The organism is Pluralibacter sp. (assembly GCF_019237635.1).
Classification (GTDB): Bacteria; Pseudomonadota; Gammaproteobacteria; order Enterobacterales; family Enterobacteriaceae; genus Enterobacter_B.
The window spans coordinates 1-46142 of the sequence record NZ_JAFAGS010000161.1 but is presented as its reverse complement, the minus strand read 5'-3'; the positions used below and the strand labels follow the sequence as shown (position 1 = coordinate 46142).

Here is a 46142-nt window from a genome sequence, read left to right as displayed (position 1 = left end):
CCGGCGCCAGGGCCTGTATGGTCCGCGCCTAACTACCTGCTGCTGCTCAGCCTGGCGGAGCAAGGGTTTGGCTGGTGCAAACTCCCCTGCGCGCTGGTTGACGAGTTTGCGCATCACCATGCGCTGGTGCCTCTTCAGGTACCCGGTTGGCCTGCCGCTATTTCTATCGATCTGGTCTGGAACAAGCGCTCTCCGCCAGGCGTTGCCGGACACTGGTTACGCACCCATCTCCAGCAAATGGCGTTGCCCTTAAGCGCTCCGGAGTGAGACGCTAGCGCATAAAATAAAAAAATGCTCACACAAAGTAATTATTTTTTCCAATGCCATCCCTTTTTTTTAAGTAAAAATCATGAGGTAAACTGGCGCGAAATTAATAGTTATCCTAGGGTTAAATCAGGCATCCATCTGTCGCAGCATTGCTTTCTTTAGAGCATAAAATAGGGCTGTTTGTGAAAGGAAAAGGATATGAACCCAGCCATTGCAACACGCATAATCCCCTTTTGCACGGCCTTTTCTGTTATTCCGTTGGCTAATGCAGTGACGGCGAATGGGACTTTTCAGGTGCTAATGACCATCGAAAAGGCCTGCACCGTCACCGCTGGCGCGTCTTCAAATATTAACCTGGGTTCCGTTAGCGCGACGGCGATAAATACCAGTGCGAGCAGCACCATCTCCGTTAACTGCTCAAAGTCTACACCCTATTTTATTGGTCTGGCCCCATCCGCGGCTAACGGCGGAAATACCACTGGCGCCGGGGCAATGTCATCGGTTGCTAACTCAGGTAGTAATAGCGACAAAGTCCCCTATCAGTTGAATCAAACCTCCGCCACAGGCCCCGTCTGGGGAAATACGGCGACCTCAACAACGGTAGGTAATGGCGTGGCGGCAAATGGTACTGGCCAAGCGCAAACCTTTACCGTTTTTGCCACCGCCGCCAGCGCAAATTTTACCCCCGACGATTATGCCGATACCGTTACCGTAAACGTCAACTATTAACACTTCCAGGAAAACGGATGAAACTCATAGTGCCTTTACCGCAGTGTGTCTGTGCGTGTCTGTTAGGAACTGTCATGACAGGAAACATTGCAGCGGCAAGCGGCCTACAGGTAGCACCGGTAACCCTGACGCTGCAAAGTACGCAAAATGCTGATGGTATCTGGTTAAGCAACGAAGGCGATAGCGCGATAAACGCGCAGGTGCGCGTCTGGCGCTGGACCCAGAGCGGCTATGCCGACATGCTTTCATCGTCACAAGGGTTAGCGATAAGTCCGCCGATGCTGGCGCTGGACCCGGGCGAACGCCAGCTTATCCGGGTCATTCGCACTGGGCCTGCGTCCGCACAGACAGAGGATGCTTACCGGTTGTCGATTGATGAACTGCCGCCGTCGAAATTACAGCGAAATAAACTCCAGTTTGTGCTGCGTTATTCGGTACCGGTCTTTATTCAGCCGGTCGCTCAAACGCAGGCATCCGCAAAGCTGCAATGGAAGCTACAGAATATTGACGGGAATACCTTTCTTGAAGTGAGCAATCGGGGAAACAGCCATGCACAGCTTTCCGCTGCGACCTTCACTGGCGATAGCGGAATCAGAAAAGTTATTTCACCAGGACTTCTGGGTTATGTTCTTCCGGGTTCAACTATGCGGTGGATATTATCCCCGTCTGCCAGTGGCGCATATCATGGCGGTAAAGTTGAAGTAACGATCAATGGTCAAAAAACAGTACAAAATCTCTGACTGGTCATATTGTCTGGTGAAGTTTTTTTTACTCAATGGCGTATTCATATCGGGAGTGGCGTCCGCGCAGGCGGTCAATAATAACCCCCATCAGCAAGTGGTTATTGATGATGCGACACCGCTTGTCGGGAATGATTTATATCTCGACGTCACTCTGAATGGAAATTCTGTGGGGCTGGTTCACCTGGGCTACGCCGATGGAAAATTATACGGCAGCGCAAAAACATTGCGGCAGTTGGGACTCCGCCTGCCGGCGAATACCGTAAACCCCGTCTGTCTGAATGATATTGCGCAGTTAAAAATCGACTATAACGTCAGGCAGCAGACACTGGCGCTGACGGCACCTCTCAGCCAGTTGGATCTCGCCACCACGCAGCTTAACTCGACCTCAGAAACGGGACCGGAGGCGTCAGCATCACGCGGGGCGCTGCTCAATTACGATATTTACGCGCAGCAGGGAAAGGAAAGTGTCGTCAATACCTTCAGCGAACTACGGGCCTTTAACGCCCTGGGGGTGTTCAGCACAACTCAGCTTACGCAGTATTCCACAGCCGCCAACGCAAATAACGCGTTTAACCGCCTTGATACCAGCTGGCGGTCATCCTTTCCGGATAAGATGCTGACGGTGACGCTCGGGGATACCTTGACCAGCTCGCTGCCGTGGTCGCGCCCTACCCGCATCGGGGGAATTCAGATAGGCACCGATTTTGCCCTTCGTCCGTATATGCCAACGACCCCGCTTCCGGCGTTCCTTGGTTCCGCGACCCTGCCGTCGAGCGTTGAGCTGTACGTCAACGGGGTGAAATACTACAACGGCGAGGTGCCAGCAGGCAGCTTTCAGATCAATACGATGCCGAATATCAGCGGCGCCGGTAATGCCCAGGTGATGATGACCGATGCCCTGGGCAGAACCTCGGTACAGAACTTCTCGTTTTATAATGACCAGCAGCTCCTGCGCGAAGGTCTGACATCATGGTCAGCCGAGCTGGGCGTGGTACGGGAAAATTACGGTTACGCCTCGTTTGATTATGCCAGCGCTCCGGCGCTGAGTGGCACCTGGCGACGGGGCATCAGCAACACCTTCACGATGGGGGTTCACGCAGAGGCAAGCGATGGTCTGATCAACGCCGGTTTCAGCAGCGACTGGGTTCCCGGCAGCCACAGCGGAACCCTCTCCACGGCGTTTGCCGTGAGCGCGGACGCCGGAGAAAACGGTTTTTTGTACGGTATTGGCTACCGCTGGTCCGGGGAAAAATTCAATTTCAGTACCAGCACAACCGCCACCTCCGGCGATTATCACGATGTTGCGACCCATTACGGCACACCGCCGCCATCGCTCACCAGCAATACCGTCATCGGCTATTCGCTGGAGTCCGCCGGTAACATCAGTCTGAGCTATCTGCAGTTTCGTTACCCGCAAGAGAGCGCGGTGCGATATGCCAACGCCAGCTGGTACAAATCCATTACCGACAATGTCTGGCTTAATGCCGGGTTCAATCAGAATATCGATGACACCCGGGACAGAAGTCTGTACCTGATGGTGACGGTCACCACTGGCGGAAACCTGAGCGCAAGCAGTACTGTGCAGCGCACCAATAATGACACGGGGTTACAGCTCAACGCCAGCCAGACGCCGCTGAGTGATGGCGGCTGGGGCTGGAACGTCGCCGCCAGCCAGCAGGCGTCGCAGCAAAGCGGCCAGGGGGAAGTGGGTTATTTGGGGCGTTACGGAAAAGTGTATACCGGTTTTAGCAGCCTCCCCGATAACCAGTATGGCTACGCGGGCGCGACCGGCTCGCTGGTCGCGATGGGCGGCGGGCTCTTTGCCGCACGGGAAATCAATAATGGCTTTGCCGTGGTGTCCACCGACGGCATTCCGGGGGTTCCTGTCAAGCTGGAGAATAACCTGGTCGGCACCAGCGACAATAATGGGTTGCTGCTGGTCACCTCGTTAAACAGCTATCAGAACAATCAGATAAGCATCGACCCGATGGATCTGCCGGCCAATATGCGTATAGCGCGGGTCAACGCTAACGCCACGCCCGCCGATCGCGCTGGCACGCTGGTGAAATTTGGCATCACCCCGGTGCGTGCCGGGCTGGTGATCCTCGTGGACGCAAGGGGAAATGTTATCCCGGAAGGCAGTACGGCGACCCCGGAGACCGGGAGCTGCCAGTCATCTGTCGTTGGTTTCGACGGCATGGCCTATTTCGACACGCTGGAGCTGCACAACCGTCTGCGGGTCAGCACCGATACGGGCACCTGCGCCGTCGCGTTTGACTATCCCGATAAAGTGAAAGGTATCGCGCAGATTGGCCCACTGGTATGTCGCTAAACAGACAGGAGGTTTTTGCATGAGGTTAAAAGAGAGGTTGATTATCGCCGGGTTGCTCTTCTGTCCGGGTATAAATTATGCCGTGACCTGCTCGGTGAATAACGTTCAGACAATCAATTTTGGCGCGGTTAACCCCCTTTCGGGCAGCGGGACGACGACGTCGATGACCTTTGGTTACTCCTGTACGAAGCAGGTGGGCGATGTACTGGCAGGCGTCAATCTCTGTTTCAATATCGGCGCCTCTGCGGTGAGCGGACAAGTGACTACGCGCAGCATGTCGTTTGCTGGCCCGCCCGCCAGCACACTCAACTACCAGTTGTATCAGGACAGCGGACACAGCACCCTGTGGGGAAGCCAGACTCAGGCGGGGACCAGTCCTCCGATGGTTCAGCTCACGTTGCTGGATCTCGTTCCCGTCACAGGGAGCCTGACGGTATATGGCCAAATTGCGACACCGCAAACGGCCGCCGCGCCGGGAAATTATCAGGACAACTATACCGCCGCGACGGCAAACGTGACGGTCAATATTGGCCTGCTGGCGCCCCCAACGACCTGCGGCAGTACCGTGGCGGCGACGTTCCCTTTCACGGTATCGGCCATAGTCACTAAGCAATGCAACATCAGCTATGCCAACAACCTTAATTTTGGCACGGTGAATCCAAAGCAAACTAACGTGACGACCTCAAACACGCTCGGCGTGGCATGCTCCAACAGCACGCCCTATACCATTGGGCTACAGCCCTCGAACGGCAACACGGCAGGCAACGGCGTCATGAAAGGCACCGGGAGCAATACCGATCAGGTTCCCTACCAGCTCAGTTCCACCACCGGCCCATCGGGTACGCCCTGGGGAAACACGTCGCAAAACAATATTGCGGGTACGGGCACCGGCGCTACGAAGGCCTACACGGTCTATGCCACTGTACCCGGCGCCAACTATACGCCTGATAACTACGCGGACACGGTGACGGTCGCCGTCACCTACTGAAGCCGGGTGCGGCAGCACGCGCCATTGTTAAACAAAGTCAACACAGAGAATTATCATAATATTTACTTTTAGAGGCGCATCATAATTCTGATAAATAGCGGATTTTAGATATTATGCGGCTAAATTCACTAATATAGCGCTATGATCGGCAATGTTGTCGCTATCGATAGATAATTATTCACTTCGGGTTAAAAAAATGTGGATGAACACATCACGATGCCACGTTTGGGTGAATCCAACTCTTTAAAAAAGTGTTAAATTTATACTCACCTGGTGAGTATCAATCACTATGTACCACGGCTAAGCAAAGAACATATTACTTTTATAACTAAGGTTTATCATGGATAAGTTATCTTACGCCTCAGATAGCAGCACATCTGCCTGGAATACCTACCTGCAACAAATCGAGCGTGTGGCCCCTTACCTGGGTGAACTGTCCCGTTGGGTGGATACCCTGCGCCACCCGAAACGCGCGCTGATCGTCGATATTCCGGTACAAATGGATGACGGTACTATCCGCCATTTCGAAGGTTATCGCGTGCAGCACAACCTGTCCCGCGGTCCGGGTAAAGGCGGCGTGCGTTATCATCCTGACGTTGATCTCAATGAAGTGATGGCCCTTTCCGCGTGGATGACCATCAAGTGTGCGGCGCTGAACTTGCCGTACGGCGGCGCCAAAGGCGGTATTCGCGTCGATCCATTCTCACTGTCAGAAGGTGAACTGGAGCGTCTGACCCGTCGCTATACCAGCGAAATCGGCATTATCATTGGGCCGCAGAAAGACATTCCGGCACCGGATGTTGGCACCAACGGCAAAGTAATGGCCTGGATGATGGATACCTACTCCATGAACCACGGCACCACCATTACCGGCGTGGTCACCGGTAAGCCGATTCACCTCGGCGGTTCATTAGGCCGTGAGAAAGCCACCGGTCGCGGCGTGTTTGTCAGCGGTCTGGAAGTGGCGCGTCGCGCCAACATCACGATTGAAGGCGCGCGTGTTGCGGTACAGGGCTTTGGTAACGTGGGGAGTGAAGCGGCTCGCCTGTTCTCTGGCGCTGGCGCTCGCGTCGTCGCGATTCAGGATCATACCGCGACGCTGTTTAACGATACCGGTATCGATATGAACGCCCTCACCGCCTGGCAGGCTAAGCACAAGCAGATTGCCGGTTTCCCGGGTGCGGAAACCATTGCCAGCGAAGCGTTCTGGAGCGTGCAGATGGATGTCCTGATCCCGGCTGCGCTGGAAGGTCAGATTACCCGCCACCGCGCGGAAATACTGACCTGTAAACTGGTGCTGGAAGGCGCTAACGGCCCGACGTTCCCGGATGCTGACGACGTGCTGGCAAACCGCGGCATTATCGTGGTACCTGACGTGGTATGTAACGCCGGCGGCGTAACGGTCAGCTACTTCGAATGGGTACAGGACATGGCCAGCTTCTTCTGGAGTGAAGAAGAGATCAACGCGCGCATGGACAAAATCATGACCGATGCGATGGTTCACGTTTGGGAAAAAGCGGCTGAGAAATCCTGCTCCCTGCGTACTGCCGCCTACATCGTCGCCTGTGAGCGTATCCTGCTGGCGCGTAAAGACCGCGGTATCTACCCGGGTTAATATCGGTTGTCGCGATCAAGGGCCACTAAAGTGGCCCTTTTTTTATCACCGGAGCGCATACTTTTCGCAAAATGCAGCGATGTCTTTTTGCTGAAAATCCGCCAGCCGCTCGATGATTGTCTCCAGCGGCCAGTCCCACCAGGCAATGTGCTGTAGCTGCTGAACGACAGGCTCAGGAAAACGTGGACGAATGGCCTTCGCCGGAACGCCGCCGACAATCGTGTATGGGTCGACATCTTTGCTGACGACGGCGCCTGCGGCGATAACCGCTCCATTGCCAATGCTCACGCCCGGCAGAATAATCGCGCCATGACCTATCCAGACATCATGGCCGATGATGACTTTATCGGCATGGCGATCGGCGAAAAAATCGTGATCCCGCACCGCGTCGCAGGAGTAGTACTCCGGGCAATAGGTTATGCGATGCTGTGACGCTCGCTGCATTGGGTGATTTGGCGCACCGATGCGCACCTGGTTGGCGATCGCCACAAAACGGCCAATGTCGGCATCGGCGACCGTGCAGTATTCGCCAAGATAGGAAAAGTCGCCAAGCGAACTGTATTCCATGGCGCTGTTACCAAGAATTTCACACTGTTGGCCAATCGCGCATTCGCGAATGCGAACGCTGGGATCAATAAAGGTTTCAGCCAGTTTGGCGGTTTTCATGCGGTTGCTCCGGTGCAAAGGTAGCGATACTTTATTTCACCTCTGTTAACGAAAAATGACGGTCTGACACCGCAATTCCTCAACAACCCCGGCGGCTCTGCGCTATGCTGTTACCCGCCAATGACCTTTAACAGGAGTCTGCCATGGTTGACTGGAATCCCTCGCTGTATCTGCAGTTTGCTTCTGAGCGCACCCGTCCGGCCGCAGAATTGTTGGCCCGTATACCTCACCCCGATGCCCGCTATGTCGCCGATCTCGGTTGCGGCCCGGGAAACAGTACCGGACTCTTGCGCAACGCCTGGCCGCATGCGCACATTACCGGCGTCGATAACTCGCCCGCCATGCTGGAAAAAGCGCAGAGAACGTTGTCGGACTGTCGGTTTCAGGAGGCCGATATCAGCCAGTGGATGCCTGAACAACCGCTTGATGTGCTTTATGCCAATGCCTCGCTACAGTGGATCCCCGATCACCCGACGCTGATGCCCCGTCTGGCGTCGTTGCTGGCGCCTGATGGCGTACTGGCGGTGCAAATGCCGGATAATTGGCAGGAACCTTCCCATGCGCTGATGCGTCAGGTGGGTAGTGAAATGGGGCTTGCGTCGCGTGGACGCGTTCCGCTGTCAGGCGTTCAGGCTTATTACGCGATGCTGAGCAACAATGGCTGCGAGGTGGATATCTGGCGGACGACCTATTTTCATCCGATGGCGTCCCATCAGGCAATTGTCGACTGGCTGAGCGCCACAGGGTTGCGACCATGGTTGCAGGATCTGGATGCAGAGCGGCAGCAGACTTTTTTGCAGCGTTACCTGCAACTGCTTGTGGAACATTATCCTCGCCAGCAGAACGGTCAGATTCTGCTGGCGTTTCCACGGTTATTCATCGTCGCCCGGCGGCTTACCAGCTAAAGTCGCGAACTAACGACAAGTCCCAGGCCGTCGCGAACAGTGAAACGAAGAGGATAAGGTTAACGGCGGTTTCAATTTTCTTTTCCATGAGGATTCTCCTGATGCTGCTACAGCCATTACACAGGGAAAATCTTAATGTTTTCTTAATCGCCACGGCTACAGATTCATCCGATAACGCACATATTCGTCAGCCGGGGTAAATTCATCATACAGATTTCTCGCCGGATTATTTTGCGCTGTGTGCCAATACAGACGTGACCAACCGACTGATTTTCCTTCTGCAATCAGCGCCTGGATTAACCGACGCGCAATCCCCTTACCCCGCATCTCGGCCATCACGAACAGGTCTTCCAGATAGCATATCGGCGAAGTCACCCAGGTGCCTTCGTGCAGTACAATCATCGCGAATCCTACGACGCGGCCATCGGCTACCGCGACCCGACAATGCACAGCGGAACGCGAGTCGAGCAGGCGTTGCCAGGTATTTTGCGTAATTTCAGCGGGAATCTCACTTTCGTAGAACTGGTTGTAACCGTCCCACAGCGCATGCCAGGCTGCTTTGTCGCCCGCGGCGACCTCACGAATCACAAGTTCCATACCCTTCTCCGTCAGGTGAGCTGATAGCATTTATCAGGGCTCATTTTGGGGGGGATCGCCGTTTGTGCATTCATCTGCAGCATATCGATTTCAATCGCATTGCAAATGGCGTCCAGCGGCAGGTCATTATTTTCCAGACCAAAAGGCTCTTCAAGCTCTTCGGCCAACGCATCAAGAGCAATAAAGGTATAGGAAATCAGCACAGAAACAAACGGTGTCATGTAATGCAGGTCAACAACCAGCGCAAACGGCAGCATAATGCAGAACAGATAGACCGTACGGTGCAGAATAAGCGAATAGGCAAACGGCACAGGAGTACTGGCGATGCGCTCGCAGCCAGCCAGCACACCTGACATATCATTGAGACGGTTATTCAAACTGTGAAACAATATATCCGACAGCACGCCCTGTTTGCGGTACTCCGCCAGCCAGTTGCCCATCAGCAGCAGGATATGGTTTGCCGGAGACTGTACGGCCAGCACGGCGTTGAGCTGCTCCGGGGTTAAATAGCGCGCCAGGGTTTCCTGTTGCGGCAGACGGCGCAGCGTCATGCGCAGACTGTGGGCGAAGGCTATCTGCAGGCGGACAAAACCCTCGACAGAAGATCCGTCCGGTAGTGTATTCATGACTTCCCGCAGCAGCGATCGGGAGGCTATCATAAGTTGCCCCCACAGCTGACGCGCTTCGACATAGCGCGCATAGCAGGCGTTATTGCGAAAGCCGAGGAAGATAGCGATAGCCACGCCCAGTATGCTGAACGGCGCCACCGTGAGTTTGATACCCAGGCTGTAGTACCAGGGCAGCATCAGAATCACTGCGATGGAGAGCAGAAAATTGAGCAACAAGCGGGAAAATATTTTCGGCAACACCGAGCCGTGCCAGACAAAAATGCGCGTCAGCCAGTGTTCGTGAGGTCTTACGATCATGGTTATCAGTCAAAGAAAAGAAGCCTGCATTATTTAACGTGATCGATATCACTCTTTCAAGCAGAATGCGAATTTTCCTTACAACATACTAACAAGCCATTGGCGATGATGTGGTTAAAGGTGCGTCTTTGTACCAGCTTATATTGTATGTTGTAACTAATAGCTGCGTAATAAAATCCCGGCACCTGGCCGGGACATATCAGACGATTAGCACAATGGCTTCACCGCAGCACGCATCCCCTGCGTTAAAATCGCATCGAGATCGGCGGCGACTTGTTCGACCAACCCGCTAATCTGCGTCAAATCTTGCTCCCAGTGCGCCGTTACGGACAGCACAGCGTCAACCAGCGAGGCGGTGCTGATCTGCTTGTCGCGGTGCAGGCTCCACAATTGCTGGTAGCGCTCAATCCAGTGGGCATCATCCTGCACCGGATAGGTTTCACCGTTACGCTCCGCACGGTAGAAGGCAATCAGCGCCGCCAGCGCAAAGGTCAGACGAGGCGGTAGTGCTCCACTCTCCGCCTGCCCTGCCAGCAACTGAGGCAAAATACGGGTGCGGTACTTCGTCATCCCGTTCAGCGCTATCGAAAGCAACTGATGCTTAATGTACGGGTTACGGAAACGGCCTGTTACCGCGCTAGCGAAGGATTCCAGCTCATCACGCGGCAAGTCCAGCACCGGAATAATTTCCTGGTAGATGGCTTTTTCTACAAAGGCGCAAATCTCGCTGTCGTTCATGGCTTCGCCAACGGTATCCAGCCCGGCCTGGAAGGCAACCGGCACCAGCGCGGTATGCGCGCCGTTCAGAATAGCGACCTTCCGCTCTTTGTACGGCTTGATATCATCAACAATCAGCACGTTAAGCGGGTATTTATCAAGGCAAAGCTCGCGGGCAAGCGTTTTCGGTCCCTGGATAACAAACAGGTAGAAATGCTCTGCGGTATCCAGAAAACTGTCTTTATACCCCAACTCGCTCTCCAGTTGAGCCGCTTCGTCACGCGGGTAGCCGGTGACAATGCGGTCAACCAGCGTCGAGCAGAAGGTGTTAGCCGTGTTTAACCAGGTTACAAACGCTACCGGTAGCACCCACTCCTGCGCATAACGCAGCACCAGTTCACGCAGCGCGTCGCCGTTATAGTCAATGAGTTCGCACGGGATAATAACCCAGCCCTTATCGGCATCACCGTTGAAGTGGCTAAAACGCTCGAACAGCAGCCGGGTTAATTTTGCCGGGTAACTCACGGCGGGCGCATCTTCAAATTTGTCGCCTGCGTGGTAGCTGATGCCCGCCTCGGTGGTATTGGAGAACACAAAGCGCATCTGCGGGTTGTGCGCCAGTTTGAGGAATTCAGCGTAATCGGTATAGGCGCTGATTTCACGGTTTACGCTGCGGATCAGGCGCGCATCGCTGACCGCCTCGCCCTTCTCATTCAGCCCGCGAATAATTGTGGTGTACAGACCGTCCTGCGTGCTCAGCGACGGCGGAAATTGGCTCTCAATGGGGCGAACGAGAACCACACCGGCATTGAGGTCGGTATGTTCATTCAACAGGTCAATCTGCCAGTCGACAAAAGCGCGGAGAAAGTTTCCCTCACCGAACTGGATAACGCGTTCCGGGTACTGCGCACCGGGAAAATCACGGCGGTTTAGTGTGTTCACAGTCGATTTCCTTCGTAGGTTGGTCATACAGCCTTTGTTATTGGTATAATAACTTATCAGACTTTTGAACCATAAACCCCTGTTTTGATCAAACACTCCGCCGCTTTCCGCACCCACTATAAAAACTTATAAAGGGGGTCTGACGTTCAGTGGAACGAAATCTCACGAGTCCCTTCCGTCGTGTGAGGCGAAAGATGAAAGAAAATCTCTTATCATTGTTGTTATTATCGATTTCTTTAAGAAAGTGTGAATCATCCAATATGAGAATAAGCCCTAATGCTGTAAGCATCCTGGCAAAACGAACCATTCACTTTTAGAGATCTTCCGACATACTGATGATGTCCTCTGAGGAGATTGCTATGCGTTAGATCCGATTCACCGAACACCAGATCATCGCCATTCTGAAGTCCGTCGAAGCCGGACGTACCGTTAAGGATGTCTGCCGTGAAGCGGGTATCTCTGAAGCCAGCAATTACAACTGGAAAGCGAAATATGGCGGGATGGAAGCGGCTGATATTAAAAAGATGAAAGACCTGGAGGATGAAAACCGACGGCTAAAACAGATACCAGATGCATTCAATAGGTATCATGGGCCGGAATTAGTCTCACTGGCTCTGGCGCAGTGGGCTGAAGAGCATGGTGTGATGCTGGAATTTATCAAACCGGGAAAACCAACGCAGAATGCCTTTATCGAACGGTTTAACCGGACGTACCGGACAGAAATACTGGATTTTTATCTGTTCAGAACCCTGAATGAAGTGCGGGGAATCACAGAGCGCTGGCTGACGGAATACAACAGCGAGCGGCCTCATGAATCCCTGAATAACCTGACACCGGAAGAGTACCGGTTGATGGCTGAAAAACCGGAAACCTCAAAAAGTACGTGGAACTAAAACCTGTGTGCTTATAGAATGACCATGCTCCAGTAGCCAATTTTTGCAAGTACCTCTTTAGTGAGGGCTGTATAGTCAAAAATCACAGATTTTATTGGTACAAGCCGGAGATAAAAGTATGTTTCCTGAAGTAAGAAATAATTACCACGTTAACCTTCCACAAAAAGATCTTCCATTTAACGCAGACTCTCTTTTGAATACTATTAATCGATTAGAGAAGGATATTTCCGACGGCCATTGGCTTAATGCATGTTATGCTAAGACAGATCTAAAGTTGATGCCTGCAATGGTTGAGCAGGCAAATCAAAAAAATCCAGGCCTGAATTTAACATTTGTCACAAATCCAAATGAGCTTGCTATTTCCATTAAAAACATTCTACCGGAATACAAAAGTGCTAGATTTATAGTAAATATGGGAGAACGTGGTATCCATTTTGCGGTCGTTGATTGCCGGTTCATTGATAACAAATCATCAGTAATCTTATTTGAGCCTGCAAATTGTAATGCGATAGGACCTGCATTACTTGCTGTAGGAGCCTCAACGGCCATAGAACGCGAACACATTCCAGATTGTCATTTTTTAATGGCTGAGATGGATATCCAGAGAAGTAGCTCAGAGTGTGGTATTTTTAGTTTGGCATTAGCTAAAAAGACATATTCTGAATTTGATAAACTAGATAGAATCCACAATGATAATATCAATGGAAAGATTGCCGTGGATAATTTCAACCTTATTACATCTGAGATAGCTGATACATATCTGCCAGTGACTTTCTATAAGCATTCGCAGGGTGAAGGTCGAATAAGAAGATACATCAATGCAAATCCTGAAGCGGAGCATGATGCTGTAAATAAAAAGAATGAAAAAATCACTGAAAGGTTCGAAAGTAATTCTGTAATGCTAGGTGACAAGTTAAGGTCTGTTTCGGCACACAAGAAAAGGATTATCGAATATACTTCTGTTCTGAAAGCGTTGTAATCTGCAGCAGTAGCTGGCTGGCTGGCTTTACCATCAGAAATGATAAAAACGGAACCGGGAAGTTCTCAATATCAGCGGTAAGGTAACGTCCATCTGCACCTTTGATGCGTTCGCATCCATACAGTCAGGGGGTTTAATGATCACTGGAACGAAAACGTACGTTAGGAAGATAATTCATTGTTTACATTAAAATTAGGTGTATTGCTTTCAGAAGATAGGAAACTCACGTTTAGCTTTAAATAAGTGAAATATGAAAGTAACGATTAGACAATAGATATTAATAATAGTGACTCATGGATAACAACAGAATACAAACTCACTAGACACCAGGAGTTAATGGCCTCAGAGCTTTATTGAGCATTCAAGAAAAACTCACCAGAGCGTTATTAATTCGTTACGGAATACTCATGGAGAATATATGAAAATAGATCAAGGCAATTTAATAAAAACACCATGCAATGATATTAAAGAAATCGACATCATTAACCAATGGGTTAATGAGGCACCCCATGAGAAAAATCGAGAAACGGTTTCAAAAAAAATAAAAGAAGCCTGCCAAACAGGGGTTCTTGAACTAGATTATTTTGCTATGAATAAGGTTTCATCGCTACCTCCGATCCCTGAAAACGTATCATCGTTAAAAATATCTAATGCTGACGCATTACGCACCCTTCCCCCTCTACCTGAAAACTTGAAAAAATAGAATTAACATGTTGTTCGAATCTCGTTGTTACTAGTCTTCCCGTTAATATAGAAGAAGTAACTATTGGAGATCTAAGGGAGTTATCTAGGTTACCTGACGGGATACGCCATCTCAACATTAGTAATACAGTAGTTCCTGTACTCCCTAAAGATCTACTGACACTCCATCTTTCTCACTGCGAAGGAGTGTTAGCGATATCTGACTTCCCCCATGGGTTAAAAAATATACATCTTTTTTGTTGTGATAATTTAAATATTCAGGAATTTCCATTAAGCGTCGAGATCATAGGTATTCAAGGTCGCACTGGCTCTTTTCCAGCATTACCAGCTGGTTTATTAGAATTATCGACTAATAATTATATTTTTAATGAACTCCCTGAGGGGTTATTGAAAATGGACATTTCTTACTGTGAAAAACTTTCGATGATACCAAAGCTACCGAATACGTTACAAGAATTAAGACTATGCAGTCTCAGCTCTGCTACTAACTTTATGAGCAGCCTTCCAGAAAACTTAAAGTCTCTGGAAATCAACTTATGTGAGAATTTAAAAATCCCTAATCATTTACCAGAGAACTTATCAGAAATAAAGATTGCTTTTGCACAAAATAAAGAATGGGACATCTCTGCAAAAGATCTACCTAGAGGCGTTAATATCAACACGCACAATTTAATACTCTCTTCTGAGTGTTATGATAGAAAAGATATAACATTCTATAATATATATACTGAGTCAAGCCGTAACTTTAATTCTGGTGATGTAGTGTACGGCACTGCACATGGAAGGGCCCCCGTAAGCTCAATGATTAAAGATATAAATAACCTCTCCGATAAAGATATTATTATACAAAACACACTTACTAACGCCGTGTGGGATCGCAATTATTTTTGGACTTATAACTCTGATGAACATATAAAAAATAAATTAAATGATGCCGATCGTGGACGTGAGTTCAAGGCATTTCTTGAAAATCATGAAAGATACGATGTCACTGATGAAAAATTTCGAAATCTATCTGATATACAACGCTGGACAAAAACGAGCAAAGCCGGTTTGGAATTCCAAACAAAAATAAGAGAGAAACAGGTTATTTTTTGTATTGATTTACTCATTGATTCTATTCCTGATATTGCCAGTAAAGGTGGTGTACACGGTGATGCTATTACGGCGCATGAACTTAGGTGGATTTATCGCAATCGCGATGATGAAAAAGTTAAAGAAAATGTGAAATTCTCATTGAAAGGAAATATCATATCTCATGATGCCGTTTTCTCTCTGAAAGGTTGGGAAAAATATCAACCAAAACGGATGAAAACTGCTAATATGGATTCATGATCGGCTCTATCGCATTAATGTTTAGTCGGGTAACATAGCGATTTTATGGTATTTCCTGACCATGCTATGCAATACCCTGCACCACTGCCTGGGCTGTGTCCCTTAATTGTATAAGCGTTGATAAAACAGCCTGATGCAGCCCAGTTTCAGCCTCGCCAGATAATTTATCGACGTTTTGTCGTAACGAATTGACTGATGCCGGTACTTCGGTTTTCTGGCTAATGGACCATGATGCCGACTATGGCGTGCTGAATGATATTGCCAGAGGGCAATCAGATCCCCGAAAAATAGTCCTTCAGTGGGACGAAATGATCCTGACCGCAGGCTCCCTGAAGCAGGACAAAGTACAGGCTTCAGTGCTGGTCCGTTCATTGCTGAAAAGTGAACGTCCTTCCGGACTGACTCAGGCAATCATTGAAGTGGGCGCATCAACAAAACGTAGTATCTGATTAATTATATTGATGATGAAGATTACCACCGGTGCATTCTGACCCAACTTGATAGGGGGGAAGCCGCCATGTCGTTGCCAGAGCCATCTGTCACGGTCAGAAAGGTGAGATAAGAAAGCGATATACCGACGGTCAGAAAGATCAGTTGGGAGCACTGGGGCTAGTCACTAACGCCATCGTGTTATGGAACACTATTTATATGCAGGCAGCCTTGGATCATCTCCGGGCGCAGGGTGAAACACTGAATGATGAAAATATCGCACGCTTCTCCCCGCTTTGCCACGGACATATCAATATGATGCTCGGCCATTATTCCTTCACACCGGCAGAACTGGTGACCAAAGGACATCCGAGACCATTAAAAGAGGCGTCAGAGGCGGAAAACGTTGCTTAACGTGAGTTTTCGTTCCACTGAGCGTCAGCCTCCTAAAACACCGAGGTTGCGCTCATCTCGCCGTCCGGCATCAGCGCAAAACGCGGGATTTCCCCGACTTTCTGCCACCAGCAGCAGTCGCTCACCGGCATCCACGCTATCGGCAACATCGCGCCAAAAGGCACGCGCGGTCTCAGGATGGAATGGCAGCAGAAAACTGACGGATGCGCCGCCGTTAACACAGTCTTCCAGTACGGCGGTAAGCGGGTCCAGATGGTCGCGGATCTCCGCGCCAGAGAGTAGAGAAAGATGATGGGATGTCGTCATGCTGAGGCTCCGGTATCGGGTATCTCAGCACTATCGACTTAACATTTAAGTAACACAAGCCTTCACGTCATAGCCTTTACTTATCGTGAAGGGAAATCAGAACACCGAACGGCCCAGGCGCTGCGTCAGCCTCTCCAGAACCGCGATCCCGGCCAGCGAATTGCCTGCGTCATCAAGCTGCGGGCTCCAGACGGCAATCGCCATTTCATGGGGAACGATAGCCACAATACCGCCGCCAACGCCGGATTTCGCCGGTAATCCGACGCGCCAGGCAAACTCCCCGGCATTCTGATACATCCCGCTGGTCGCCATCAGCGCGTTCACCTGCCGCGACTGCAGCGGCGTAATAATCGTCTGATCGTGGCGCGGCGAGCGTCCCTGGTTTGCCAGAAAGAGAAACGTCTGCGCCAGTTCGCTACAGCTCATTTTCAGCGCGCAGTAATGGAAGTAGTTCTGCAGTACGGTCGCGACATCGTTATGAAAGTTACCGAACGATTTCATTAGCCAGGCAATGGCCGCATTGCGGGCGGAATGATCGAACTCCGAGCGGGCGACCACCGTGTCATAAGCGATGTCGTCCACGCCGGAGAGCTTACGGATGATCTCCAGCATGCGCTGACGCGGCGCGCTCAGACGGCTTTGCAGCATATCGCAAACCACCAGTGCACCGGCGTTAATAAAGGGATTACGCGGTTTTCCCTGCTCGATTTCCAGTTGCAACAACGAATTGAACGGCTGGCCGGAAGGATCTTTCCCCACCCGCTGCCAGATCTCCTCTTCCTGGTAGTGGTTCATGGCCACCACCAGGCTTAATACCTTCGAGATAGACTGAATGGAGAAACGCTCGCGGGCGTCACCGGCGCAATAGTGCTGCCCGTCGACGGTGCTGATGGCAATACCCAGCTTCGCGCCGTCAACACAGGCCAGCGCCGGGATATAATCCGCCACTTTACCCTGTCCAATCAGCGGTGTGACTTCCGCCAGAATGGCTTCCAGCATAGCGTTATCAATGACCGTTCCCACATTAACTCCTTGCCCGCAGGCGATATTTGGCCTGCGAGTATACCAGCGTCAGGCTGGCAGACGAAAGCGGGTCACGGCCTGCATCAGCTGCCGGGAGCTTTCCTGAAGATGATGAGAGGACGTCGCCGCGTGATTGACCAACTCCCCAGTCTGCTGCGCCACCTGATTCAGCGCATGCAGTTGTCGGGTCATCTGATGAATGCTTTCGCCCTGACTCAGGGTGGCTCTGGAGATTTCATTGAGCAACCCGCTCAGATTCCCGACCAGGCCCGTGACCTGTTGCAGGTTATCCTCCAGCCGGTTAACGGCTTTCGAACCGTCCTCGATCCCCTGTAGCGAATGATTGATCAGCGCCTGAATCGTCTGCGTCGACTGGCTGCTTTTGCGCGCCAGCAGCCCGACTTCCTTCGCCACGACCGCAAAACCGCGCCCCTGATTCCCTGCATGAGCAGCCTCAATGGCCGCATTCAGCGCCAGGATGTTCGTCTGGAAGGCAACGCTGTCTATCATCGCCACAATACCGCGCATTTCCGATGACCGGTCAACAATCGCTCGCATGGATTCATTCACTGTATCCATCATATGGTCGCCGCCTGCCGCAACACTGCGCGCCTCTTCCGCCCGCTTGCTGGCAAGCCCGGCGTAACCGGTATTGCCCTCCACGTGCGATTCCAGCTGTGCAATATGTCGCGTCACATCGTTAAGCTCCTGCGCCTGTTTTTGCGCCTGCTGGTAGAGCTTCGCGTTCCCTTCCGCCAGCCGGGTAATGTTGTCGACCATTGAGCGCGTGGCGTCGCTGACCTGCATGACCAGTTGCTGCAACCCCTGCTGCATGTCGCCGATACTGAAGCTCAGTTGATCCACTTCGCGATTAAAGTGCGGTACCGATGGCAGTGGCCGTGAAAGATCCCCGGCCGCCAGGGTATTAATGTGCGCGATCAGGCGGCGCAGCGGCACGATGACCCAGCGCGACATGCCAAACCACACCATCGTTGCGATCACCACCAGCAGCGCCGGGGTAAGGAAAAAAAGCTGCTGCAGGCTCGCAAGGTTACTCATCAGCGCCTGACGTCCCTGCTCCGCCCGCTGCTCGCTGGCCTGCTGAAAACGGGCGTAGTTCTCGTTGAAATCACTCTGAAACGCCTGCACGGGCACCGCAAAGAAAGCGTCAATCGACTCGGTTTTCAGCAGACCGTCCGCCTGCTCCTTAATCGCGCCATAAAACAGCTGATAGCTGTTGATCAACGCCTCATCTTTCGGCGGGTTCATCGCAAGCCAGGCCTGCCAGGCATCATGGGAGTGCGCCAGCGCTTTTTGCGCCTCGTCCATCAGACTGTTCCAGCTGCCGACTGAACCGGTTTCCTTATCCTGCATAAAATAAACGCCTGCGCGGTTAAGCAGATCGCTTGCCGCCAGCAATGCGATGCGCGCTTCGTCGACGTTGACCTGCTGAAGATGGGCCAGTTGGTTATGTTGTTCATTACGCTGAGCGTTCTGCAACGAGAAGGAGAGTAAAAATGAAGAGGAAATCTGTAGCGCGGAGAATAATCCAATGATGCAGAAGATACCGGCTAACAGACCAAATTGCCGTGGGAAGAAATGTCGGACAACACGAGTCAAAATTTGCGTTATGTTCATAATTTTCATCTTTAACAACACGTTAGCGTGAGTTTACGGAAGAAAAATGACAGAACCATGACAAAAAAACAGGGCGCCGCAGCGGGCGCCCTGAGGATCAATGACGATCTTTCCACACCGTCTGGATATTACAGAACTCATGCAGGCCAAAGTGCGACAGCTCGCGACCAAAGCCGCTCTTCTTCACGCCGCCGAAGGCCACGCGCGCATCAGAGGCGCTATAGCCGTTAATAAACACGCCGCCGCACTCAAGCTGTGCCGCAAAGCGCTGCGCCAGCTGTTCATCTGCGGTATAGACCGTTGCGGAAAGACCGAATTCGCTGTCGTTGGCCAGCGCCAGCGCGTGGTCGGCATCCCGCGCCACGGTAATCGCCGCCACCGGACCGAACATCTCCTGACGAAACGCGGTCATCTGCGGGGTGACGTTGCCAAGCACGGTAGCCGGATAGTAGTTCCCTTTACCTTCCACCTTCTCACCGCCTAACAGCAGGGTTGCGCCTTCATCCAGCGTCGCGGTCACCTGGTTGTGCAGTTCATCACGCAGGTCAAAACGCGCCATTGGCCCAAGGTAGTTCTGCTCCTCTTCCGGATTCCCCATTTTTAGCGCCGCCGCCGCCGCCACAAATTTTTCGCTAAAGGCTTTCGCAACGCCAGCTTCAACGATAAAGCGCTTCGCCGCCGCGCAAACCTGTCCGGTATTCTGGTAGCGGCCAATAACCGCGGCGTTTACCGCCTCGTCCAGATTTGCATCGTTAAGCACGATGAACGGGTCGGAACCGCCCAGTTCCAGCACGCATTTCTTCAACGCAGCGCCCGCCTGCGCGCCAATCGCCTTACCGGCGCGAACGCTACCGGTCACGGTCACCGCCGCAATGCGCGGATCATTAATCGCCTGCGAAACGCCGTCGTTCGTGGCGTTAACCCAACCAAATACGCCAGCCGGGACACCCGCCTCGCTGAATATCTTGCCAATCAGCTGCGCGCTGCCCATCACGTTCGGCGCATGTTTAAGCAGGTAGCTGTTACCCGCCAGCAGAATCGGCACCGCGCCGCGCATCACCTGCCACAGCGGGAAGTTCCACGGCATTATCGCCAGAATCGGCCCCATCGGACGGTACTCAATAACCGCTTTATGGTTTTCGACCCGCGTCGGCTCCGTCGCTAACATCGCCGGGCCATGTTCGGCATACCAGTCGCACAGGTTCGCGGATTTCGTCACTTCGCCGCGCGCCTGGGCAATCGGTTTACCGACTTCCCGGCTTATCATCAGCGCCATCTCTTCCGCATGCTGACGCAGTACCGCGCCAACCTGACGCAGGACGCTGGCCCGCCCTGTCACCGAGGCGGTTTTCCACAGACGATAACCGTTATCCGCTTGTGCAATCGCCTGATTAACGTCGTCCGCCGTCGCCCACGGCAGTGCGGACAGGGCTTCTCCGGTCGCTGGATTCACAGAAATGGCGTGAGTTGCAGGTGATGTCATGATTTGTCTCTCTCCATCGATTACACAGTTGCTTTATCCTCGCGCACTCTGCTATTTATGGAAAATGAATAATATTAACCACATCATTCACGATACGAGAACGCTATGGATCTGACTCAGCTTGAGATGTTTAATGCCGTCGCCCAGACCGGCAGTATTACCCAGGCCGCGCAAAAGGTGCATCGCGTGCCCTCAAACCTCACGACCCGCATCCGTCAGCTGGAAGCGGATCTCGGCGTGGATCTGTTTATTCGTGAAAACCAGCGCCTGCGCCTGTCGCCCGCCGGACACAGCTTCCTGCGCTATAGCCAGCAGATCCTCGCGCTGGTCGAGGAGGCCCGAATGGTGGTCGCCGGGGATGAGCCTCAGGGACTGTTCTCGCTGGGGTCGCTGGAAAGTACTGCGGCAGTGCGCATCCCACCGACGCTGGCGCTGTATAATCAGCGTTATCCGAAGATCCAGTTTGATTTAGCCACCGGTCCTTCCGGGACAATGATTGACGGCGTGCTGGAAGGCACGCTCAGCGCGGCGTTTGTCGATGGCCCGGTGATGCATCCAGGCCTCGACGGCGTGCCGGTATACCGGGAAGAGATGATGATTGTGACGCCAAAGGGTCATGCGCCGGTCACGCGCGCCAGCGAAGTGAACGGCGTAAGCATCTATGCCTTCCGCGCCAATTGCTCCTATCGCCGCCATTTTGAAAGCTGGTTCCACGCCGATCGCGCGACCCCGGGGCGTATTCATGAGATGGAGTCCTACCACGGCATGCTGGCCTGTGTTATTGCCGGCGCCGGGCTGGCGCTTATTCCCCGCAGTATGCTGGAAAGTATGCCCGGACATCATCAGGTTGACGCCTGGCCGCTGGCGGAGAAATGGCGCTGGCTTACCACCTGGCTTGTGTGGCGACGCAGCGCGATGACCCGCCAGCTGGAAGCCTTTATTGAACTGCTGGATGATTCGCAGGCAACGGGGTCATAGCGTTAACTTATTGATGTGGTGCCCTCTTGCCAGCGCGCCCCTGTAGCAGTAGCGTTAACCTTTATTCTCATGATATGGAACGTTCATGAACACCAAAGCGCGAAAAGTGATGATTATCGGCACCGGCAACGTTGGCGCCTCTGCCGCCTATGCCCTTCTCAATCAGAGGATTTGTGAAGAGCTTATTCTGGTCGACCTCAATACACCACGGGTTGAAGCGCATGCCCAGGACCTCAGCGATGCCGCAGCCTATCTGCCGGGAATGATGACCATCTCCACACGCGAAGCGGCGGACTGCGCCGATGTAGATATTGCCGTGATTACCGTTTCCGGCGGCGCGCTGAAGCCAGGGCAAACCCGGCTTGATGAACTGACCGGCACAGCCAAAATCGTCAATTCGCTGATCCCGCAGATGATGGCAGGCGGCTTTAACGGTATTTTTCTGATTGCCACCAACCCTTGCGACATTATTACCTGGCAGGTGTGGACGCTGTCGGGACTCCCCCGCCAGCAGGTGATTGGCACCGGCGTCTGGCTGGACACCACCCGTCTTCGCCGCCTGCTGGCGCAGGCGCTGGATATCGGCGCGCAAAGTATTGATGCCTTTATTCTGGGCGAGCACGGCGATACCCAGTTCCCGGTATGGTCGCACTCCTCCGTCTACGGCGAGCCCATCGAGGATGTCTACCAGCGACGCACCGGCAAAGTCCTTGACCGGGCAGCAATGGCGGATAACGTTCGCCATCTGGGTTTTGATATTTATGCGGGCAAAGGCTGTACGGAGTACGGTATCGCGGGCACCATCGCCGAGATCTGCCGTAATATCTTTACCGGCAGCCACCGCGCGCTGGCGCTCTCCTGCATTCTGGAAGGCGAATACGGCATCAATGATATCGCTATCGGCGTCCCCGCCGTGTTAGCGCAAAACGGTGTGCAGCAGATTATTGAGCTACAGCTAAATGATGACGATCAGGCAAAATTCTGTCATTCAGTTGCGGTGATAAAAGCCAATATCGGCAGGTTGCTCTGACCCGAATTATTGTGCAAGGGTTAGCCGGACATCGAGCTGACCCAATACCTGTCGGTGTTCTGCATCCAGGCGACTATCGGTAACGATATCGGTTAACGTACTGAGATGCGCAACATTAAATAGTGACCAGGAGCCATACTTAGAGCTGTCCGCCAGCAACACCCGACGTTTAGCATTTGCGATCAAATCACGTTTGAGCGCAGCCTTCTCCTCCGTCGGCGAAGTTATTCCTTTCTCTATATCCCATCCGTTACAGCTGACAAAGGCGATATCCGGCCAGATATTCTGCAACAAATTGCGCCCATGCTCACCAATACAAGATTGACTCGAATCGTCGATACGTCCGCCAATAATGGTGACCTCAATTTGCTTAAATTCGCACAAAAACAGCGCGATATGTAAATCGCTGGTAATCACCCTTAAAGGGAGATGCGTCAATAGACGCGCGAGCTCTAGCATGGTTGTTCCGGTGTCAAGGACAACCGCGTCCCCTGCTTTTACGAATGCCGCAGCCTCGCGGGCGATATCCTGCTTTTCCGCCAGACTACGCTGCATTTTCTCGGTAGTTGTTGGCTGTGAAGGGATAAATCGGTTCAGCGTCACGCCACCGTGTGTACGGCTGATAACACCTTCCTGATCGAGCTTAATCAAGTCACGGCGAATGGTTGCGGGCGAGGCATCGGTGATCGCCACCAGTTGATCAACCGTCACCAGATTATGTCCTTTCAGATATGCCATAATCTGCTCTAACCGATTATATCCCTTCATATTATTCTCGTGTGATTTGCATCGCTAGCTGGATAGAAACCGCCATGCTCTCAGACTTAGCTTTACCTGTCCAGGCAATATCAAACGCCGTACCGTGGTCTGCAGAAGTACGGATAAACGGCAATCCGGCGGTGATATTCACCCCATCATAGAAACCGAGTAACTTTAGCGGAATATGTCCCTGATCGTGATACATCCCCACGACCATGTCGTACATTCCTTCATTACACTGCATATACACGGTATCCGGTGGGCAGGGCCCCGTAACATCCAATCCTTTTGCCCGCATAGCCTCTACGGCTGGCCTCACAATCTGTCTCTCTTCGTCGCCAAACAGACCGTTTTCTCCAGCATGAGGATTCACACCCGCAACGGCGATACGCGGGCACGTAAAACCAACACGACGCAGAAAGTCCTCTGCCAGTTGAATCACTGTTTTCACCCTGGCTTCGCTGAGCGTATCGAGGAATTTACGCAGCGCAACATGCGTAGTGACGTGGATAACTTTAAGTTTTTCGGTGTACAACACCATCGCGTAATCAGCGCTGTTGGTCAGTTGCGCCAACAACTCGGTGTGGCCAGGATAGTTGTGACCCGCCAGATGTAACGCCTCTTTATTCAACGGCGCGGTAGCGATAGCGTTGACTTCTCCCCTCAATGCGAGCGTCGTTGCCCGTTTAATACAACGGTAAGCCAAATCTCCAGCCTGCGCCTGAACAACGCCAGGCATCAGATTCTCAGGCTCCGCCAGCGGTTCATCAATCACATTGATAATGCCCGGAACGAATTGTGCCTGCGCCACGCAGTCGATCACCCGCAGCTCCGCCTGTGGCGTTACCTGTAATGCCATGATTCGACGCAGCGTTTGCACACACCCGACCACCACAACAGGTGCGCCGGAAAGCTCTTCATTCATCAGCGCTTTAATAATAATCTCTGGACCAATACCTGCCGGGTCTCCCATGGTTACCGCAATGATATTATTCACTCATTTTCTCCTCGATGAAATTCAGGACCTGACGCAGGGTAGTTTCGTCACCAAATCCTCCCGCTTTTGTCATCACCGGACGTTGCCAGCCACCGCCCAAAAAGTAACCGTACGGCACGCACTGCGCTACACGGTCAGTAATACGGAACCCTGTCGCTCCCAGCACACTCGCGATGGCAGTCGCCACATCACCACCGGAGAGATACAGCGCACCGGGCGTCACTTTGCACAAAACCTGCTGTGTAAGCTGGCCCAAAAAATGACAAATTTTTTCCCCCAACTGACTGCGTTCCAGCTGCCAGCGAGTACAGAGTTGTGGAATCTGATGGCGTGCCTCATTGTCAGAACAGGTATGAATAAGGCAGTGTCTCCCTGACGCCAGAATGCAGACAATTTGCGGTACGTAGTCAGCTATCGAACCATTGAGCATATCTTCAATATCAATAAAAACGGCCTCAACCCCTGGATCCTGGCTGACGAGAGTAATTTGCTGCTGAGCAATTTCGCTCATGGATCCAATAACCGCGAGCAAACACCGGGAAGACGCGGGCACAAACTGGCGCGCCAACGCATCGCAGATTCCGGCAGACCCCACCACCACAGGCTGCTCAGGCAGTGTCAGTATTTGGTTTACAATGTCGTCCAGATCGGCGTCAGTTCGGGCATCCACCACCCAGATCTCCGCCGTCGCGTTACACCAGGTACTCAGACGCTGTGAGAAATCCTCTGACGAGAGAGAGCGGCAAGGAATCGTCGTTTGCGCCTGCAACAGCGCGCAAATATCCGCGCTGACGACCGGCGTTTTCGGGTCACTGGTGAATTCGGTTTGCGTCACCGGAACACCGTGAACCAAACACTGACCGCCCACCGTGGTTCGTCCCGCGCCAGGAAAAGCCGGTGCGACAATCGCCAGTCTCTTACCAGAAGCCTGCATTAACGCGTTCAGCTCCGCTCCTGCATTGCCGCGTAAAGTGGAATCAATTTTCTTAAGCAATAGCGGCTGCATATCCGAGAGACAGGCATGCACCGTGTCACTCACCCGCGCCGCCGCTTCCTGGGCGTTCTGAGCACGACTGTCGCAGTTCACAATCAGTACATCTGCGTTACCGTGCCAGGGAAGCTCAAAGGCGACATCGACCTGCAAGCCTGCGCGTACAAAACTGACGCCAGCATCATTACCGCCGGTAATGTCATCGGCGATAACCAGGATCTGTGGTGTTGATTGTTCGTTCATCCCTTCTCCGGGTTCTTGTATTTCGATAATGATTATATTCAATCACAATTGATTAAATGTGAGCAATATCAAGTTATGAAGCGGCGAGATAAATTATAAATTCTGGCCATGACGCTATCGTCATGAGTGAATTCAATCACAGAGACAAACAGGGGAAAGGAGAACGTTGTGGCAACCATTAACAGCACCGTGATTAGCGGTTCAAAAGCTATCCAGGCGCTTCAACCTCTGCTGGCGGGTAGGCGTCAGCTCTTATTGGTCACCGATAAGAATATCGCCGGGCTTGAAACAGTCGCCAGGATCCACGCCTTGCTGGCAGCGGATGGGCGCCAGGTCATCACAATTGAAAATATCCCCCCGGAACCGAGTCATCACGACATAAGGGAAATCGTTAAAGATATTGAAGGCCGTAGTATCGATATGGTCATCGGTATTGGCGGCGGTAGCGTACTGGACACGGCGAAATTGCTCTGCGTATTGTGTCACCCAGATACACCCACACTTGATGCGATGCTGGCGGGCGAAAAACCGCAACAACGCATCGCATCACTGCTCATTCCGGCCACAGCAGGCACCGGTTCCGAGGCCACGCCAAACGCTATCCTTGCCATTCCGGAGCAAAACACCAAGGTGGGGATCGTTTCTCCGACGCTGCTACCGGATTACGTCGCCCTGTTGCCGGAACTGACCACCAGCATGCCAGCACATATTGCCTCATCCACTGGCATCGATGCGCTCTGTCATCTCATTGAATGCTTTACTGCAACCATCGCTAACCCGGTGAGCGATAACGCGGCGCTAATTGGCCTGAAAAAGCTGTTGTGCAATATCGAAACGTCCGTTAACAATCCGGAAAACCTGCTGGCAAAACAAGAGATGCTCTGGGCATCGTATTACGGCGGTGTCGCTATTAATCATGCCGGCACCCATCTGGTACACGCACTCTCCTATCCGCTTGGCGGCCAGTATCATCTGCCCCATGGCATTGCCAACGCGATGCTTCTGGCCCCCTGCATGAAGGTACTGCGTCCTCACGCTGTCGATAAATTTGCCCAGGTCTGGGATTTGCTGCCTGATGCCGATCGGGCACTGAGTGCCGATGAGAAATCTCTCGCGCTGGTGGATTATTTCTCCGCCCTGGTGAAGCGACTCAACCTGCCAGGCAATCTTGCGACCCTTGGCGTACCAGCCAGTGATATCCCCGCGCTCACGGCGGCGGCATTAAACGTGAAACGCCTGATGAATAACGTCCCCTGTCAGGTAAGCCACGATGATATTCAGTCCATTTATCAAACGCTTTTCCCGGAGTGGAATTCCCAAAGGAGTGAAAAATGAGTCAAAAAATCGAGGGGGTATTAACTGCCATTGTCACCCCCTTTGACAATGAAGGCGCATTGAACCTTGACGCACTCAGACGCCAGGTGGACCGCCAGCTAAGTGCCGGAAACGGTATTTTCTGCGGCGGTACAAACGGTGAGTTCTTTGTGCTTAATGAGGCGGAAAAAATCGCCGTCACGCGTACCTGCGTAGACGAAGTCGCCGGACGCGCCAGCATAATCGCACATATTGGCGAGGTTTCTACGCGCGAAACCATTCGTCTGGGTAAGCAGATTGAAGCGCTGGGCGTCGATGCGGTATCGGTTATTACCCCCTGGTTTGTCCCACTAAAACAGCAGGAGCTGATTGCTCACTATACGGCCATTGCGGATGCGCTGACGGTTCCGGTTTTTCTCTATAACATTCCGGTACGCACCGGCAATACGATTGAACCGGAAACGGCGCGTATTCTCGCTGCACATCCCAATATCGTTGGCATCAAAGACAGCGCCGGGAGCGATGAAAGCCTGCGGCGTTTTCTGGATGCGGTCAAAGACATCGACGGATTCGACGTTCTGAACGGCCCGGATTCATTGATTCATCAGGGGTTTGTTGAGGGATGCTCCGCCTGTATCTCCGGGTTGGCAAACGTGGCACCAACAGCAGTCAATACTATCTGGTCCCGCTTCATAACAGGCGATATTGCCGGGTCGCGTCAGGCGCAAGCGAGCATAACAGGTTTACGAACCGACCTCTATAACGTGGCATTCTCACCCGCCGCCGTCAAAAAAGCATTACAGATCATGGGGTATGACGTTGGCGAAAGTCGTTACGCCGTCACGTTCACTCCCCAGCAAGAGAGTGCGATTCGTCGGATAGTGGCGCATATCGCGCACTAAGACGCGTATCTATCGTCATAAGAATGCCGGGAGCCTCAGGTTCCCAGGATTCGTACGCCCTGAAGAGAGGCTGAGATGAACACATTTACCACAGAAGACACCCTGATCATCGTTGGGATCGTGATTGTCTATATTATTTTTACTACCTGGCTCACCTTCCGTATACGCAGCAAAAACACTGGTGATTTTATGGAAGGTTCGCGTGCAATGCCTGCCTTTATCGTCGGTATCCTGTTAATGTCGGAATATATCGGCGCCAAATCAACCATCGGCACCGCTCAGGCTGCCTTTGAAAGCGGCATCGCCGCCTCCTGGTCGGTACTCGGCGCCGCCATCGGTTTTCCGCTGTTTGGCCTGCTTCTGGTTAAACGTATCTACAATACCGGCAAAATTACGATTTCCGGCGCAATAGCCGAAAAATATGGTACCAGCACCAAGAATATCATCTCGATTATCATGATTTATGCCTTATTGCTGGTGAACGTCGGCAATTACGTCAGCGGCGCAGCGGCCATTTCTACGGTGCTACAGGTAAACCTGCCCATTGCCGCCTTTATTACCGCTGTGGTCAGTACCTTTTACTTTGCTTTTGGCGGTATGAAAGGCGTTGCGTGGGTCACGATGCTGCATAGCGCGCTCAAGTATATTGGCCTGCTGATCATTCTGGGGTTCGCACTCTCGAAAACGAGGGGGTTTACGCCGATGATAGAACGGATGCCTGACTTCTACTGGACCTGGGATGGCAATTTCGGCGCAGGCACTATCATCGCCTGGCTTATCGGAACCATTGGTTCAATATTTTGTACCCAGTTTGTTATTCAGGCTATCTGCTCTACAAAAGATGTTGCAACGGCTAAACGCGCCACCTGGATTGCCTTTTTCTTCTGCCTGCCCATCGCTTTTGCCATTGCGATCATCGGCGTCGCGGCAAAATTCCTGCACCCGGAAATCGCAAGTTTGTACGCTATGCCCATTTTTCTTCAGGACATGAATCCCTGGCTTGCCGGATTAGTAACCACATCCCTGGTGGCATCTATATTCGTCAGCGTCAGTACCGTTGCACTGGCTATCGCCTCGTTGGTGGTGAAGGATTTCTATGTCCCTATGCGCAACCCCACCAAAGAGCAAGAGTTTAAGGCAACCCGCTGGATCTCGTTGTTCATCGGGTTCTTGCCGCTCATCTTTGTGTTGTTAGTGCCAGAAGTCCTGAAGCTCTCCTTTTTTACCCGCGCCATTCGTCTCTCTATCACGGTGGTGGCGATTATCGCCTTCTATGCGCCGTTTTTTAAAAGCACTCGTGGCGCTAACTGCGCCCTGCTGGGAGCCTGCGTGGTGACGTCTGTCTGGTATCTGCTGGGCGATCCGTTCGGCATTAATAACATGTATATCGCCCTGCTGACGCCAGCGGTTATCATGATTATCGACCATCTGCTCCCCAACAAATCAAAGCAAGGCACCCCAACACCTGTTGAAGATAATGGAGTTTAAAATGACCGTAACCGTAACTCGTGATGGCGTTTTGCGTCCGCAAGACCAGGATGAGCGAATGATCACGGCAATGCTGCCCTCTGCCTGTCCACAGAATCACGCGGCCAACATTCTGCCGCTCCCGGATGGTTCGCTCATGTGCGTCTGGTTCGGCGGCACCCAGGAAGGTATTGCCGATATCTCTATCTGGAGCTCGCGCCTGAGCACCGGGAACGATCGCTGGAGCAAAGCGGTTAAACTCTCCGATGACCCTGACCGTTCGGAACAAAACCCGGTGCTTTTCCTGGCGCCGGACAATGTACTGTGGCTGTTATGGACCGCGCAGATTTCGGGTAATCAGGATACCGCTATCGTTCGCTACCGGCAGTCAGATGACCTCGGTCACAGTTGGGGTGCCATTAACACGCTGCTGGATAAGCCCGGCACCTTTATTCGTCAGCCCATCACGGTGGCTAAAAATGGCAACTGGCTGCTGCCGGTGTTCCTGTGCCGCACTAAAAATGCTGAGAAATGGGTAGGTAACGATGACATCAGCGCCGTAAAAATCTCCGACGATAACGGAAAAAGCTGGCGTGATGTGGACGTGCCGGAAAGCCTTGGCTGTGTACATATGAATATCACCCCGCTGGCGGACGGAACGTTGATCGCGCTGTTTCGCAGTCGCTGGGCGGACAGTATTTATTACAGCCATTCTGTGGATAACGGTGAAAGCTGGTCAGTGCCAGAACCTAGCGTTTTGCCAAACAACAACGCCTCCATCCAGGTCACTACGTTGCAGGATGGCAAGCTGGCGTTGGTGTTCAACCTCATGAGCGCCGCCGGAGCGCTTGAGCGTCGTGCGTCGCTGTACGACGAGATTGATGATGGCGATGACAGCCGCAAAGAGCCGACAATGACTCACGAACGCACCGCGTTCTGGGGAGCGCCACGCGCGCCCATGACCGTCGCCCTGTCTGCCGATGGCGGGAAAACCTGGCCCTGGCGGCGCAACCTTGACGAAGGTGATGGCTATTGTATGACCAACAACTCGCAGGAAAAACTTAACCGCGAGTACTCCTATCCGAGCATTAAGCAAAGTAACGACGGACAGCTACATATTGCCTATACGTATTTTCGTCAGGCCATCAAATATGTACGAATCACACCCGAGTGGCTCCAGGAGTCAACCTTATGATCTGGACATTCAGCCTCTTACCGGGCTTCCGACGGGACTCCAGACAATCCTCAATCGTCCTGACTGCACATTGCCGTCATTGCTCGCACGCGCTGACGGACGCTGGCAGCCAGAAGGCTGTTCCTGGTTTTGTACTGTCGGTCCGGCATACACACAACCGCAGGCACAGCGTCATACCGAGTATCATTACCAATGGGCGGATATTCAGGTGATGCTCTGCGGAGCAGAAGTTATTTACGCCGGGACGCAATCCCTCGCCCGAGCAGGAGATGAGGAGCGAAAGCCCGATTTGTTTATTGCTGCAGACTCACGGCATTCCGTTGCTATTACGCTCCGCCTGGGGGACTTTGTGGTTTTTTATCCCGAAGAACCTCATCAGGCATTATGTACGCTGGATGAAGCAATGAGGGTTCGAAAAGCCGTATTTAAAGTACCCGCCATGTTTTTGACTGCGTAACAACGCCGCCGCCATCACCTGACAGAAAGAGGTTTTGCGCGGCGGCATATCGCTTAGTCATCAACGAAGGTAAATCTGACCTTTCAGATACGACACCGCCTGGCCGCTCATCAGCACCCGGTCACCGCGCAGTTCACAGCGAATATCCCCGCCGCGAGCCGACACCTGACGCGCCAGCATCGTTGTTTTGCCTAACTTCTCACTCCAGTACGGGATCAGCATCGTGTGCGCCGAGCCGGTTACCGGATCTTCCCATACCGCTTCACCAGGTGAGAAAAAGCGGCTGACAAAATCGTAGTCACCGGTTCCCCGCGCCGTGATGGTCACCTTATGCTCGCCTGGCGTCATCGCGCTGATTGTCGGCCGGACGGCTTCTACTGCCTCTCGGCTCGCCAGCTCAATCAGCCACGCGCGCCCTTTACGGGCCGCCAGGTAGTCGCTAACGCCAAGTGCGGCCAGCATCTCCGGCGGCGGCGTTTGCGCCTGGGTCTCGCCTGCGGGGAAATCAAGCGTCAGCCACTCTCCTTCACGGCTCACCGTCAGACGCCCGGACAACGTATCAAAATGCAGCCGCGCGTCCGGGTATTCCAGATGATGAAAAATAACGTGCGCCGTCGCGAGCGTCGCGTGGCCGCAGAGATTGACCTCGTGCTGAGTGGTAAACCAGCGCAGCTCGAAGCCTCCTTTCGTGGGCACAAAGAAGGCGGTTTCCGACTGGTTATGCTGCTGCGCCATTTTCAGCAACGTCTCATCCGGCAACCAACTCTTCAGCTCACAGACCGCTGCCGCATTTCCACCAAACGTACGATCGCTAAACGCATCAACCATGTAAAACGCAATTTCCTGCATAGCTCTCCCCTGCGATTGTTATTGTGTGCATCCACACTGACATAAAAAACCTTATAAAACAGTCTTTTTTTGCGCCTCCCGTACGGCTGTCGCGGAAACAAAAATGAGAGACTGGTCACGAAATGATTGTCTTTTAATCAGCAATAGCCTTAAGATCTTCTCCTCGCTTTTTCGGAACGTATCCAGAACATCGCTATGACAACGAACACGGTTTCACGCAAGGTCGCGTGGCTACGGGTGGTAACGCTTGCCGTTGCCGCTTTTATTTTTAATACCACGGAGTTCGTGCCCGTCGGTCTGCTCTCTGACATCGCCCGGAGTTTTTCCATGGAGACGGCCCAGGTCGGCATAATGTTGACCATCTATGCCTGGGTGGTGGCGCTGATGTCGCTGCCCTTCATGCTGATGACCCGTCAGATGGCGCGGCGGAAACTGCTGATCGGTTTATTCATCCTGTTTATCGCAAGCCACCTGCTCTCGTTTCTCGCCTGGAGCTTTACGGTTCTGGTGATAAGTCGTATCGGCATCGCCTTTGCGCACGCGGTGTTCTGGTCGATTACCGCGTCGCTGGCCATCCGCATGGCGCCTGCGGGAAAACGCGCCCAGGCGTTGAGCCTTATCGCCACCGGAACCGCGCTGGCGATGGTGCTGGGGCTGCCTGTCGGACGTATCGTCGGGCAATATTTCGGCTGGCGTACCACTTTTCTTCTTATCGGCGCGGGCGCATTACTCACCCTGCTGGCGCTTATCAAGCTCCTGCCAAAACTGCCGAGCGAACATTCCGGGTCGCTGAAAAGCCTGCCGCTGCTGTTTCGTCGTCCGGCATTAATGAGCATTTATCTGCTGACCGCCATCGTGGTCACCGCGCATTACACCGCCTACAGCTATATTGAACCGTTTGTGATGAACATCGCAGGCTATGATGCTGGTTTCGCCACCTTCCTGCTGCTGACGCTGGGCGGCGCGGGCATCATCGGCTCCGTGCTGTTTGGTAAGCTTGGCAATCAGTACGCGTCATCGCTGGTCAGCGGCGCCATCGGCGCGCTTACGCTGTGCCTGCTGTTGCTGATGTTGGCCGCGGGTAACGAAACCCAGCTTGCTATGCTCAGTATCTTCTGGGGCATTGCCATTATGATGATTGGCCTTGGGATGCAGGTGAAAGTGCTGGCGCTGGCGCCTGATGCCACTGACGTCGCTATGGCGCTGTTTTCCGGTATTTTCAACATCGGTATCGGCGCGGGCGCGCTGCTCGGGAATCAGGTGAGTTTACATCTGTCGATGGCCAGTATCGGCTATGTCGGCGCCATTCCGGCGTTAGCGGCATTTGTCTGGTCGGTGATTATCTTTCGCCACTGGCCTGCGGCGAAAGAAGCGCAACAGCGTCACGCGTAGTGAATATCGGGTGGCTGCTGCCACCCGTGCCAATCAGGCATGATAATGAGTAATAATTTCCAGCACGCCGTTAATAATAAACTGTACGCCCATACATACCAGCAAAAAGCCCATCAGACGGGAGATGGCCTCAATTCCGCCCTTACCCACCAGCCGCATAATGGCGCCGGAGCTGCGCAGGCATCCCCATAAAATGACGGCGACCGCAGCAAAAATCAGTGGCGGCGCGACCCACACGACCCAGTCAGGGAAGGTTGAACCCGCCTTTACAGTAGACGCTGACGAGATGATCATCGCGATAGTACCCGGCCCCGCGGTGCTCGGCATGGCCAGCGGCACAAACGCGATATTCGCCGTCGGCTCATCCTGTAGCTCTTCTGATTTGCTTTTCGCTTCCGGGCTTTCGTGCGCACGCTGGTGCGGGAACAACATCCGGAAGCCGATAAAGGCAACGATAAGCCCCCCGGCGATACGCAACCCGGGGATGGAAATCCCGAAGGTGTTCATCACCACTTGCCCGGCATAGTAGGCCACCATCATAATCGCGAACACATAGACCGACGCCATCAACGACTGTCGGTTACGTTCCGCGCTGTTCATATCGCCAGACAGCCCCAGAAACAACGCAACGGTTGTTAGCGGGTTTGCCAACGGCAATAACACCACCAGCCCCAGGCTGATAGCTTTGACTAGTTCAAGCATAACGGTTTCACTCCAGAAACAAACACAATGGCCGCAGGCAGTATACGGGGGAATTTGGGCCATTTGCCATGTCTAATCATTTCCGCCTGTTTCTCCACTTTAGGCTATAACTGATAGTTATAAATAAAAGTTGAAAATCAAAACGAAACGCACCTGAAGCGTTTTAGCAATTTGTGGCATCACAAAATCCATCCGATTGACTTATTGTTGCCTGGGCAATAATATCCACGGCAACTAAACTACTTGCCAGGGCAAGCATCGTGAAAAGCACCAGCGATCTGTTTAACGAAATCATTCCATTGGGTCGCCTGATCCACATGGTCAATCAGAAAAAGGATCGCCTGCTAAACGATTACCTGTCGCCAATGGACATCACCGCCACGCAGTTTAAGACGCTGTGTTCTATTCGTTGTCAGGTCTGTATCACGCCCGTTGAGCTGAAGAAGATCCTTTCTGTCGACCTGGGCGCCCTGACCCGTATGCTGGACCGTCTGGTCTGCAAGGGCTGGATTGAGCGGTTGCCGAATCCAAACGATAAGCGCGGCGTTCTGGTGAAGCTGACCCCGGAAGGCGCCGCAATCTGTGAGCAATGCCACCAGGTGGTGGGGCAAAACCTGCATCAGGAACTAACAAAAAACTTAACGGCGGATGAAGTCGCAACGCTTGAGCTGCTGCTCAAAAAAGTTCTGCCGTAAACCGAAAGAGGTAAGACGATGTCCAGACGTAATACTGATGCCATCACTATTCATAGCATTTTGGACTGGATTGAAGATAACCTGGAATCTCCGCTGTCACTTGAGAAAGTGTCCGAACGTTCAGGTTATTCGAAATGGCATCTGCAGCGAATGTTCAAGAAAGAGACCGGTCATTCACTCGGTCAATATATTCGCAGCCGTAAGCTTACTGAAATCGCCCAGAAGTTGAAGCAGAGCAATGAGCCGATTTTGTATCTGGCTGAACGTTATGGCTTTGAATCGCAACAAACGCTGACCCGGACGTTTAAAAACTACTTTGACGTTCCGCCGCATAAATATCGCATGACCAATATTCCCGGCGAATCACGTTATCTGTACCCCATCAATCACTGTAACTGCTAATCGCCTGCGCAAGACGTATCGAGGAAATCATGAAGCTGTTCGCCTGCGCCGCCCTCACCCTGCTGGCGCTGGTCTCCGGCCCGAGTTTTGCGGAGCAATCCACCGTTCCGGCGGAAAATTCTGCCCATGACGCTGTCAGCATGCGCTCTCCTCATGAGAAGTCCCCCTTTGACTTCAACCATATGGGCGCAGGTAGCGACAAATCCGACGAACTGGGCGTGCCTTACTATAATCAGCAGAACCTGTAACGCGTGAGTTGCCCCGTCGCTACGGGGCTTTTTATCCCCGTAGCGCCTTTTCGCGACGCGCCCGCAGACCAAAGACGTTAATGTACAACCCCGCCATGATCAGCGCTGCGCCAGCCAGTTGCAGCCCGTTCAGCGTTTCACCGAGCAAGGCCGCCGCGCTGCCCATCCCTACCACCGGCACCAGCAGCGACAGCGGCGCCACCCGCCAGGTTTCGTAGCGCCCAAGCAGCGCCCCCCAGATACCGTAGCCCACAATGGTCGCGACGAACGCCAGATACGCTAGCGACAGAATGGTCACCCGATCGATATCCACGAGACTTGCCCACATCACCGCCGGGCCATCGAACATCGCCGATGCCAGCATAAACGGCACGATCGGAATCAGGGCGCTCCACACCACCAGCGACATGACCGCCGGACGCGCCTCGTGCAGCATGATCCGCTTATTGAAAATGTTACCGCAGGCCCAGTTGAAGGCCGCGGCCAGCGTCAGGAAAAACCCGAGCATCGCCACATGCTGACCGTTGAGGCTGGCGTCAATCAGGACCAGTACGCCAATGACCGCAAGCGAAATCCCCGCCACCTGCTTACCCTGCAGTCGCTCGCCAAAGATGAAAGCGCCGAGCAGAATGGTAAAAAACGCCTGCGCCTGCAGCACCAGCGAGGCCAGCCCCGCCGGCATACCGAACTTAATGGCGCTGAACAAAAAGGCGAACTGGCCGAAGCTAATGGTCAGGCCATATCCGGCAAGCAGGCGAAACGGAATTTTGGGGCGTGAAACGAACAGCACAGACGGAAAGGCCACCAGCAGAAAGCGTAATCCTGCCAGCATCAGCGGCGGCATATTGTGCAGACCCAGCTTGATAACCACAAAGTTGAGTCCCCATACAACCACAACCAGCAACGCCAGCAGCCCATCTTTTCGCGTCATCCCCCCCCCTGAAATATTAAATTTTTGTAAACGAAAACCAAAGTAACGAAAAATCGACCGCAGGAAAAGATCACTATTTTTGGCAGCGCTACAGAGCACTGAGAGATAAAAAGAGAGCTATACAAGCCCCTTATGCCGTGATACTCCTGATAAGACACAAATTCATAACATTTACACATTGTCGGGCTGAAAAATGAAACCATCGATCAGGCGCTCAACAAGCGCGCTGCTGGCGTCATCGTTGTTGCTGACGATTGGACGCGGCGCAACGCTGCCGTTTATGACCATCTACCTCACACGCAAATTTGCCATGAGCGTAGAGGCCATTGGCTATGCGCTGACGATTGCCCTCACCGTGGGTGTTATTTTCAGCCTGGGTTTTGGCATTCTGGCGGATAAGTTCGATAAGAAGCGCTATATGCTGCTCGCCATTATCGTGTTTATCGCCGGGTTTATTGTTATTCCGCTGGCGAATTCAATTCCGCTGGTGGTGGTCTTTTTTGCCCTGATTAACTGCTCATACTCGGTATTTGCCACCGTCCTGAAGGCCTGGTTTTCCGATGTGCTGAGCGGGAGCGAAAAAGCGCGAATCTTCTCGCTCAACTACAGTTTTCTGAATATCGGCTGGACGATTGGCCCGCCGGTTGGCACCTTTCTGGTCATGTACAGCCTCCAGTTGCCGTTCTGGCTGGCGGCAATCAGCGCAGCCATCCCACTGGTATTAATCCAGTTTTGCGTGCAGAAACAGGTTATCAGCGACGACGAGCGTAAAGCGGCGCCCTGGCAACCCTCGGTTCTGCTGCGCGACCGGGCGCTGTTCTGGTTTACGCTTTCCGGCCTGCTCGCGTCCTATGTCGGCGGGTCATTTGCCACCTGTATTTCCCAGTACGTACTGGTCATCGCCCACGACAGTGATTTCGCCCAGAAGGTGGTTTCGGTCGTGCTGCCGGTCAACGCCATTGTGGTGGTCAGCCTGCAGTATTTCGTTGGCCGCAGCATCACGCCAGGCAACATTCGTCCGTTGATGGCTATCGGTACCCTCTTTTTCATCCTCGGTCTGGGCGGTTTCATGGTTTCCGGCGAAAACCTGCTGATCTGGGGCATCGCCGCAGCGGTTTTTACCATTGGCGAAATCATCTACGCTCCGGGCGAATATATGCTTATCGACAACATTGCGCCGCCGGGCATGAAGGCGAGTTATTTTTCCGCTCAAGCCCTCGGCTGGCTGGGAGCCGCCTTTAACCCGATGATCACCGGGATTATTCTGACCACCCTGCCCGCCTGGACGCTGTTTGCCATTATGATTGCGGTCATCATCGCGGCGTGGCTGATGATTCTGCGTGGAATGCGTGTTACATCCTGGGGGCATGAGCTGAATGCGGCCTGATATCAGCAGTCACACGCGGGTTGCCCTTCGCCGCTTCCCGCAAATGCGTAGCCTTCGTCCTCCCAGCCGGTCATGCCGCCAGGCATGATTTTTACCAGGCGCCCCAGCAGCGCCAGTTTAAGCGCTGCCTGGTCTGCGCCTCGGCCAACTGTTTGATTTTCTCCATCAGCACATCGCTGATGAACATACTATTGAGTCCTTCGCCCACCGCGCTGGTATGAGCCCACGCACCTTCCTGCGTCGTTTTCAGGAAGCGTCAGGTAAAACACCAACCCGTTGGCTGCTTGATGAGCGTTTGCTGCGCGTACAGCAAATGTTGAGCTGCAGCAGGCAGTCCATTGAATATATCGCTGCGCAGACCGGTTTCGGTAGCGCAAATAGCATGCGCCATCACTTTCGTCAGTCGTTTGCAATGAGTCCGTTGATGTACCGGAAAAAATTTACCGAAACAGCAAAGTAATTCACATAATTAATGATTCGTTTAGATTGCTCGGTTTATAATCAGTCCATTGCCGCGTTATTTTTGATCAGTGAGGTCAATAGAGTCAATAAACCGTAACTATCAGGAGGTTAATTATGCAGGAAAATATGCATGTTTTCATCGCAGTCTTAGGAACCATCTTACTTTCAGGTTTCCTTGCCGCGTATTTCAGCCACAAATGGGATGATTAATGAACACCGACAACCCGCGTCCTTAATGGCCTCTTGCCGATTTTTGTGCAAGAGGCCTTTTGTTTTTGTCCTGACAATAATGACGGTTGACCGCCACTGCTGGACAATGCTCCGCCACAACCATTCCGACCTAAGCTCCAGGCGGCAAAGAGGGCCTCACTAAATCGTCTCATAGTTTATATTTAATTTTACGAGTAAGGCTTCTGAATTCGTTATAAATATTCTTTTTTAACCTATTAAAAGGGAATATAAACAAAAGCCATAATTTATACAGCTTATAATCTCTGTTACTCAGAATAACAAGAGGCGTTCTACATCTGGCATAAGAACTTTTCCCTATGCATTTCCAGACGTCTTTACTGACTGCTGAATAAACCAGCCCAATCTCTCTGTGGTTCAAGACATGCTGCACCTTTTCATTACCCGGTACTTTTCTAATGGCCTCGGTATATACAATTGGCCCGGTGGTCATCAACACCCCTTTCATACCTACGCCATAACGCCATGGCTTATAGTTTTTAATTCTGTATACCACCTCATCAATAACAGCCTTTATGAAGGGAGATGCTTTACTTGCTATAATATTCCACTGTTCGTATTCTCCACACGCCATAAATGAAAGCTCAGGGTGCAATCCTTTTTGTTTATCAAGCCCACCAGGTCTATTGTCCCAGTGACACAAAATCAGCTCACATTCAGGTGGAATGATCTCATCAAGCGGTTTTTCGCAAAAGCTTTTTATATCCAGATAAGCGCCCCCTTCCTGATAAACGACCAGGTAGCGAAACAAATCAGCTCTGGCTGCTCCATACACAGGATTTATCTGTTTATAAACATTAAGCATATCCTGCCCGTAGTGTTTTTTTATATATTGGCACATCTCAGGTTCAGCATAAAATGTGTATTCATAGTCAGGATTCATCCATTTAAGCTTATCAATCAGCATCTTTACTTCCACAGGGAGTTTATCCCACCCTTTTGTATAAATCTGATGTATCTTTCGGGGTATAGCTCTCATGGTTGGCTAGCCTTTGAAAAAATATGATTTTTTGGTTTGGCAATAACCTTATGCTTTAGTTCAACAGCAACGTTATATTTAAAATTAATTTTTACAACCAACTTAATGTTATCTTAATGTTTGCAGTATGGAGTTCATTAAAAGTGGGCGTTGTTATCATTTTTATATTCTGTCGTTAAGGCTGTGTTAAGGATGGCCTCACATTTTGATATGAAATGCACCCCAACAGCTGGGTTCGAAAAAGTGATAGCATTAAAATTGAAAGCGTATTTCCCAACTCACAGACACTTCGTCTGGAGCTGGGAGGGGAACGTAAGGTTGAAAGACTAAATTCCTCTGTTTCAAAACAGATCTAAGCTCTCTGTAAAAATGAGCCCCGTTGTATATATCTGTCATTTGGTCTAAGGTAGACAAATGAGTTGATTTTTTGTTCGTCAGGCAAACATCATATAGCAAGACAACAATAAAAATAAATGTAAAAACAAACTCCATCAACCTACTTATATACCAGGCGCCAGGGTTTCCGTTGTCAACGGCAAGCATAATGATTGTACTGAATATATTCGACACCACATATATAGACAAACCCAGCATTAATCTGTTCTGGAGATCCACAGTTAAAGCAATAACAACTGATAATAAAAACCAGAAGCAAATAAAAACGTTGAGTATATGAGAGCTATAAAATCCAGTTTGCTCTTCAATCTCAGATGAAAGCAATAACTCCTGTTGCTGGATATCGTAAGCCACATACCCGCCAAGAATCACTCCTATAACTAATATAAAAATGATCGCGTAGTCTCTTTCCCGAGGTAGTACATCCGACTTAATCCTCAAAAAATAATATACTGCCACTGACATTAACATGACCAGCGTCCCTTGACGGAAAAGATAGAGCACTTTTAGATTATTAATTATTGAATATGCATTCATACAATAGTTGAATAATTTTTTTGCCAGATATATTGCCCCCAAAGAGTACAGTGCAGAACCCAAAAATGCCAATCCACAGATAAGCAAGTAAATGTTTTTTGAATCACAGAAAAATTCAAAAAATAACAAAGTAAATATGAGCACACCTAACATCGCGGTAATGCAAATCAACATTAAATAATATATATCAGGCACATTAAAAACAACACCGCTAAAAAAAATCAATTACCGTTGGTACACTTAGCAACAGTGATATAGAAAAAACAAGAAAAAGTATGACTTTGTATGAGATGTTTTTTCTTTCAATTTCAAAAAAATCCTGTTCACTTACATTGTTTTTATCTTCTCGAAAAGAGAAATACCTGTGCATAACCAAACAATTTTAAATTACTAAACGCTCTTCATATCATCCATGGCATCAACAGAACTTCATAGTGATTTACAGCTTACACAGTCAGGTATTTTGAAATGTTAATCTAAGACAAACTCCACTTTGATTGTCATTCATTGAAACGATGACAAAAATCAGAATAATATGTCAAAAGCAATTAAAATCACTGACTTATGGTTTTCATCGCTTATGTTGTTTAATTTTAAACAAATGCAGTGATTGCCATGAAAAAACTTCTGAGAGACTCGTCATGTTTTCCTCTTGGGGACAGGTGTACACCTCATAGTCCTCAAGGTGAATGTCAGCGAAGCGCTTCATAACCCGAAATATAAAAAATCATGCATTACTACCATTTCAAATGCAGCGCTGTTGAATACTATAAAAAGGCTCCTCGGTAAATTAACCAAGGCTGAATCTTAGTGTCTGATATATTTCATATACAGTATGGCGTATGAAACCAAATATTGAGGAAAGGGGTTATGGCTGATTACGGTTCGTTTACAGGCAACGTTGTAACCCAGTGGTTAAAAGAACATGGACCGGACAGAAACATGGTGTTAATGCAAGATTTTCACTACACCGATCCGTCATCAAGAGTCTGGCCAGCGCCCGCAGGCAGTATCATTAATGGCGTCAGCATCCCGCAGACGCTATGGTCAACCATTGGTTCCCCCTACATTGGTGATTACAGGCTAGCTTCTGTGATTCATGACGTCGCATGTACCCAGGGGGCAAACAGAAAGGAAGTTGACATTATGTTTTATTACGCATGTCTTGCCGGAGGATGCTCACATAATCGTGCCCGGGTATTCTATCTTGGTGTAAGGATTGGCGCGAAATATTCCTCACTGATATTAAACACTGCATCATCCACATTTAGTGAGCCATTTTTTACTGAGGATAATAATCTTATCTCTGCATTTGATACCGATATGCTTTATATTCTCAAGAATGCCGGGAAAATCATCTACCGATTGAATGATGACGTTACACCCGAGCAAATGGATAAATATATCGATCCGTACCTGGTCTAACTGCCCCTTTCAATAAGGCTCCTGTCACTGGAACCTTACTGTGGAAATTACCAAATTAATCAAAAACACCATTAATAATGGTCGTGACTATCGCCGTACTGAGTGCAATAAGCACCAGATTATCGCCAATCACTTTCCATTCGTATCCCGGATAATAGGGTAATTGACCCAGCATAGACGCAGGTACGGCCTTCTTCGCGATCCCCGGCGGTAATGGTTTTCCACGCGCCAGGTTTTTCGCAATCCCCGGAGGCAAAGACGGATACCCCGTCAGGCCAAGGTTCACCGCCAACTGGCGAGCCGTCGCGTAGTTGATATCTGAATCGACGTGATCCGGTTTGCCGCCGTTTTTACGGTGGCCGGACGCGTTGCTATCATCAGCGTTCCCGTTCTGACTTTTACCCGAGTTACCGTTGTTACCATGATTACCGTGGTTGCCGTTTCCATTACCCGGGTTTGCCAGGGCAGGCGTTGCAAGCATCGATAATGAAACAACAGCCGCCAGTGCAATTGAGACGCCACGATACCTAAACATAATGTGTTCCTTTCGCTGTCATATACTGAGGTAACAATATGTGCTTTTATCGTCGTTCACAATCTCATGGAGTCTTAGTCTCTTATTCAGGGCAAAAAAAACCGCCATCGGATGGCGGTAAATGCTTGCATGGATAGATTTGTATTTTACGGCGCAGATCCAGCATACCTTTACTTTCTCTACGTCACTGCACGCAGATTAGCACCGCCTGTATCAATAAAAACTAAACGGTGCCGCTTTAGTCTGAAAAACACGTTCTGCACGAGCCGTCAGCCCGACCTTCCCCGGCGCTGACGCATTTGCTAATCACTCAGGCCACGATTTTTGAGCATCGGCTCCGGCTGTGGATCGTGCCCCCGCCAGTCACGGTACACTCTCTCAAGGTCGCGGCTGTTGCCGCGTGAAAGAATAGCATCACGAAAACGCTGCCCATTCTCCCGGGTTAATCCCCCCTGTTCGACAAACCACTGATAGCCATCATCCGCCAGCATTTGCGTCCACAGATAGGCGTAATAACCTGCGGCATAGCCGCCGCCAAAAATATGGGCAAAGAAGCTGCTGCGATAGCGCGGAGGAACTGCACTCAGATCCAGATGCTCTTTTTCCAGCGCCTGAGCTTCAAAGGCGTCGACATCATCGGGCAATACCGCCGTCGTGATGCTGTGCCAGTTCATATCCAGCAACGCCGCGCTCAGCAGTTCTGTCATGTCGTAACCTTTGTTAAAGGTCGCTGCGCGCATCATGCTCTCACGCAGTGCTTGCGGCATAGCCTCTCCGCTGATGTGATGGCGGGCAAAGCGCGCAAACACTTGCGGATGGCTGGCCCAGTGCTCATTGATCTGTGACGGAAACTCGACAAAATCGCGCGGCGTTCGCGTGCCGGAAAGGCCCGGATAACGCTGGCAGGCGAACAGACCGTGCAGCGTGTGGCCAAACTCATGAAACAGCGTGATGACATCATCCCAGGACAGAAGCGCGCTTTTCCCCTGTGCAGGCTTCTGATAATTGCACACGTTGTAGATAACCGGGCGGCTTTCCAGCAACGTGGACTGCTGGACGAAATTGTCCATCCACGCCCCGCCGCTCTTCGATTCTCGGGCAAAATAGTCGCCATAAAACAGCGCCAGGCCTTCACCGTTGACATCAAAGATTTCCCAGACACGAACGTCCGGGTGGTAGAGCGGAATATCAAAACGTTCGACGAAGCGAATGCCGAACAACTGTGATGCCGCCCAGAATACCCCCTCCGTCAGCACCCGATTGAGCTCGAAATAGGGTTTGATCTGCGCCTCATCAAGCGAATAGCGCTCAAGCCGAACCTGCTCCGCGTAGAATGGCCAGTCCCAGGCCTGAGCGCTGAAACCGCCCTGCTGTGCATCGATAACTTGTTGAATATCTGCCAGTTCATGCTCTGCGCGCGCCCGCGCCGCCGGTGCTATCTGCCTCATGAACGCCAGCGCCGCTGCGGAGGTTTTCGCCATCTGGTCGGCGATGCTCAGACTGGCGTAGTCCGTAAAGCCGAGCAGTGCCGCCTGCCGCGCGCGCAGCTCAACCAGCCGCAAAATCAGCGCGCGGGTGTCGCTATCATCGCCTTTCTGTGTGCGCAGCGCGCTTGCCTGAAATAACGTTTCCCGTGTCGCACGACGGCGCAAGGAGGCCAGCGCGGGCTGTTGAGTCGTATTAAGCAGCGCGATGAACCAACCGTCGCTGAGCCCTTTATCCTGCGCGGCAGCCCGTGCGGCAGCAATATCATCCTCGCTGAAACCGTCAAGCGCTTCCCGCGAATCAACCACCAGACCACCGTTTTTCGCCGCTGCGAGCAGGCGCTGATTGAACTGGCTGGTCAGTGTTGCCGCTTCCGTATTCAGCGCGCGCAGCTTAGCTTTTTGCGGATCCGAAAGCGTAGCCCCTGCCAGGATAAACTGCTGATGGGTGACCTCCACCAGCCGCAGCGACTCCTCATCCAGTGACAGCTGATGACGCTGCCGCCATACAGCCTCAATACGTTCGAACAGCCGGGTATTGAGATAAATATCATTGGCAAGCCCGGCGAGCTCTGCGGAAAACTGCTCGTCAAGATGCTGGAGAATGTCGTTGGTATTTGAGGCCACCATCGCAAAGAAGACCGACGTCACCCGACCAAGCAGCGCCCCGCTTTCTTCCAGGGCAATGAAGGTATTGGCAAAATCCGGCGCGTGCGGATCGGCGGCGATGGCCGCTATCTCTTGTCGCTTTTGCCGCACGCCCTCATCGAAAGCCGGACGATAGTGGCTATCGCGGATGAGATCAAAAGGCGGCGCCTGGTACGGTAGCAGGCTGACGGTAAAAAAGGGATTCGCGAAAGACATCATGGACTCCTGATTGCGATAGTTTCCATAGAGTAGGCAACCGCCTGCCGGGCCGCAATGATTTCTCTGCCGCCAAACGTTGACATACCGCCATCCGCCCTCGCGTGCTATGGTAATACCACACAAAACGCGTTGAGGAATAACAGGAAATGATCGTACTCGTGACTGGCGCGACGGCAGGATTTGGTGAAAGCATTACCCGCCGTTTCGTCGCTAATGGCCATAAAGTAATTGCCACCGGTCGCCGTCAGGAGCGTCTTAAGGAACTCAAAGAGAACCTGGGCGACAGCATTCTGACCGCACAACTGGACGTTCGTAACCGCGCGGCGATTGAAGAGATGATCGCCAACCTGCCAGCCGAATGGCAGCAAATCGATGTCCTGGTGAACAATGCCGGGCTGGCGCTGGGCATGGAACCCGCGCAGAAAGCGAACGTCGAAGACTGGGAGACGATGATCGACACGAACAACAAGGGGCTAATCTACATGACCCGCGCGGTCCTGCCGGGTATGGTTGAGCGCAACCGCGGTCATATTATCAATATCGGCTCGACGGCGGGCAGTTGGCCCTATGCTGGCGGCAACGTCTATGGCGCGACCAAAGCATTCGTTCGTCAATTCAGTCTGAACCTGCGCACCGACCTGCACGGTACCGCCGTTCGCGTGACCGATATTGAGCCAGGCCTGGTGGGCGGCACCGAGTTTTCCAACGTGCGCTTTAAAGGTGATGATGAGAAAGCCAGTAAAACCTACGAGAATACCAGCGCGCTGTCAGCGGAGGACGTTACCGAAGCCGTCTGGTGGGTGGCGACGCTGCCGAAACATGTCAACATCAACACCCTGGAAATGATGCCGGTCTGTCAGACCTATGCCGGTTTGAGCATTCATCGTCAGGGATAAGCCGTATTTCTCTGTCTTTTCCCCTGCCCGGCAGCCCGCCGGGTATGGGCGGGACGGGAAAAAAAGCGTAAAATAGCGCACTTAATCCGCAAGAAAGAAAACGCCAATGGCCGCAGAATCGCAACTCAATCCTACACAGCCCGTAAATCAGCAAATTTACCGCATCTTACGTCGGGATATTGTGCACTGCCTGATCCCGCCAGGCACGCCGCTTTCAGAAAAAGAGGTGTCGGTGCGTTTCGAGGTATCGCGCCAGCCGGTGCGTGAAGCGTTTATCAAACTGGCGGAAAACGGTCTGATTCAGATTCGCCCGCAGCGCGGCAGCTACGTCAATAAAATTTCGTTATCCCAGGTGCGCAACGGTTGTTTCGTGCGTCAGGCGATTGAGTGTGCCGTGGTGCGCCGGGCGGCAACCATGATAACCGACGCCCAGAGCTATCAACTGGAACAGAACCTCCACCAGCAGCGCATCGCCATCGATCGCCACCAGTTGAACGATTTCTTTCAGCTTGACGATGAATTCCACCAGCTGTTGTCAATGATTGCCGACTGCCAGCTCGCCTGGGACACGGTGGAAAACATTAAAGCGACCATCGACCGCGTGCGCTATATGAGCCTCGATCACATCTCTTCGCCGGACATGCTGCTACACCAGCATCAGGACATTTTCAGCGCGCTGGCGCAGCGTGATGTTGCCGGAGTGGATGCCGCGATGACGCAGCATTTGCAGGAAATCAGCGAGTC

The 46142-nt window shown here is 52.0% G+C and carries 44 protein-coding genes and 5 pseudogenes; 29 read left to right on the top strand and 20 right to left on the bottom strand.

Going from position 1 to position 46142, the window contains the following annotated elements; translation table 11 throughout:
- From JO226_RS19095 to JO226_RS19070, 6 genes are all read left to right on the top strand, one after another.
- Positions 1-267, top strand: a 267-nt coding sequence (locus JO226_RS19095) for a LysR substrate-binding domain-containing protein (protein ID WP_296406305.1), incomplete at its 5' end; no start/stop codon positions are given.
- Positions 268-465: 198 nt separating this feature from the next.
- Positions 466-996, top strand: a complete 531-nt coding sequence (locus JO226_RS19090; protein ID WP_296406303.1) for a spore coat protein U domain-containing protein — start codon at positions 466-468, stop codon at positions 994-996.
- A 17-nt stretch (positions 997-1013) separates the two neighbouring features.
- A complete protein-coding gene (locus tag JO226_RS19085) occupies positions 1014-1736 on the top strand; it encodes a molecular chaperone (RefSeq protein WP_296406301.1) in 723 nt (240 codons plus the stop codon).
- A 55-nt stretch (positions 1737-1791) separates the two neighbouring features.
- A complete protein-coding gene (locus JO226_RS19080) occupies positions 1792-4071 on the top strand; it encodes a fimbria/pilus outer membrane usher protein (protein WP_296406313.1) in 2280 nt (759 codons plus the stop codon).
- Between the two features lie 19 nt (positions 4072-4090).
- The gene (locus JO226_RS19075; protein WP_296406299.1) at positions 4091-5059 is read left to right on the top strand and encodes a spore coat protein U domain-containing protein; all 969 of its coding nucleotides are present in this window, start codon (positions 4091-4093) and stop codon (positions 5057-5059) included.
- Between the two features lie 340 nt (positions 5060-5399).
- Positions 5400-6674 (top strand): Glu/Leu/Phe/Val dehydrogenase, encoded by a 1275-nt coding sequence (locus tag JO226_RS19070; RefSeq protein WP_296406297.1) that lies wholly within the window; start codon positions 5400-5402, stop codon positions 6672-6674.
- Positions 6675-6719: 45 nt separating this feature from the next.
- On the opposite strand, the gene JO226_RS19065 is transcribed toward JO226_RS19070, so the two are convergent.
- The gene (locus tag JO226_RS19065; protein ID WP_296406295.1) at positions 6720-7340 is read right to left on the bottom strand and encodes a DapH/DapD/GlmU-related protein; all 621 of its coding nucleotides are present in this window, start codon (positions 7338-7340) and stop codon (positions 6720-6722) included.
- Positions 7341-7483: 143 nt separating this feature from the next.
- Between JO226_RS19065 and tam the strand changes: the two genes are divergently transcribed.
- Positions 7484-8245: a trans-aconitate 2-methyltransferase gene (gene tam / locus JO226_RS19060; protein WP_296406293.1), complete on the top strand. Its 762-nt coding sequence runs from the start codon at positions 7484-7486 to the stop codon at positions 8243-8245.
- A gap of 156 nt (positions 8246-8401) precedes the next feature.
- Here tam and JO226_RS19055 read toward each other — a convergent pair whose 3' ends face one another.
- The 3 genes from JO226_RS19055 to JO226_RS19045 all read right to left on the bottom strand — a co-directional run bounded on the left by JO226_RS19055 (position 8402) and on the right by JO226_RS19045 (position 11427).
- Positions 8402-8842 (bottom strand): GNAT family N-acetyltransferase, encoded by a 441-nt coding sequence (locus tag JO226_RS19055; RefSeq protein ID WP_296406291.1) that lies wholly within the window; start codon positions 8840-8842, stop codon positions 8402-8404.
- 11 nt (positions 8843-8853) lie between these two features.
- Positions 8854-9768 (bottom strand): bestrophin family protein, encoded by a 915-nt coding sequence (locus tag JO226_RS19050; protein WP_296406290.1) that lies wholly within the window; start codon positions 9766-9768, stop codon positions 8854-8856.
- A 207-nt stretch (positions 9769-9975) separates the two neighbouring features.
- Positions 9976-11427 carry a tagaturonate reductase gene (locus JO226_RS19045; RefSeq protein WP_296406288.1) on the bottom strand — a complete coding sequence of 484 codons (1452 nt, stop codon included), beginning with the start codon at positions 11425-11427 and terminating at the stop codon, positions 9976-9978.
- 368 nt (positions 11428-11795) lie between these two features.
- Here JO226_RS19045 and JO226_RS19040 point away from each other — a divergent pair, with 368 nt between their 5' ends.
- The 4 genes from JO226_RS19040 to JO226_RS19025 all read left to right on the top strand — a co-directional run bounded on the left by JO226_RS19040 (position 11796) and on the right by JO226_RS19025 (position 15336).
- On the top strand, positions 11796-12320 hold the full coding sequence (locus JO226_RS19040) for an integrase core domain-containing protein (RefSeq protein WP_296406311.1): 525 nt from the start codon (positions 11796-11798) through the stop codon (positions 12318-12320).
- 118 nt (positions 12321-12438) lie between these two features.
- Positions 12439-13299, top strand: coding sequence for a YopJ/AvrA family T3SS effector serine/threonine acetyltransferase (locus JO226_RS19035; RefSeq protein WP_296406286.1), 861 nt, complete (start codon positions 12439-12441; stop codon positions 13297-13299).
- Between the two features lie 418 nt (positions 13300-13717).
- The gene (locus tag JO226_RS19030) at positions 13718-14002 is read left to right on the top strand and encodes a hypothetical protein (RefSeq protein WP_296406284.1); all 285 of its coding nucleotides are present in this window, start codon (positions 13718-13720) and stop codon (positions 14000-14002) included.
- A 185-nt stretch (positions 14003-14187) separates the two neighbouring features.
- Positions 14188-15336, top strand: a complete 1149-nt coding sequence (locus tag JO226_RS19025; RefSeq protein WP_296406282.1) for a type III secretion system protein — start codon at positions 14188-14190, stop codon at positions 15334-15336.
- 102 nt (positions 15337-15438) lie between these two features.
- Here JO226_RS19025 and JO226_RS19020 read toward each other — a convergent pair.
- A pseudogene (locus JO226_RS19020) lies at positions 15439-15543 on the bottom strand (IS5 family transposase); the annotation flags it as partial.
- Here JO226_RS19020 and JO226_RS19015 point away from each other — a divergent pair.
- Positions 15525-16131: pseudogene (locus JO226_RS19015) on the top strand (Tn3 family transposase); the annotation flags it as partial. The pseudogenes JO226_RS19020 and JO226_RS19015 sit on opposite strands and share 19 nt — an antisense overlap.
- An 80-nt stretch (positions 16132-16211) precedes the next feature.
- On the opposite strand, the pseudogene JO226_RS19010 reads toward JO226_RS19015, so the two are convergent.
- The 4 genes and pseudogenes from JO226_RS19010 to sad form a co-directional block, all read right to left on the bottom strand.
- A pseudogene (locus JO226_RS19010) lies at positions 16212-16485 on the bottom strand (hypothetical protein).
- Positions 16486-16581: 96 nt separating this feature from the next.
- The gene (gene glsB / locus JO226_RS19005; protein WP_296406280.1) at positions 16582-17508 is read right to left on the bottom strand and encodes a glutaminase B; all 927 of its coding nucleotides are present in this window, start codon (positions 17506-17508) and stop codon (positions 16582-16584) included.
- A 48-nt stretch (positions 17509-17556) separates the two neighbouring features.
- Positions 17557-19146: a methyl-accepting chemotaxis protein gene (locus JO226_RS19000; RefSeq protein ID WP_296406278.1), complete on the bottom strand. Its 1590-nt coding sequence runs from the start codon at positions 19144-19146 to the stop codon at positions 17557-17559.
- Between the two features lie 97 nt (positions 19147-19243).
- Positions 19244-20632 carry a succinate-semialdehyde dehydrogenase gene (gene sad, locus JO226_RS18995; protein WP_296406309.1) on the bottom strand — a complete coding sequence of 463 codons (1389 nt, stop codon included), beginning with the start codon at positions 20630-20632 and terminating at the stop codon, positions 19244-19246.
- A gap of 102 nt (positions 20633-20734) precedes the next feature.
- Between sad and JO226_RS18990 the strand changes: the two genes are divergently transcribed.
- Positions 20735-21607 carry a LysR family transcriptional regulator gene (locus tag JO226_RS18990; RefSeq protein ID WP_296406276.1) on the top strand — a complete coding sequence of 291 codons (873 nt, stop codon included), beginning with the start codon at positions 20735-20737 and terminating at the stop codon, positions 21605-21607.
- A gap of 85 nt (positions 21608-21692) precedes the next feature.
- The gene (locus JO226_RS18985) at positions 21693-22637 is read left to right on the top strand and encodes an L-lactate dehydrogenase (RefSeq protein ID WP_296406274.1); all 945 of its coding nucleotides are present in this window, start codon (positions 21693-21695) and stop codon (positions 22635-22637) included.
- A gap of 6 nt (positions 22638-22643) precedes the next feature.
- Here the strand turns inward: JO226_RS18985 and JO226_RS18980 are convergent, their stop codons facing one another.
- The 3 genes from JO226_RS18980 to JO226_RS18970 are packed head-to-tail and all read right to left on the bottom strand — an operon-like array spanning position 22644 to position 25627.
- Complete coding sequence (locus JO226_RS18980) at positions 22644-23405, bottom strand: DeoR/GlpR family DNA-binding transcription regulator (RefSeq protein ID WP_296406272.1); 762 nt, start codon at positions 23403-23405, stop codon at positions 22644-22646.
- A 1-nt stretch (position 23406) separates the two neighbouring features.
- Positions 23407-24393: a D-threonate 4-phosphate dehydrogenase gene (locus JO226_RS18975; RefSeq protein WP_296406270.1), complete on the bottom strand. Its 987-nt coding sequence runs from the start codon at positions 24391-24393 to the stop codon at positions 23407-23409.
- Complete coding sequence (locus tag JO226_RS18970) at positions 24386-25627, bottom strand: four-carbon acid sugar kinase family protein (RefSeq protein ID WP_296406268.1); 1242 nt, start codon at positions 25625-25627, stop codon at positions 24386-24388. Before JO226_RS18970 ends, JO226_RS18975 begins: the two co-directional genes overlap by 8 nt.
- A 168-nt stretch (positions 25628-25795) precedes the next feature.
- On the opposite strand from JO226_RS18970, the gene JO226_RS18965 reads away from it, so the two are divergent.
- The 5 genes from JO226_RS18965 (at position 25796) to JO226_RS18945 (ending at position 30962) form a co-directional block, all read left to right on the top strand.
- Positions 25796-26962, top strand: coding sequence for an iron-containing alcohol dehydrogenase (locus JO226_RS18965; RefSeq protein ID WP_296406266.1), 1167 nt, complete (start codon positions 25796-25798; stop codon positions 26960-26962).
- The gene (locus JO226_RS18960) at positions 26959-27843 is read left to right on the top strand and encodes a dihydrodipicolinate synthase family protein (protein ID WP_296406264.1); all 885 of its coding nucleotides are present in this window, start codon (positions 26959-26961) and stop codon (positions 27841-27843) included. Before JO226_RS18965 ends, JO226_RS18960 begins: the two co-directional genes overlap by 4 nt.
- A gap of 75 nt (positions 27844-27918) precedes the next feature.
- Positions 27919-29331: a sodium:solute symporter family protein gene (locus JO226_RS18955; protein ID WP_296406263.1), complete on the top strand. Its 1413-nt coding sequence runs from the start codon at positions 27919-27921 to the stop codon at positions 29329-29331.
- A gap of 1 nt (position 29332) precedes the next feature.
- A complete protein-coding gene (locus JO226_RS18950; protein ID WP_296406260.1) occupies positions 29333-30505 on the top strand; it encodes an exo-alpha-sialidase in 1173 nt (390 codons plus the stop codon).
- Positions 30462-30962 carry a YhcH/YjgK/YiaL family protein gene (locus JO226_RS18945; RefSeq protein WP_296406258.1) on the top strand — a complete coding sequence of 167 codons (501 nt, stop codon included), beginning with the start codon at positions 30462-30464 and terminating at the stop codon, positions 30960-30962. Before JO226_RS18950 ends, JO226_RS18945 begins: the two co-directional genes overlap by 44 nt.
- A 60-nt stretch (positions 30963-31022) precedes the next feature.
- Here JO226_RS18945 and JO226_RS18940 read toward each other — a convergent pair whose 3' ends face one another.
- Positions 31023-31811 carry a PhzF family phenazine biosynthesis protein gene (locus JO226_RS18940; RefSeq protein ID WP_296406256.1) on the bottom strand — a complete coding sequence of 263 codons (789 nt, stop codon included), beginning with the start codon at positions 31809-31811 and terminating at the stop codon, positions 31023-31025.
- Positions 31812-32006: 195 nt separating this feature from the next.
- Here JO226_RS18940 and JO226_RS18935 point away from each other — a divergent pair, with 195 nt between their 5' ends.
- Complete coding sequence (locus tag JO226_RS18935) at positions 32007-33203, top strand: sugar transporter (protein WP_296406254.1); 1197 nt, start codon at positions 32007-32009, stop codon at positions 33201-33203.
- 33 nt (positions 33204-33236) lie between these two features.
- Here the strand turns inward: JO226_RS18935 and JO226_RS18930 are convergent, their stop codons facing one another.
- Positions 33237-33905 (bottom strand): MarC family NAAT transporter, encoded by a 669-nt coding sequence (locus JO226_RS18930; RefSeq protein WP_296406252.1) that lies wholly within the window; start codon positions 33903-33905, stop codon positions 33237-33239.
- Positions 33906-34165: 260 nt separating this feature from the next.
- Between JO226_RS18930 and marR the strand changes: the two genes are divergently transcribed.
- From marR to marB, 3 genes are read left to right on the top strand one after another with little or no spacing between them, the layout of a single operon-like run.
- Positions 34166-34600: a multiple antibiotic resistance transcriptional regulator MarR gene (gene marR / locus JO226_RS18925; protein WP_296406250.1), complete on the top strand. Its 435-nt coding sequence runs from the start codon at positions 34166-34168 to the stop codon at positions 34598-34600.
- 18 nt (positions 34601-34618) lie between these two features.
- Positions 34619-35002 carry an MDR efflux pump AcrAB transcriptional activator MarA gene (gene marA / locus JO226_RS18920; protein ID WP_296406248.1) on the top strand — a complete coding sequence of 128 codons (384 nt, stop codon included), beginning with the start codon at positions 34619-34621 and terminating at the stop codon, positions 35000-35002.
- Positions 35003-35031: 29 nt separating this feature from the next.
- The gene (marB, locus tag JO226_RS18915) at positions 35032-35250 is read left to right on the top strand and encodes a multiple antibiotic resistance protein MarB (protein WP_296406246.1); all 219 of its coding nucleotides are present in this window, start codon (positions 35032-35034) and stop codon (positions 35248-35250) included.
- A 31-nt stretch (positions 35251-35281) separates the two neighbouring features.
- Here marB and eamA read toward each other — a convergent pair whose 3' ends face one another.
- On the bottom strand, positions 35282-36181 hold the full coding sequence (eamA, locus tag JO226_RS18910) for an O-acetylserine/cysteine exporter (RefSeq protein WP_296406244.1): 900 nt from the start codon (positions 36179-36181) through the stop codon (positions 35282-35284).
- 193 nt (positions 36182-36374) lie between these two features.
- Between eamA and ydeE the strand changes: the two genes are divergently transcribed.
- Positions 36375-37568, top strand: coding sequence for an efflux MFS transporter YdeE (gene ydeE, locus JO226_RS18905; RefSeq protein ID WP_296406242.1), 1194 nt, complete (start codon positions 36375-36377; stop codon positions 37566-37568).
- A 2-nt stretch (positions 37569-37570) separates the two neighbouring features.
- Here the strand turns inward: ydeE and JO226_RS18900 are convergent.
- Positions 37571-37708: pseudogene (locus JO226_RS18900) on the bottom strand (rhodanese-like domain-containing protein); the annotation flags it as partial.
- On the opposite strand from JO226_RS18900, the pseudogene JO226_RS18895 reads away from it, so the two are divergent.
- Positions 37702-38028: pseudogene (locus JO226_RS18895) on the top strand (helix-turn-helix domain-containing protein); the annotation flags it as partial. The pseudogenes JO226_RS18900 and JO226_RS18895 sit on opposite strands and share 7 nt — an antisense overlap.
- Positions 38029-38144: 116 nt before the next feature.
- Positions 38145-38240: a protein MgtS gene (gene mgtS / locus JO226_RS18890; protein ID WP_296406239.1), complete on the top strand. Its 96-nt coding sequence runs from the start codon at positions 38145-38147 to the stop codon at positions 38238-38240.
- Between the two features lie 169 nt (positions 38241-38409).
- On the opposite strand, the gene JO226_RS18885 is transcribed toward mgtS, so the two are convergent.
- Positions 38410-39258 carry a glycosyltransferase family 32 protein gene (locus JO226_RS18885; RefSeq protein ID WP_296406236.1) on the bottom strand — a complete coding sequence of 283 codons (849 nt, stop codon included), beginning with the start codon at positions 39256-39258 and terminating at the stop codon, positions 38410-38412.
- 252 nt (positions 39259-39510) lie between these two features.
- Positions 39511-40386 carry an MASE4 domain-containing protein gene (locus JO226_RS18880; RefSeq protein WP_296406235.1) on the bottom strand — a complete coding sequence of 292 codons (876 nt, stop codon included), beginning with the start codon at positions 40384-40386 and terminating at the stop codon, positions 39511-39513.
- Positions 40387-41061: 675 nt separating this feature from the next.
- Between JO226_RS18880 and JO226_RS18875 the strand changes: the two genes are divergently transcribed.
- Positions 41062-41616 carry a DUF1353 domain-containing protein gene (locus JO226_RS18875; RefSeq protein ID WP_296406233.1) on the top strand — a complete coding sequence of 185 codons (555 nt, stop codon included), beginning with the start codon at positions 41062-41064 and terminating at the stop codon, positions 41614-41616.
- A 55-nt stretch (positions 41617-41671) separates the two neighbouring features.
- On the opposite strand, the gene JO226_RS18870 is transcribed toward JO226_RS18875, so the two are convergent.
- Together JO226_RS18870 and dcp are read right to left on the bottom strand one after the other, a co-directional pair.
- Entirely contained in the window at positions 41672-42151 is a 480-nt protein-coding gene (locus JO226_RS18870) for an anti-virulence regulator CigR family protein (protein WP_296406231.1), read from the bottom strand.
- 302 nt (positions 42152-42453) lie between these two features.
- Positions 42454-44499 carry a peptidyl-dipeptidase Dcp gene (dcp, locus tag JO226_RS18865; RefSeq protein WP_296406307.1) on the bottom strand — a complete coding sequence of 682 codons (2046 nt, stop codon included), beginning with the start codon at positions 44497-44499 and terminating at the stop codon, positions 42454-42456.
- 149 nt (positions 44500-44648) lie between these two features.
- Between dcp and ydfG the strand changes: the two genes are divergently transcribed.
- Positions 44649-45398, top strand: a complete 750-nt coding sequence (ydfG, locus tag JO226_RS18860; RefSeq protein WP_296406229.1) for a bifunctional NADP-dependent 3-hydroxy acid dehydrogenase/3-hydroxypropionate dehydrogenase YdfG — start codon at positions 44649-44651, stop codon at positions 45396-45398.
- A 106-nt stretch (positions 45399-45504) separates the two neighbouring features.
- Positions 45505-46142 (top strand): GntR family transcriptional regulator (locus JO226_RS18855; RefSeq protein WP_296406227.1); only part of this gene is annotated, 638 nt, incomplete at its 3' end.

Bases quoted from the DNA above. Each gene is read 5' to 3' on its own strand.
- JO226_RS18885 (WP_296406236.1), bottom strand. From the start codon at position 39,258: ATGAGAGCTATACCCCGAAAGATACATCAGATTTATACAAAAGGGTGG.
- JO226_RS19000 (WP_296406278.1), bottom strand. From the start codon at position 19,146: ATGAACATAACGCAAATTTTGACTCGTGTTGTCCGACATTTCTTCCCA.
- JO226_RS18945 (WP_296406258.1), top strand. From the start codon at position 30,462: ATGTACGAATCACACCCGAGTGGCTCCAGGAGTCAACCTTATGATCTG.
- dcp (WP_296406307.1), bottom strand. From the start codon at position 44,499: ATGTCTTTCGCGAATCCCTTTTTTACCGTCAGCCTGCTACCGTACCAG.
- marA (WP_296406248.1), top strand. From the start codon at position 34,619: ATGTCCAGACGTAATACTGATGCCATCACTATTCATAGCATTTTGGAC.
- JO226_RS19050 (WP_296406290.1), bottom strand. From the start codon at position 9,768: ATGATCGTAAGACCTCACGAACACTGGCTGACGCGCATTTTTGTCTGG.
- JO226_RS18970 (WP_296406268.1), bottom strand. From the start codon at position 25,627: ATGAACGAACAATCAACACCACAGATCCTGGTTATCGCCGATGACATT.
- JO226_RS19070 (WP_296406297.1), top strand. From the start codon at position 5,400: ATGGATAAGTTATCTTACGCCTCAGATAGCAGCACATCTGCCTGGAAT.
- JO226_RS19075 (WP_296406299.1), top strand. From the start codon at position 4,091: ATGAGGTTAAAAGAGAGGTTGATTATCGCCGGGTTGCTCTTCTGTCCG.
- JO226_RS19090 (WP_296406303.1), top strand. From the start codon at position 466: ATGAACCCAGCCATTGCAACACGCATAATCCCCTTTTGCACGGCCTTT.
- JO226_RS18935 (WP_296406254.1), top strand. From the start codon at position 32,007: ATGACAACGAACACGGTTTCACGCAAGGTCGCGTGGCTACGGGTGGTA.
- JO226_RS18955 (WP_296406263.1), top strand. From the start codon at position 27,919: ATGAACACATTTACCACAGAAGACACCCTGATCATCGTTGGGATCGTG.
- mgtS (WP_296406239.1), top strand. From the start codon at position 38,145: ATGCAGGAAAATATGCATGTTTTCATCGCAGTCTTAGGAACCATCTTA.
- JO226_RS18875 (WP_296406233.1), top strand. From the start codon at position 41,062: ATGGCTGATTACGGTTCGTTTACAGGCAACGTTGTAACCCAGTGGTTA.
- JO226_RS19055 (WP_296406291.1), bottom strand. From the start codon at position 8,842: ATGGAACTTGTGATTCGTGAGGTCGCCGCGGGCGACAAAGCAGCCTGG.
- JO226_RS19030 (WP_296406284.1), top strand. From the start codon at position 13,718: ATGAAAATAGATCAAGGCAATTTAATAAAAACACCATGCAATGATATT.
- JO226_RS18980 (WP_296406272.1), bottom strand. From the start codon at position 23,405: ATGAAGGGATATAATCGGTTAGAGCAGATTATGGCATATCTGAAAGGA.
- eamA (WP_296406244.1), bottom strand. From the start codon at position 36,181: ATGACGCGAAAAGATGGGCTGCTGGCGTTGCTGGTTGTGGTTGTATGG.
- JO226_RS19065 (WP_296406295.1), bottom strand. From the start codon at position 7,340: ATGAAAACCGCCAAACTGGCTGAAACCTTTATTGATCCCAGCGTTCGC.
- JO226_RS18870 (WP_296406231.1), bottom strand. From the start codon at position 42,151: ATGTTTAGGTATCGTGGCGTCTCAATTGCACTGGCGGCTGTTGTTTCA.
- JO226_RS18990 (WP_296406276.1), top strand. From the start codon at position 20,735: ATGGATCTGACTCAGCTTGAGATGTTTAATGCCGTCGCCCAGACCGGC.
- JO226_RS19085 (WP_296406301.1), top strand. From the start codon at position 1,014: ATGAAACTCATAGTGCCTTTACCGCAGTGTGTCTGTGCGTGTCTGTTA.
- JO226_RS18930 (WP_296406252.1), bottom strand. From the start codon at position 33,905: ATGCTTGAACTAGTCAAAGCTATCAGCCTGGGGCTGGTGGTGTTATTG.
- JO226_RS18960 (WP_296406264.1), top strand. From the start codon at position 26,959: ATGAGTCAAAAAATCGAGGGGGTATTAACTGCCATTGTCACCCCCTTT.
- ydfG (WP_296406229.1), top strand. From the start codon at position 44,649: ATGATCGTACTCGTGACTGGCGCGACGGCAGGATTTGGTGAAAGCATT.
- JO226_RS19035 (WP_296406286.1), top strand. From the start codon at position 12,439: ATGTTTCCTGAAGTAAGAAATAATTACCACGTTAACCTTCCACAAAAA.
- JO226_RS18985 (WP_296406274.1), top strand. From the start codon at position 21,693: ATGAACACCAAAGCGCGAAAAGTGATGATTATCGGCACCGGCAACGTT.
- JO226_RS18940 (WP_296406256.1), bottom strand. From the start codon at position 31,811: ATGCAGGAAATTGCGTTTTACATGGTTGATGCGTTTAGCGATCGTACG.
- tam (WP_296406293.1), top strand. From the start codon at position 7,484: ATGGTTGACTGGAATCCCTCGCTGTATCTGCAGTTTGCTTCTGAGCGC.
- ydeE (WP_296406242.1), top strand. From the start codon at position 36,375: ATGAAACCATCGATCAGGCGCTCAACAAGCGCGCTGCTGGCGTCATCG.
- JO226_RS18950 (WP_296406260.1), top strand. From the start codon at position 29,333: ATGACCGTAACCGTAACTCGTGATGGCGTTTTGCGTCCGCAAGACCAG.
- marB (WP_296406246.1), top strand. From the start codon at position 35,032: ATGAAGCTGTTCGCCTGCGCCGCCCTCACCCTGCTGGCGCTGGTCTCC.